The 57671-nt window shown below is 45.7% G+C and carries 50 protein-coding genes and 1 other RNA gene (1 of these 51 cut by a window edge); 36 read left to right on the top strand and 15 right to left on the bottom strand.

Going from position 1 to position 57671, the window contains the following annotated elements:
* The 3 genes from AACT42_RS09835 to AACT42_RS09825 all read right to left on the bottom strand — a co-directional run.
* A protein-coding gene (locus AACT42_RS09835; protein ID WP_026028707.1) for a 5-formyltetrahydrofolate cyclo-ligase crosses the window boundary here: on the bottom strand, positions 1 to 496 show its 5' portion. It extends 95 nt beyond the left edge of the window; 496 of the gene's 591 nt are visible here — the first part of the coding sequence; it begins with the start codon at positions 494 to 496; its stop codon lies beyond the left edge, outside the window.
* A 2-nt stretch (positions 497 to 498) separates the two neighbouring features.
* Positions 499 to 683: non-coding RNA, 6S RNA (gene ssrS / locus AACT42_RS09830), on the bottom strand.
* Between the two features lie 20 nt (positions 684 to 703).
* Positions 704 to 1012, bottom strand: a complete 309-nt coding sequence (locus AACT42_RS09825; protein WP_010319818.1) for a cell division protein ZapA — start codon at positions 1010 to 1012, stop codon at positions 704 to 706.
* Positions 1013 to 1255: 243 nt separating this feature from the next.
* Here AACT42_RS09825 and AACT42_RS09820 point away from each other — a divergent pair, with 243 nt between their 5' ends.
* From AACT42_RS09820 to AACT42_RS09810, 3 genes are read left to right on the top strand one after another with little or no spacing between them, the layout of a single operon-like run.
* Positions 1256 to 1831 carry a YecA/YgfB family protein gene (locus AACT42_RS09820; RefSeq protein ID WP_017046479.1) on the top strand — a complete coding sequence of 192 codons (576 nt, stop codon included), beginning with the start codon at positions 1256 to 1258 and terminating at the stop codon, positions 1829 to 1831.
* 12 nt (positions 1832 to 1843) lie between these two features.
* Positions 1844 to 3025 (top strand): 2-octaprenyl-6-methoxyphenyl hydroxylase, encoded by a 1182-nt coding sequence (ubiH, locus tag AACT42_RS09815; RefSeq protein ID WP_176429037.1) that lies wholly within the window; start codon positions 1844 to 1846, stop codon positions 3023 to 3025.
* Positions 3026 to 3037: 12 nt separating this feature from the next.
* Positions 3038 to 4267 carry an FAD-dependent 2-octaprenylphenol hydroxylase gene (locus tag AACT42_RS09810; protein ID WP_081245346.1) on the top strand — a complete coding sequence of 410 codons (1230 nt, stop codon included), beginning with the start codon at positions 3038 to 3040 and terminating at the stop codon, positions 4265 to 4267.
* Positions 4268 to 4341: 74 nt separating this feature from the next.
* On the opposite strand, the gene AACT42_RS09805 is transcribed toward AACT42_RS09810, so the two are convergent.
* Positions 4342 to 4548, bottom strand: a complete 207-nt coding sequence (locus tag AACT42_RS09805) for a DUF1107 domain-containing protein (protein WP_010319814.1) — start codon at positions 4546 to 4548, stop codon at positions 4342 to 4344.
* Between the two features lie 638 nt (positions 4549 to 5186).
* Positions 5187 to 6158: a tRNA-modifying protein YgfZ gene (ygfZ, locus tag AACT42_RS09800; RefSeq protein WP_081245225.1), complete on the bottom strand. Its 972-nt coding sequence runs from the start codon at positions 6156 to 6158 to the stop codon at positions 5187 to 5189.
* A 147-nt stretch (positions 6159 to 6305) separates the two neighbouring features.
* Between ygfZ and AACT42_RS09795 the strand changes: the two genes are divergently transcribed.
* Together AACT42_RS09795 and AACT42_RS09790 are read left to right on the top strand one after the other, a co-directional pair.
* On the top strand, positions 6306 to 6566 hold the full coding sequence (locus tag AACT42_RS09795) for an FAD assembly factor SdhE (protein WP_010319812.1): 261 nt from the start codon (positions 6306 to 6308) through the stop codon (positions 6564 to 6566).
* Positions 6490 to 6963, top strand: a complete 474-nt coding sequence (locus AACT42_RS09790) for a protein YgfX (protein ID WP_339373650.1) — start codon at positions 6490 to 6492, stop codon at positions 6961 to 6963. The genes AACT42_RS09795 and AACT42_RS09790 overlap by 77 nt, the downstream gene beginning before the upstream one ends.
* A gap of 54 nt (positions 6964 to 7017) precedes the next feature.
* Here the strand turns inward: AACT42_RS09790 and nadB are convergent, their stop codons facing one another.
* Complete coding sequence (gene nadB / locus AACT42_RS09785) at positions 7018 to 8625, bottom strand: L-aspartate oxidase (protein ID WP_017046483.1); 1608 nt, start codon at positions 8623 to 8625, stop codon at positions 7018 to 7020.
* A 405-nt stretch (positions 8626 to 9030) separates the two neighbouring features.
* On the opposite strand from nadB, the gene rpoE reads away from it, so the two are divergent.
* The 11 genes from rpoE (at position 9031) to acpS (ending at position 18177) form a co-directional block, all read left to right on the top strand.
* A complete protein-coding gene (rpoE, locus tag AACT42_RS09780) occupies positions 9031 to 9603 on the top strand; it encodes an RNA polymerase sigma factor RpoE (RefSeq protein WP_026027282.1) in 573 nt (190 codons plus the stop codon).
* A 34-nt stretch (positions 9604 to 9637) separates the two neighbouring features.
* Positions 9638 to 10261: a sigma-E factor negative regulatory protein gene (locus tag AACT42_RS09775; RefSeq protein WP_094132272.1), complete on the top strand. Its 624-nt coding sequence runs from the start codon at positions 9638 to 9640 to the stop codon at positions 10259 to 10261.
* Positions 10258 to 11238 carry a sigma-E factor regulatory protein RseB gene (gene rseB, locus AACT42_RS09770; RefSeq protein WP_017042688.1) on the top strand — a complete coding sequence of 327 codons (981 nt, stop codon included), beginning with the start codon at positions 10258 to 10260 and terminating at the stop codon, positions 11236 to 11238. Before AACT42_RS09775 ends, rseB begins: the two co-directional genes overlap by 4 nt.
* Complete coding sequence (locus AACT42_RS09765; protein ID WP_017046485.1) at positions 11235 to 11705, top strand: SoxR reducing system RseC family protein; 471 nt, start codon at positions 11235 to 11237, stop codon at positions 11703 to 11705. Before rseB ends, AACT42_RS09765 begins: the two co-directional genes overlap by 4 nt.
* 112 nt (positions 11706 to 11817) lie before the next feature.
* Positions 11818 to 13611 (top strand): translation elongation factor 4, encoded by a 1794-nt coding sequence (gene lepA, locus AACT42_RS09760; protein WP_026027281.1) that lies wholly within the window; start codon positions 11818 to 11820, stop codon positions 13609 to 13611.
* Between the two features lie 94 nt (positions 13612 to 13705).
* A complete protein-coding gene (lepB, locus tag AACT42_RS09755; protein WP_094132271.1) occupies positions 13706 to 14602 on the top strand; it encodes a signal peptidase I in 897 nt (298 codons plus the stop codon).
* Positions 14603 to 14638: 36 nt separating this feature from the next.
* Positions 14639 to 15316 (top strand): ribonuclease III, encoded by a 678-nt coding sequence (rnc, locus tag AACT42_RS09750; RefSeq protein WP_010319803.1) that lies wholly within the window; start codon positions 14639 to 14641, stop codon positions 15314 to 15316.
* Positions 15309 to 16283, top strand: coding sequence for a GTPase Era (gene era / locus AACT42_RS09745; protein WP_010319802.1), 975 nt, complete (start codon positions 15309 to 15311; stop codon positions 16281 to 16283). Before rnc ends, era begins: the two co-directional genes overlap by 8 nt.
* A gap of 47 nt (positions 16284 to 16330) precedes the next feature.
* Positions 16331 to 17059, top strand: coding sequence for a DNA repair protein RecO (recO, locus tag AACT42_RS09740; protein WP_026027280.1), 729 nt, complete (start codon positions 16331 to 16333; stop codon positions 17057 to 17059).
* Positions 17056 to 17787 (top strand): pyridoxine 5'-phosphate synthase, encoded by a 732-nt coding sequence (gene pdxJ, locus AACT42_RS09735; RefSeq protein ID WP_013856034.1) that lies wholly within the window; start codon positions 17056 to 17058, stop codon positions 17785 to 17787. Before recO ends, pdxJ begins: the two co-directional genes overlap by 4 nt.
* Positions 17788 to 17796: 9 nt before the next feature.
* Positions 17797 to 18177 carry a holo-ACP synthase gene (gene acpS, locus AACT42_RS09730; protein WP_017042685.1) on the top strand — a complete coding sequence of 127 codons (381 nt, stop codon included), beginning with the start codon at positions 17797 to 17799 and terminating at the stop codon, positions 18175 to 18177.
* 96 nt (positions 18178 to 18273) lie between these two features.
* Here the strand turns inward: acpS and barA are convergent, their stop codons facing one another.
* Positions 18274 to 21054 (bottom strand): two-component sensor histidine kinase BarA, encoded by a 2781-nt coding sequence (gene barA, locus AACT42_RS09725; RefSeq protein ID WP_094132270.1) that lies wholly within the window; start codon positions 21052 to 21054, stop codon positions 18274 to 18276.
* 183 nt (positions 21055 to 21237) lie between these two features.
* Between barA and rlmD the strand changes: the two genes are divergently transcribed.
* The 5 genes from rlmD to eno all read left to right on the top strand — a co-directional run bounded on the left by rlmD (position 21238) and on the right by eno (position 29022).
* Complete coding sequence (rlmD, locus tag AACT42_RS09720; RefSeq protein WP_094132269.1) at positions 21238 to 22560, top strand: 23S rRNA (uracil(1939)-C(5))-methyltransferase RlmD; 1323 nt, start codon at positions 21238 to 21240, stop codon at positions 22558 to 22560.
* A 63-nt stretch (positions 22561 to 22623) separates the two neighbouring features.
* Positions 22624 to 24846, top strand: a complete 2223-nt coding sequence (gene relA / locus AACT42_RS09715; RefSeq protein ID WP_010319794.1) for a GTP diphosphokinase — start codon at positions 22624 to 22626, stop codon at positions 24844 to 24846.
* A gap of 133 nt (positions 24847 to 24979) precedes the next feature.
* A complete protein-coding gene (gene mazG, locus AACT42_RS09710) occupies positions 24980 to 25777 on the top strand; it encodes a nucleoside triphosphate pyrophosphohydrolase (protein ID WP_094132268.1) in 798 nt (265 codons plus the stop codon).
* Between the two features lie 223 nt (positions 25778 to 26000).
* Positions 26001 to 27641: a CTP synthase gene (locus AACT42_RS09705; RefSeq protein ID WP_013856040.1), complete on the top strand. Its 1641-nt coding sequence runs from the start codon at positions 26001 to 26003 to the stop codon at positions 27639 to 27641.
* 79 nt (positions 27642 to 27720) lie between these two features.
* Entirely contained in the window at positions 27721 to 29022 is a 1302-nt protein-coding gene (eno, locus tag AACT42_RS09700) for a phosphopyruvate hydratase (RefSeq protein WP_013856041.1), read from the top strand.
* Positions 29023 to 29138: 116 nt separating this feature from the next.
* Here the strand turns inward: eno and AACT42_RS09695 are convergent, their stop codons facing one another.
* The gene (locus AACT42_RS09695) at positions 29139 to 30350 is read right to left on the bottom strand and encodes a multifunctional CCA addition/repair protein (RefSeq protein ID WP_094132267.1); all 1212 of its coding nucleotides are present in this window, start codon (positions 30348 to 30350) and stop codon (positions 29139 to 29141) included.
* Positions 30351 to 30438: 88 nt separating this feature from the next.
* Between AACT42_RS09695 and AACT42_RS09690 the strand changes: the two genes are divergently transcribed.
* Positions 30439 to 32049 carry an ExeA family protein gene (locus AACT42_RS09690; RefSeq protein ID WP_094132266.1) on the top strand — a complete coding sequence of 537 codons (1611 nt, stop codon included), beginning with the start codon at positions 30439 to 30441 and terminating at the stop codon, positions 32047 to 32049.
* Positions 32049 to 32816 carry a general secretion pathway protein GspB gene (locus AACT42_RS09685; protein WP_017042678.1) on the top strand — a complete coding sequence of 256 codons (768 nt, stop codon included), beginning with the start codon at positions 32049 to 32051 and terminating at the stop codon, positions 32814 to 32816. The genes AACT42_RS09690 and AACT42_RS09685 overlap by 1 nt, the downstream gene beginning before the upstream one ends.
* Before the next feature lie 62 nt (positions 32817 to 32878).
* Here AACT42_RS09685 and AACT42_RS09680 read toward each other — a convergent pair whose 3' ends face one another.
* The 3 genes from AACT42_RS09680 to AACT42_RS09670 form a co-directional block, all read right to left on the bottom strand.
* Positions 32879 to 33487 carry a TIGR04211 family SH3 domain-containing protein gene (locus tag AACT42_RS09680; RefSeq protein WP_094132265.1) on the bottom strand — a complete coding sequence of 203 codons (609 nt, stop codon included), beginning with the start codon at positions 33485 to 33487 and terminating at the stop codon, positions 32879 to 32881.
* Between the two features lie 158 nt (positions 33488 to 33645).
* Complete coding sequence (locus AACT42_RS09675) at positions 33646 to 34905, bottom strand: inorganic phosphate transporter (protein ID WP_026027278.1); 1260 nt, start codon at positions 34903 to 34905, stop codon at positions 33646 to 33648.
* 144 nt (positions 34906 to 35049) lie between these two features.
* Positions 35050 to 35730, bottom strand: a complete 681-nt coding sequence (locus AACT42_RS09670) for a TIGR00153 family protein (protein WP_013856047.1) — start codon at positions 35728 to 35730, stop codon at positions 35050 to 35052.
* A 204-nt stretch (positions 35731 to 35934) separates the two neighbouring features.
* Here AACT42_RS09670 and AACT42_RS09665 point away from each other — a divergent pair, with 204 nt between their 5' ends.
* The 4 genes from AACT42_RS09665 to hldE all read left to right on the top strand — a co-directional run bounded on the left by AACT42_RS09665 (position 35935) and on the right by hldE (position 43563).
* Positions 35935 to 37458, top strand: a complete 1524-nt coding sequence (locus tag AACT42_RS09665) for a CYTH and CHAD domain-containing protein (protein WP_029189885.1) — start codon at positions 35935 to 35937, stop codon at positions 37456 to 37458.
* 381 nt (positions 37459 to 37839) lie between these two features.
* On the top strand, positions 37840 to 39096 hold the full coding sequence (locus AACT42_RS09660; RefSeq protein ID WP_013856051.1) for a methyl-accepting chemotaxis protein: 1257 nt from the start codon (positions 37840 to 37842) through the stop codon (positions 39094 to 39096).
* A gap of 126 nt (positions 39097 to 39222) precedes the next feature.
* Positions 39223 to 42069, top strand: a complete 2847-nt coding sequence (gene glnE / locus AACT42_RS09655; RefSeq protein ID WP_094132264.1) for a bifunctional [glutamate--ammonia ligase]-adenylyl-L-tyrosine phosphorylase/[glutamate--ammonia-ligase] adenylyltransferase — start codon at positions 39223 to 39225, stop codon at positions 42067 to 42069.
* 63 nt (positions 42070 to 42132) lie between these two features.
* Positions 42133 to 43563 carry a bifunctional D-glycero-beta-D-manno-heptose-7-phosphate kinase/D-glycero-beta-D-manno-heptose 1-phosphate adenylyltransferase HldE gene (gene hldE, locus AACT42_RS09650; RefSeq protein WP_094132263.1) on the top strand — a complete coding sequence of 477 codons (1431 nt, stop codon included), beginning with the start codon at positions 42133 to 42135 and terminating at the stop codon, positions 43561 to 43563.
* 83 nt (positions 43564 to 43646) lie between these two features.
* Here hldE and tolC read toward each other — a convergent pair whose 3' ends face one another.
* A complete protein-coding gene (tolC, locus tag AACT42_RS09645; protein ID WP_017046499.1) occupies positions 43647 to 44954 on the bottom strand; it encodes an outer membrane channel protein TolC in 1308 nt (435 codons plus the stop codon).
* 234 nt (positions 44955 to 45188) lie between these two features.
* Here tolC and nudF point away from each other — a divergent pair, with 234 nt between their 5' ends.
* The 6 genes from nudF to parC all read left to right on the top strand — a co-directional run bounded on the left by nudF (position 45189) and on the right by parC (position 52068).
* Complete coding sequence (gene nudF / locus AACT42_RS09640; protein WP_094132262.1) at positions 45189 to 45818, top strand: ADP-ribose diphosphatase; 630 nt, start codon at positions 45189 to 45191, stop codon at positions 45816 to 45818.
* A complete protein-coding gene (locus tag AACT42_RS09635; RefSeq protein WP_017042669.1) occupies positions 45806 to 46240 on the top strand; it encodes a DUF1249 family protein in 435 nt (144 codons plus the stop codon). The genes nudF and AACT42_RS09635 overlap by 13 nt, the downstream gene beginning before the upstream one ends.
* 47 nt (positions 46241 to 46287) lie before the next feature.
* On the top strand, positions 46288 to 47109 hold the full coding sequence (gene cpdA / locus AACT42_RS09630; RefSeq protein WP_094132261.1) for a 3',5'-cyclic-AMP phosphodiesterase: 822 nt from the start codon (positions 46288 to 46290) through the stop codon (positions 47107 to 47109).
* Positions 47099 to 47695, top strand: coding sequence for an esterase YqiA (gene yqiA / locus AACT42_RS09625; protein ID WP_017042667.1), 597 nt, complete (start codon positions 47099 to 47101; stop codon positions 47693 to 47695). The genes cpdA and yqiA overlap by 11 nt, the downstream gene beginning before the upstream one ends.
* Before the next feature lie 212 nt (positions 47696 to 47907).
* Positions 47908 to 49791: a DNA topoisomerase IV subunit B gene (gene parE / locus AACT42_RS09620; protein ID WP_017042666.1), complete on the top strand. Its 1884-nt coding sequence runs from the start codon at positions 47908 to 47910 to the stop codon at positions 49789 to 49791.
* Complete coding sequence (gene parC, locus AACT42_RS09615) at positions 49792 to 52068, top strand: DNA topoisomerase IV subunit A (RefSeq protein WP_017042665.1); 2277 nt, start codon at positions 49792 to 49794, stop codon at positions 52066 to 52068. It begins immediately after the preceding gene.
* A gap of 77 nt (positions 52069 to 52145) precedes the next feature.
* Here parC and degS read toward each other — a convergent pair whose 3' ends face one another.
* The 3 genes from degS to zapG all read right to left on the bottom strand — a co-directional run bounded on the left by degS (position 52146) and on the right by zapG (position 55277).
* Positions 52146 to 53210 (bottom strand): outer membrane-stress sensor serine endopeptidase DegS, encoded by a 1065-nt coding sequence (gene degS, locus AACT42_RS09610; RefSeq protein ID WP_026027947.1) that lies wholly within the window; start codon positions 53208 to 53210, stop codon positions 52146 to 52148.
* 142 nt (positions 53211 to 53352) lie between these two features.
* Positions 53353 to 54717: a Do family serine endopeptidase gene (locus AACT42_RS09605; RefSeq protein ID WP_026027948.1), complete on the bottom strand. Its 1365-nt coding sequence runs from the start codon at positions 54715 to 54717 to the stop codon at positions 53353 to 53355.
* A gap of 116 nt (positions 54718 to 54833) precedes the next feature.
* Entirely contained in the window at positions 54834 to 55277 is a 444-nt protein-coding gene (gene zapG / locus AACT42_RS09600) for a Z-ring associated protein ZapG (RefSeq protein ID WP_017046504.1), read from the bottom strand.
* A 144-nt stretch (positions 55278 to 55421) separates the two neighbouring features.
* On the opposite strand from zapG, the gene zapE reads away from it, so the two are divergent.
* The 3 genes from zapE to rpsI all read left to right on the top strand — a co-directional run bounded on the left by zapE (position 55422) and on the right by rpsI (position 57602).
* On the top strand, positions 55422 to 56528 hold the full coding sequence (gene zapE / locus AACT42_RS09595) for a cell division protein ZapE (RefSeq protein ID WP_013856065.1): 1107 nt from the start codon (positions 55422 to 55424) through the stop codon (positions 56526 to 56528).
* 237 nt (positions 56529 to 56765) lie between these two features.
* Positions 56766 to 57194, top strand: coding sequence for a 50S ribosomal protein L13 (gene rplM, locus AACT42_RS09590; protein WP_013856066.1), 429 nt, complete (start codon positions 56766 to 56768; stop codon positions 57192 to 57194).
* A 15-nt stretch (positions 57195 to 57209) separates the two neighbouring features.
* Positions 57210 to 57602 (top strand): 30S ribosomal protein S9, encoded by a 393-nt coding sequence (gene rpsI, locus AACT42_RS09585; RefSeq protein WP_010318040.1) that lies wholly within the window; start codon positions 57210 to 57212, stop codon positions 57600 to 57602.
* Positions 57603 to 57671: the final 69 nt, after the last annotated feature.

Here is a 57671-nt window from a genome sequence, read left to right as displayed (position 1 = left end):
CATGAGCTAAACCTATGGGTAGGGCACCTTTACCCGTTTTAAACCAAGCTTCTAACGTACGATCATAATAGCCGCCGCCCATCCCGAGCCTTTGCCCTGTTTGATCAAATGCCACCAATGGTGTGCAGATGATATCTAGCTCATTTACTGATTTGATCAATGTTTGGTTGAGCTTGGGTTCGGCAATGCCGTATTTATTTCGCGTCATTATGGTTTGAGCATCATAGCGCAAGAACAATAAATTCCCACTCGAGAAGGGGTGTAAAACGGGAAGATAGGTCTGTTTGCCTTGTTGCCATAACCACGCTATGAGCGGTTGTGTTTCTAGCTCACCATCGGTTGCCAAGTAGAGGGCAATGTGCTGACTCGTTAAAACTTCAGGCAGTGTTGAAAAACGAGAGACAAGTTCAATTGAAGCGTGTTTTTGCTGCGTAGGTGATAGCTGTTTACGCCGCTGGCGGATGACTTGACGAAGTGTGTGTCGAGTGTTTTGCATAAGGATACCCCAGAGTGCCGTTGCGGATTTTGGCCCTTGAACCAGCTGGTTCAAGGCGGATCAGCAATGGTAACCGCAGGCTTCTCGGTACGAGCCGAGCTTGCTCAATAGCTACCAAGTACTAACCCTTTGGTGTTGCTTATCGGCTCAGGGACTTAAATCCGGCTGACAAACACTCTAGGGTAAATTTGGTTACGCTGGTAAAGACTACTGCTGTCCTAGCTTCACTTTACTGATGGCATCTTCAAGAGATGCAGCGAGCTGTTCCATGCGCTCGGTTAATTGATTTTGTTGGCCTAGGCTCTCATTGTTTTTGGTTTGCAATTCATAACAAATGTTGAGCGCAGCAATCGTGAGTAGCTTTACCTCATTGGTAACTTTAGTACGCTCTGCCATCTCTTTCAATCGGTTATCAAGATCTTGCGCCGCTTGGATTAAAGACTGCTCTTGTCCCGCAGGGCAATTCACACGAGTCAATTTTCCTAAAATTTCTACGTCTACCGCTTGATTACTCATGATGGATGAACTCTTATCGCGCTGTCTAAGATGGTGCCACTCACATGCCCATCGAGGTGGAAACTATAGGTAAAGCGGCCCTAAGATTCAAGCTTTTCAAAGCGAGCAGTAAAAAATGAGGGACTAAAAACACAGTTATTAGGCAAATTGAGTAAAAGCTACCCACAATTAACGCTTTGAGCATTTTCGCATTGGAAGCTAAGTGGTAGGATCGCGCTTATTTGATTTTATTACGAGCTTCCCATGAGCGAAAAAAAACTACCGGATTATCTTTCTCTTGCCACTGCCCTTCAATCTGCAGCACTTGCGGTTAACCCTGCTGAGTTGCATGGGTTGCTAACGGGCATGCTGGCCGGTGGTCTGGGCTTAAATGATAAGAGCTGGCAGCCACTTATTTTTGATTACACTAACGAAGGTATGGGTTGGCCAGATCGTCCGTTGACATTGGCTGAACAAGTACTCACCTTTACAATCGAAGAGCTCACTGGTAGCGGGATGGAGTTGTCACTACTGTTGCCAGATGAAGAGGCGAGTGCCAGTGTATTTGATTTGGCTGATGGCGTAGCCGACTGGGTAAATCACTTTATTTCTGGGCTTGGCTTGATTGGGGTTGTTTTGAAAAAAGCGTCCGCAGAGACTAAAGAGGCCTTGGCTGATCTAGAAGAAATTGCCAAGCTCGGTATCGATGAAGAGGATGACTTGGATGAGCAAGCTCAACTTTTGGAACACGTCATCGAGCATATAAAAGCTTGTGTGTTAACAATTCATGCTGAATTTGGTATCAAACCTCTACAAGAAACTCAGCCGACCGTGCATTAAAGAGAGATGACTGTGAAGCAATTTGATGTGATTATCGCTGGTGGGGCGATGGCCGGTGCAACACTGGCGTTGGCCTTAGATACGCTTTCTCAAGGAAAGCTTGCGATTGCTGTGGTCGAAGCGCACCCGCTGGATGGTAAGCTCGCCCATCCCGGCTTTGATTCGCGTTCAATTGCTTTATCCCACGGTAGCGTACAAATTTTGCAAAATCTCTCCTTGTGGCAGTCGCTGCAAGAGGTCGCCACCCCAATTACACATATTCATGTGTCGGATCGGTCTCATATTGGGATGACCGATATCACTTGTCAGCAACTCGATTTAGAAGCATTAGGTTACGTGGTTGAATTAGCCGATGTTGGGCAGATTTACGCGCAAAAAATGCAGCAGAGCCCGCATATTGAGTTATTTTGCCCAAGCGCGGTTCAGCAAGTGGAACGTAGTATGGATAAGGTCACTGTCACCCTTAACGATCAACGAACGATCCAAGCTAAGTTATTGGTCGCAGCTGATGGGGCGATATCGACCTGCTGCGAGCAAATCGGCCTCATCCAACAAGAGCATGATTTTGAACAGGTCGCGGTTATTGCTAACGTTGTGAGCTCAAAAGCTCATCAAGGACGGGCGTTTGAACGATTTACCGCCGATGGTCCTGTCGCGTTATTACCAATGAGTGATAATCGACTCTCTTTAGTTTGGTGTTTACCTCCCGCGAAAGCCGAGCAAGCTTTTTCACTCAGTGATGAGGGTTTCTTAGCACAGCTTCAAGATGCGTTTGGTTGGCGTTTAGGGCGAATGAATAAAGTGGGCACTCGTGCCTGCTATCCATTACAACTGCGTTATCGAGAGCAGAACATTTCACATCGTTTTGCCATTGTGGGCAATGCCGCTCAGACATTACATCCGATTGCGGGACAAGGTTTCAACTTAGGTATTCGAGATGTAGCAAGCTTGGCGGATGAGCTTATCAAGCAGCAAGCCGATGTTGGCTGCTATCACGGCTTACAGGCTTTTTCCCAACGCCGAGAAGCGGATCGTGATGCCACCATTAAGCTGACATCATCCCTGGTGCATCTCTTTTCCAATGATTGGCTAACCACTCGTATTGGTCGCAATGTAGGCCTCATGATGATGGATAATTTACCGTGGCTGAAAATGCCGCTACTGCGCCGAACGCTTGGCGTAGTGAATAGATAAAAGGGTCTGTATATGATGCAAAGTGTCGATATTGTCATTGTGGGTGGCGGAATGGTTGGCCTTGCACTGGCCGCCGCATTAAAGCATAGCGAACTGCGCATCGCCGTGATTGAGGGTCGAGTACCCAGCCTTGAACTTGCAGAGCTGCCGGATGTGCGAGTCTCCGCCTTAAGCCGTTCCAGTGAAATCATGTTGCGAAACCTTGGTGCATGGCAAGGCATCATTTCTCGCCGTGCTGCGCCTTATTCGGCGATGGAAGTGTGGGAACGCGATAGTTTTGCGCGGATCGAATTTAGTGCCAATCAAATGACTCAGCCGGATCTGGGACACATTGTTGAGAACCGCGTCATTCAATTAGCCTTACTCGAACAAGTACAAAAGCAAGCGAATGTGACACTCTTTATGCCCGCTCAATGCCAATCGCTGGCTGTCGGAGAAAGTGAAGCGTGGCTAACGCTCGATAACGGTCAATCACTCACCGCAAAATTGATAGTAGGAGCCGATGGCGCAAACTCTTGGGTTCGTCAGCAGCAAGACATTCCATTAACCCATTGGGATTATGGACACAGTGCGCTGGTGGCAAATGTCCGCACGGTGGAACCACATCAATCGACGGCAAGGCAAGTGTTTACCCCACAAGGTCCGCTGGCCTTTTTACCTATGTCTGATCCTCATATGAGCTCAATCGTTTGGTCTACAGAGCCCAACCGAGCGCAGCGCTTGCTCAGCCTGTCTGAGCTCGAATTCAATAAGATACTGACCGCTGAGTTTGATCATCGTTTAGGTTTGTGTGAGGTGGTCGGTGAACGTGCTGCTTTCCCACTTAAAATGCGTTATGCCCGAGATTTTGCTTTACAACGAATCGCACTCGTTGGTGATGCGGCGCACACCATCCATCCGCTAGCCGGGCAAGGTGTTAATTTAGGTTTACTTGATGCTGCAAGCTTAGCTCAAGAACTACTCGCGTTGTGGCATCAAGGTGAAGATATTGGCTTGCTCAAAAATTTGCGAGGTTATGAACGTTGGCGAAAAACAGAAGCTGCCAAAATGATTGCCGCGATGCAAGGTTTCAAAGACCTTTTTGAAGGTGATAATCCGGCGAAGAAACTGATCCGTGGCATTGGCATGCAGTTGGCTGGACAACTTCCTGGAGCCAAAGATGAGATTATGAAAAGAGCACTGGGTTTAAAAGGTGATTTACCTGATCTTGCCAAGAGTAAAATGGTGCTGCTTGAGCCCTAACAGTGATTAACCTAATGATGGCAAAAGGGCTGGCTTATGGCCAACCCTTTTAAAATTCTTTAATGAAACTCGTATTATGCGTAGGCGCAGCGTAGTCTCATGATTTCCTGATTCACTTCCTTCACCGTCTGAAAGTGGCGCTTGTCTGCGCGCTCTGGCAAGATCAGTTTGCCATTATCGAATTCAAATTTTCCAACCCCGTAAATATAGATTCTTCCTTTAAAAAGCCGACTTACGTGTTTAGCTATCATACCTGGCGTATAGCGCTTAAACAGTCTCATACTTCGATCCTTCTGTTATTCTAACACTGCAAATTATAAATAAATTGCGCCTCTAATAGTGTGATTGCCATAGAGGAATATGCAGTTATTGGTGACTCTTTTGGATATTTGTGCTGCCGTAGGCAAAATGTTGGATAAATACCCATGTTTGCGTGATTATCTCCTCAAAATAGTGCTAACAAAAAATGCTCAGTGCACCATTCACTTGGTGCATATTAAGCACGACAAATATTACACTTTAAAGAATAGCTGCTGTTTATGGAAAGTGTTAAATTTTGGTTAAGAATAGCCTAAAAAAAAGCCCGCTTAAATAATAGGCGGGCGAATAGTCACAGATGCATTACACAAAAAGTGGATGTCCTGAAACAATCAGTGGATTCACTTTTTTGCTGGTCAGGGCAACTTCTCGTTTGTCCTGACCAGCATTGTTAGATTACGTCAAAATAAACCTGATGACTATTTATGTTTCAATAATGACTAAAAATTCATCCCTAATGTTGTGTGATTTAGAGAGCGATCACGTGCCAATGTAATGGATTACATTATTGCATTCTTTTTCCTGGAATTTATTCGAGATAGGCGAGTGTTAGAAAGCATACGCCTCGTAAAGAGGCGCATGGTCAATATAAGGAAGAAGCTTATTCGTCAGTAAGAGAGTAGGGGAGAGCTTGCATAAACCAACGAGTGTTTGGTTGGCTTGCAAGACGAAACTCAGTTTCTGGCTCGAGATTGTTTGGTAAGACTATTAAACCGATAGCGGTATTATCAGCAAACGTGTAGTGAACTATTAATTGCCCAGCACTACGCCAGTTTTCTCCAACTGAGCGTTCGATCATGATTGGTTGATCATTATTTAGCGGTTGCTCAATGTTGCCTTGAAGGATGTACATTGCACGCTTATTAATACCTCGATATTTAGCGCGAGCGACGGTTTCTTGACCTGTATAACACCCTTTATTAAAGCTGATACCATTAAAGGCCTGAAGATTAACGGCTTGCGGTATGTGCTCATTTTGATCCGCTTGACCAAGGACGGGGACTGCTTCTTCGATATCAAAGCGAGTCCACGTTTCCTCGGTGACTTTCAGAGCTTCACTTTGCGTCATGAGCTGTTGCGCGGTTTGCTCTGAAACAAGTAATAGCCAACGTTGGGATGAAATTTTGATGGCGCTACCGCCGTCAATCAAACGCACTTCACCTTCATCCGCCGTTAATGTATTGATATATTGCTCAGCTTGTTCGCCCATAACACCCAGAGCGATGTCTTGGCTCTGGCTGATATTGACCTTAGAAAAAATAGCGTATTTTTTCAGCTCTCTTAATTCAGCCTCTATTGCTGATAAAGGCTGGAACATCGCATAACCATCGTGATGGTGGAACAGGCGAAAGACGGACCACACTTTGCCTTTCGCATCACAATGGGCGCCTAAGGTTGACTGTGTTGGTTCAAGAGTGACGACATTACAGGTCACTTGGCCTTGCAAATAGGCTTTTTTATCATTGCCTGAAATGATGATAGCGCCCCAGGATGCAAGATGAGTCAGCATCAGTGGTGGAAGTGAGTCATTGGCGGTTACTGCGAGAGGTGTCAATGTGTTTTGCCAGTCCATAGTCGTTACCTAAAGAGAATCTTGAGCCCCATGTTAATCCGGAAATTTTTTTTTGTCAGCTTGAACAGGGACTGTGACTCATCTACTAGTTGTATCTTCATCCAGTTGATACACTCAACGCAAATAAACATAAGGTGAGGAAAACCGATGTACACCACTGAAGAAAAAGCAAGAATCAAGTGGGCATGCCGTCGTGGAATGTTAGAGCTCGATGTGGTTGTGATGCCGTTCTTTGAAGAGTGCTTTGATTCTCTGAATGAAAATGAGCAACGAGATTTCGTTTCCCTACTTGAGTCTGACGACCCTGATCTATTTACTTGGATCATGGGGCATGGTCGTAGCGAAAATCTTGGGCATGCGGCAATGGTGGATAAAATTGTTGCTCACAACCTCAGCAAAGTGCGTTAATTTCGTATTATTTCCTTCCCATTTTGCCCGCATTACTAACTTCATTTGTTTGATGATAGCCGTGTGGGCATTATTGATATCGCCCATTCCACTTGTAACGCTCCCTTTATTTTACGCACCTCTTATCGCGGCGCAAAAGAGTACCTCACTGTTAGTCCCTAGCTTAATCGGCCAATTCAAGCTCACGAGTCACGGTGAGTGGCAATGTGCCGACCAGAACCTGTCCATTGAAAAGGTTTCTACACAGTTTGCGTTTATGGTGTTAATCATTTATGCACAACAAGGTAAGCGCTATCTAGTGTGGCGCGACAGTTGTGTGGAAACGGATTATCGCCGTTTATTGGTGCAGCTTCGGCAGGTTACCCATAACCAATCACCAACAATAAAGGAGCGATAAACGCTCCTTTATTCATTCGGTCAACTTGACGCCAACAGATGATCGTTGGCGAGGTTACTCGTCTGGCGTTAGGATCGTTGGGCCACTATTTTCGGCTAACTCTGGGTAATCGAGCGTGTAGTGCAAACCGCGGCTCTCTTTACGTTGCATAGCACAACGCACCATCAGCTCTGCCACTTGCAGTAAGTTACGCAGCTCAAGCAGGTTATTTGAAACGCGGAAATGACTGTAGTATTCGTGGGTTTCTTGTTGCAGTAATTGAATGCGGCGTAGTGCTCGCTCTAAGCGCTTATCTGTGCGGACAATCCCCATGTAATCCCACATAAATAGGCGCAGTTCATGCCAGTTATGTTGGATTACGACCTCTTCATCAGAGTTATTGACCTTACTTTCATCCCAACCGGGTAAGCTTGGTGGGAGCTGAGCCGTTGGTAATCCTTTTAAAATATCCTTTGCCGCTGACCAAGCATAAACGACGCATTCTAATAGAGAGTTCGACGCCATTCGGTTAGCACCGTGCAAACCGGTGTAGCTAACTTCGCCGATCGCATACAGATTATGCAGATCCGTTTTACCTTGTTTATTGACAATAACGCCACCACAAGTGTAGTGCGCCGCAGGAACAATCGGAATCGGTTCTTTGGTCATATCAATGCCCAAATCCATCAAGCGTGTATAAATGGTTGGGAAATGTTTTTCAATAAAATCGGCCGGTTTGTGGCTGATGTCCAGATACATACAATCAGCACCTAAACGCTTCATCTCATAGTCGATGGCGCGAGCCACGATATCACGAGGAGCCAGTTCGGCACGTTCATCAAAATCGAGCATGAATCGTGAACCGTCTGGGCGTCTTAAAAAAGCGCCTTCGCCACGTAGTGCTTCTGTCAGTAGGAAATTACGTGCTTCAGGGTGGAAAAGACAAGTTGGATGGAATTGATTGAACTCAAGGTTCGCCACTCGGCATCCTGCACGCCACGCCATTGCGATACCATCACCTGAGGAAACATCAGGGTTAGAGGTATATTGATACACTTTTGAGGCGCCGCCCGTGGCTAAAACGACAAACTTAGCGCGGATCGTTTCAACGTGTTCCTCATTGCGGTTCCAAATATAAGCGCCAACCACTCTTTTTTTATCACCACCGATTTTATCTTCGGTGATTAAATCCAGTGCATTGTGACGTTCAAGGATAGTAATGTTGGGGTGATTATGAACATTGTCTTGCAAGGAGGTTTGCATTGCCATGCCAGTGGCGTCAGCCGCGTGCAAGATGCGGCGATGACTATGGCCGCCTTCACGAGTTAAGTGATAGCGAGGTGCTTCATCACTGTCATTCTCTTCTCTGTCAAAAGGAACGCCGCCATCGATAAGCCACTGAACACACTCTTTAGCATGCTCGGCGATGAAACGGACAGTATCCTCTTCACAGATCCCTGCGCCCGCAATTTGAGTGTCTTCGACGTGTGACTCAATACTGTCTGATTCGTCAAAAACAGCGGCAATACCTCCCTGAGCGTAATAAGTGGCACCTTCACTGCGTGGTCCCTTACTCAGTACAATGACTTTACTGTGTTTTGCTACGCGTAGTGCGAGCGATAAACCCGCTGCGCCACTGCCTACGACTAATACATCGCATAGATGTTCACGGTTTGCGTTCATAAAACTTTTAAATTCCCGAACTAGAGTAGAGTTGTCCAACTCTCATTTTAAATATGCATTGCATGTATCTATACTCTTGAAGTGATTCAGCCGCAAGGTTTATCCACTAACGGTATCGCTATGGCTTCAAGCCAATAGCAGTAGAGAAAGATTTGATGCAATACTTTGTAAATGCCATTGTCTTTCGTCTTATCGACCCTCACTATACTGGGGATCCCCTATAGTGAAATTAGATCACATTTATTGAATAATGCTTGGCAAATATTTTTAGACAGAATGGAACTTTCTATTCTCCCTTGAGTCACAATAGTGCTCATGTAAGCGGTGGTGTCAATACTACATTTTGCATAATGAATGCCCATATCTGAGAAGGTAAGGGGAATAACAATAGGAGTACAGGCTCGAATGAACGAGCAGCTGACCGATCAAGTATTGATTGAGCGAGTTCAGAGTGGAGATAAGCAAGCATTTAACCTTTTGGTTTTAAGGTACCAAAATAAAGTCTGCAACCTTATTTCTCGGTATGTGAGCAATTCCGGAGATGTAGCCGATGTCGCACAAGAAGCGTTCATCAAAGCGTATCGGGCTATCCCAAGTTTTCGCGGAGAGAGTGCCTTTTACACTTGGCTATACCGTATTGCTGTTAATACCGCTAAGAATCACATTGTAGCCCAAAGTCGTAGACCGCCCGCTAGCGATGTTGATGCTGAAGATGCTGAATATTACGAAAGTGGCAACGCATTAAAAGAAATATCGAACCCTGAGAACATTACGTTGTCGAAAGAATTGCAGCGGGTCGTTTTTGGTGCGATAGAAGCGTTGCCTGAAGATTTGAAAACTGCGATGACCTTGCGTGAACTGGATGGTTTAAGTTACGAGGAAATAGCAGAAGTCATGGATTGTCCTGTAGGAACGGTGCGTTCTCGCATCTTCCGCGCTCGTGAAGCGGTAGAAAAGAAGATTAAACCTCTTTTATAGCGCTCATACTGGTAACGAAAATGGTGAATAAATAATGGCTGACAAAGAAAGACTTTCAGCACTCATGGATGGGGAAATGGTCGATAAAGCGCTCATTCAAGAATTAGAGCTCGACCAAGAAAGTTTGCAAACGTGGAAAAATTACCATCTGGTTGGTGATGTGATGCGTGGAGATGCCCCAGTCCGAGCTGAGTGGGATATTGCACAGAGCGTTGCATTAGCATTGGATGACGAACCCGCACACAGTCGTTTACAATCTGCTTCGGTTATTGATTTTCGTGATGCAAGCCGTGAGTCTCAGCCGACGCCAGCTCAAGCTCGTCGGCAGTTACCGGCTTGGCTTTCCCAATTTGGCCAGGTTGCGGTTGCTGCGTGTGTGTCGTTTGTGGTGATTTTAGGTGTTCAACAATACGGTGGCCGTAATTCAGGAGTGAATCAAAACGACCAATTACCCGTACTGCAAACCATTCCGTTGGCTGGCAGCGCAGAGCCAGTGAGCTTAACGCGTGATTCAGTAGAGCGCCAAACCAGCGAAAGCCGCGTGCAAGAACAACGTCGCCGCGTAAACGCATTATTGCAAGACTACGAGCTGCAACTTCGCCTGAACAGTGAAAGTGCAAGCCCACATAACGATGTACTTGAATCGGTAGTTGAATGAATAAATTCCTGATCAGTGCACTGGCGCTGTTCAGTTTGAACTCTACATTAGCCTTTGCAGAAGACCAACCTGCAGAGGCTTTGTTGCTTCAAATGAACGAGGCCAGTCAGCATTTAAATTATGAGCTGTCTTACATTCTGATTAAGAAAAACAGCATCGATCCACTGCTGTATCGTCATGCAAGTCAAGGCGATCAGCAATTTGCGCATCTCGTTTATCTCAGCGGCCCGATCCGTGAAGTGATTCGCCGTGGCAATGAAGTGAGTTACATTGAACCTGGGGTAGAACCGTTCACCATTGAGTCAAGCACTATGGTTGCGCCGACGATTCCGATGCTAACCAGCAATGTCACCGAATTAGGCCGTTACTACGATTTCGTCAAAGTTGGCCGTGCACGTGAAGCGGGCACGGCTTGCCAAGTGGTGCGAGTGGTGCCGAAAGATGGCTTACGCTATTCCTATATTTTGTGGGTAGATGAAACCAGTAACTTGCCATTGCGAGCTGATTTAGTCGATCGCGACGGCGAGGTGCTTGAGCAATATCGCACGATTTCTTACGCCATTAGCGACAAATTAGCGCAGGCGATGCAAGGGCTAAATGACGTTGAGTTACCCGAGGTATTGACGTTACCGAAAGGCAACCTTACCGAAAGTTTTTGGCAAGTGAGTTGGAAACCTGAAGGCTTTGAACCCAAAGAGCTTAACCGTTATCGTATGGCGATTACTGAGCGTTTGGTCGAGAGCCAGATGTTCAGTGATGGGCTATTTAGTTTTTCTGTTTATATTTCCGATAGTGACAACCATTCGCTGAAAGGCCAACTGGTTCGTCAAGGCCGCCGTACCTTGCATAGTGTGGTGAAAGGAAACAATGAAATCTCAGTGGTCGGTGATATTCCACCGGCAACGGCGCAGCGCATTGCTCAATCGGTGACGTTTGTCCAGCCTGCGGCGCCCTCAACAGAGGCAACCAAACCATGATGACGGCGTTAGCAACAGTCACCGCTGTTCAACCTGATGCTAAAGGGTTTCACGTTGAACTCAGTTGTCAGCAGCAGACCAGTTGCAGCAGTTGTTCGTCCTCCAAAAGTTGTGGTACAGGGATCGTATCGAAAGCGATTGGTAACAAAGCGCTGTTATGGCAACTCGATACGAAAAAACCAGTGAAGCAAGGCCAGACGGTTGAAATCGGTTTCCCCGAAAAAAGCTTGCTTCAATCGGCAGCCTTAGTGTATTTGGTGCCGCTTTTTATGATGATGTTCGGCGCTTGGCTGGGTGAGAGCCTCTTGGCCCCTTGGCTCGGTTTAGGTGAGGGCATCGTGATCATCACGGCCGCTGTTTTTATCGCGCTGGGGATCGGAATTGCCAAACGTTGTTCTGTGGTTCTTGAAAAACGATCGCAGCAAGAGGTGGTTTTGGTCCGAGTCCTTGGTGAACCTATCGCCTAATTTATGATGCGAACCCTACCGAAATTGGGTAGAATCGGCCAACTTTATGGAAACGCCGCTTGATGTGGCTTTCTTATGTCCCTTTTTTCAAGAGTTTAGTCATCCCAAATCTATGAAGCACATTCGTAACTTTTCGATTATCGCCCACATCGACCATGGTAAGTCGACCCTATCTGACCGTTTGATCCAAGTTTGTGGTGGATTAAGTGATCGTGAAATGGAATCTCAAGTTCTAGACTCTATGGACCTTGAGCGTGAGCGTGGCATCACCATCAAAGCACAGAGTGTGACGCTCGATTACAAAGCAAACGATGGCGAGACATACCAGCTCAACTTTATCGATACTCCTGGACACGTTGACTTTTCTTATGAAGTTTCCCGTTCTTTAGCCGCCTGTGAAGGTGCTCTATTGGTGGTGGATGCTGGTCAAGGCGTTGAAGCGCAAACATTGGCTAACTGTTATACCGCCATTGAAATGGACCTTGAAGTTGTCCCAATCCTAAATAAGATTGATTTGCCAGCCGCAGAGCCTGAACGCGTAGCGGAAGAAATTGAAGATATTGTCGGCATCGATGCTATTGACGCAGTGCGCTGCTCTGCGAAAACAGGCCTTGGCGTGGATGAAGTGCTAGAAAAAATCGTTTCTGGTATTCCGGCTCCTGAGGGCGATCCTGCTGCGCCGCTGCAAGCGTTAATCATCGATTCTTGGTTTGATAACTACTTAGGTGTTGTCTCTTTAGTGCGAGTGAAAAATGGTGCGCTGAAGAAAAATGACAAGATTAAAGTGATGAGCACAGGCCAAACTTGGGGTATTGACCGTTTAGGTATTTTTACGCCAAAACAAGTCGACAAAACCATGTTGAACACTGGTGAAGTGGGCTGGGTGGTTTGTGGTATTAAAGACATTCTCGGCGCTCCTGTAGGTGATACCCTGACCAGCGCGAAAGATCCGTGTGAAAAAGCATTGCCAGGCTTTAAAAAAGTGAAACCGCAGGTGTATGCGGGGCTTTTCCCTGTCTCTTCTGATGATTACGAAAACTTTCGTGATGCGTTAGGTAAACTGAGCCTAAACGATGCCTCGTTATTCTATGAGCCAGAAAGTTCGGCCGCTCTTGGTTTTGGTTTCCGTTGTGGTTTCTTGGGTATGCTCCACATGGAGATTATTCAAGAGCGTTTAGAGCGCGAATACGATCTTGACCTTATCACCACTGCGCCAACGGTAGTCTATGAAGTGAAGAAGACCGATGGCACGATGCTTTATGTTGATAGCCCGGCTAAATTGCCTGCGGTGAACGACATTGAAGAGATTCGTGAACCGATTGCGCGTTGTAACATTTTGACCCCTTCTGAATATTTGGGTAACGTCATTATGTTGTGCGTTGAAAAACGTGGTGTGCAGGTTGATATGGTCTATCACGGTAACCAAGTAGCCTTGACTTATGATGTACCGATGGCCGAAGTGGTGCTTGATTTCTTTGACCGCTTGAAGTCAACTTCTCGTGGTTATGCATCACTTGATTATGGTTTCCAACGCTTTGAAGCTTCAAGCATGGTCCGTGTGGATATCTTGCTAAATGGTGACAAAGTGGATGCGCTAGCCATCATCACTCACAAAGACAATTCGCAAACGCGCGGTCGTCAAGTGGTTGAGAAAATGAAAGAGTTTATCCCTCGCCAAATGTTTGATATCGCGATTCAAGCGGCGATCGGTAACCACATTATTGCTCGTTCAACCGTGAAGCAGCTACGTAAAAACGTACTGGCGAAATGTTACGGTGGTGATATTAGCCGTAAGAAAAAACTGCTTAAGAAGCAGAAAGAAGGTAAGAAGCGCATGAAGCAAATTGGTAATGTTGAGTTGCCACAAGAAGCCTTCCTTGCCATTTTGCACGTAGGTAAAGATTAAGCATTGCTTTGGCTTTCTTATGCATGCAGCAGTCACCATTTAAGTGAAAGAGTTTCGGCTCTTTCACTTTCGTATTTTTAGATAAGGGAACTCCATGGCGAATACATTTTCACTCATCTTGGTGATCGTCACATTAGTGACCGGCATAGTTTGGGTGCTGGAGAAGTTGGTGTGGGCGAAAAAACGTCAACAGAAGATGGCCGCTATTGAAGCGCAAACCAACGGCTTGGATGACAAACTCAGCGCCAAAATTTCCGCGCAACCTTGGTGGATTGAAAACAGTGTTTCCATCTTCCCTGTGATTGCTTTTGTGCTGGTGCTACGCTCTTTTGTGTACGAACCTTTTCAGATTCCATCTGGCTCAATGATGCCAACGTTGCTGGTGGGCGACTTCATCTTAGTTGAGAAATACGCTTACGGTTTGAAAGACCCAGTATGGCGTACTCAACTGGTCGAAACTGGTGAACCAGAGCGTGGTGATGTCGTGGTCTTTAAATACCCACCGCAACCAAGCATTGACTACATCAAGCGCGTGGTCGGCATGCCGGGTGACACAGTTCGTTATAGCAGCAACAAAGAGATTTGTATTCAAGCTCAAGGTTCAACAGAATGTAAACAGGTCAAACTGTCCAATGTTGAAGAGAGTGAGTTCAACCAAAATGGCATCCCTTTAATTCAAGTGAATGAAAAGTTAGGTCAGGTTGAACACCAGATTTTGATCAATCCATTGCGTCGTGATCGTGTTGATGCTTATCAGCCACGCCATGGCGTTAATGAATGGGTTGTTCCTCAAGGTCAGTATTTTGTGATGGGTGATAACCGTGACAACAGTGCTGATAGCCGTTACTGGGGCTTTGTTCCAGAAGCAAACTTAGTCGGTAAAGCGGTCGGTATTTGGATAAGTTTTGAATTTGAACGTGGTGCCGATAGCGTTTTACCTTCGTGGATCCCAACTGGTGTGCGTTTTAACCGCATTGGTGGCATTAACTAGGCTAGCTTTGGCTAGCCATCACTACATCGAGAGAGCATGAATTCTCCAATTAGTAAATTAGAAACTAAACTCGGTTATTCATTTAATGATCCCGAGTTTATTTCCTTAGCACTGACACATCGCAGTGCAAATGGTAAGCACAATGAACGTCTTGAGTTTCTGGGCGATTCAATTTTAAGTTTTGTCATCGCTGATGAGCTGTACCACCGTTTCCCTAAAATTAACGAAGGGGATATGAGTCGTATGCGCGCTACGCTTGTGCGTGGTCACACATTGGCTGAACTGGGCAGAGAATTTTGCCTAGGAGATTACTTAAAATTAGGTCCAGGTGAGTTGAAAAGTGGTGGTTTCCGCCGTGATTCAATCCTTGCTGATGCCGTAGAAGCCATCATTGGTGCGATTTATTTAGACAGCGATACCGAAGTAGTACGACGTATTATTTTGAGCTGGTATCAAGAGCGCCTTGACGCCATTGAGCCGGGCGTATCGCAAAAAGACCCAAAAACTCGCCTACAAGAGTTTCTGCAAGGTAGAAGAAAGCAACTGCCTATCTACACAGTGACTAATATTAAAGGTGAAGCACACAACCAAGAATTTACGGTATCGTGTGATGTAGCAGGAATGGGAACGCCTGTAATTGGTAAAGGCACCAGTCGTCGTAAAGCTGAACAATCGGCGGCTGAAATTGCACTAGAGCAACTGACAAATGGCTGATAACGAATTTGATTTGGATGCGTACTTCGCATCAAACACCAACAGCAATGAAGCAACTCCGGAAAGTGGTGAGCAGCACTGTGGTTTTATCGCCATTGTGGGTCGCCCCAATGTCGGGAAATCAACTCTGCTGAATAACTTACTGGGACAAAAGATATCCATCACATCGCGCAAGCCTCAAACCACTCGTCACCGCATTATGGGTGTCGATACAGAGGGGCCATACCAAGCGATTTACGTTGATACTCCAGGGTTACACATTGAAGAAAAGCGTGCGATTAACCGCTTGATGAACCGCGCGGCAAGTAGTTCACTCAGTGATGTTAACTTAGTGCTGTTCTTAGTCGATGGCACTCAGTGGACCGCCGATGATGAAATGGTGCTCAACAAGTTACGCAATGCTAATTTCCCTGTAGTGTTGTGTGTCAATAAAGTCGATAACGTGAAAGATCGTAACGATGTAATGATGCACATGCTAGAGCTATCGAAGAAAATGGAATTTGTTGATGTCGTGCCGATTGCGGCAAAACATGGCAAAAATGTCGATGTATTGCGCAAACATGTGCGTGAGCATTTACCTCAAGCCACGCATCACTTCCCTGAAGAGTATGTGACCGATCGCTCACAGCGTTTCATGGCTTCCGAGATTGTGCGTGAAAAACTGATGCGCTTTACTGGTGAAGAGCTGCCGTATTCAGTAACCGTTGAAATTGAACGTTTTGACTATAACCCTGAAACCGATGGTTTTCATATCAACGCGTTGATCCTCGTTGAACGCAGCGGCCAGAAAAAAATGGTGATCGGCAAAGGTGGTGAAAAAATTAAAACCATCGGCCGTGAAGCACGTTTAGATATGGAAGAGTTGTTTGGTCGCAAGGTTTACCTAGAAACTTGGGTGAAAGTGAAATCCGGGTGGGCAGATGATGAACGTGCCCTTCGTAGCCTTGGTTATATTGACGATCTATAACCTCTATTCGAGGTGGGCGAGAACATCGCTCACCTTTGAGTGCTGATATGTCAGACGGTTTACAGCGCTGTTTTGTCCTTCATCGACGTCCTTATAGCGAGTCGAGCCTAATCCTTGATGTGTTTAGCGAGGAGTATGGCCGCGTTACCTTAATGTCCAAAGGCGCACGCAGTAAACGATCGAACTTAAAAGGTGCGCTGCAACCTTTTACCCCCTTATTGCTCAAATGGTCAGGCAACGGTTCAATGAAAACCTTGCGCCAAGCTGAACCGATTAGCCTTGGCTTACCGCTCAGTGGTATTCATCTCTATTCTGCCATGTACGTCAATGAGCTGATTGGCCGTGTACTTGCGCAAGAAGTGCCTTGCCCGGGTCTGTTCCATGATTATCTGCATGCACTCACCGAGTTGGCTCAGTGTGAAAATCCAGAACCAGCACTGCGCCGTTTTGAACTCGCGTTGCTAGCTTCAATGGGTTATGGCGTTGATTTCTTGCATTGCGCCGGAACGGGAGAAGCCATCGATCCTCGCATGACTTATCGCTATCGCGAGCAAAAAGGTTTTATCGCTTCTGTTAGGCGCGATAACCTCACGTTTATGGGCGATGAGTTGATTGCCATTAGTGAGCGGCGCTTTGTCAGTAAAGAGCAGCTTCAAGCGGCAAAACGCTTTACACGCATAGCGTTAAAGCCGTATCTTGGCGGCAAACCTTTAAAAAGCAGGGAGCTTTTCCTGCCCATGTCTAGTTTTTCCAGAGTACGGAGTATAGGAAAATGAGCGCAATTTACTTAGGCGTTAATATCGATCACATCGCCACGTTACGAAATGCCCGCGGTACTAAATACCCAGATCCCGTGCATGCTGCTGAAATGGCAGAGCGTGCCGGAGCCGATGGCATTACCATTCACCTACGTGAAGACCGACGCCATATCAAGGATCGCGATGTGCGTATTTTACGCGAGACGTTGCAAACTCGAATGAACCTTGAGATGGCCGTTACCGACGAAATGATTGATATTGCTCTGCAAACTCAGCCTGAATTTGTGTGTTTAGTGCCTGAAAAGCGTGAAGAACTAACGACGGAAGGTGGGCTGGACGTATTAGGACAGCTTGACAAAGTGAAAGCGGCAACCGAAAAACTGACCGCTGCAGGCATAAAAGTCTCTCTGTTTATTGATGCTGATCGTGAGCAGATTAACGCAGCTAAAACTTGCGGTGCACCGTTTATTGAATTGCATACTGGTCATTACGCCGATGCAACAACCGAAGCGGATCAGCAAGATGAGTTAAAGAAAATTGCGGCGGCTGCGAGTTATGCAAGTGATTTGGGCATTACGGTGAACGCTGGTCACGGTTTGACTTACCACAACGTAGCTGCCATTGCTGCACTGCCTGAAATTTACGAACTCAACATTGGGCACTCGATTATCGGGCGTGCTGTATTTGATGGTTTGGAGAAGTCGGTCGCCGATATGAAAGCCATCATGCAAGCGGCTCGCAAATAAGGTCTACCGATGGCGATTATCGGCTTAGGGACTGATATTGCGGAAATTGAACGCATAGAAAAAGCATTGTCACGCAGTGGCGATGCTTTTGCCGAGCGGGTGCTAACCCAAGATGAATTGGCGGTGTTCCATTCGCTCAAGAAAAAAGGGCGCTATTTAGCGAAACGTTTTGCCGCTAAAGAAGCGGCATCTAAAGCGCTTGGTACGGGTATTGCGCATGGCGTTAGCTTTCAGGATTTTACCGTCACCAACGACGCCAACGGAAAACCCGTGCTAACACTATCAGGTAAGGCTAAGCAGTTGGCTGCCACAGCCGGTGTGAATCACATTCACCTAACCATTTCTGATGAGCGTCATTATGCGGTGGCGACGGTGATTTTAGAGTCTTAATCTGTCAATCTTCTCTGCTTGCTGATAAGCAAACATGGCAACTGCGCGGCAAGCCCCTTTTTTCATTCGGTTAAATTGTCTCTTCGGTTAAATTGCTCATTCGCTTAAATACGGTTTAGCGGTAGCGATCACTTTGTCCATCTCATCTTGTAACTCAAATAATTCCGGTTCGACATCGCTGATGGATTTGCCGGAGCGCAATGCCTGTTCGAGCGCCGCGCACACTTTTTTCAAGCGGGGTACGCCACTGTATGAGCAACTGCCGTGCAGTTTATGAATATGGTGCAGTAGATCTTGAGTAGAGTATTCATCATCTTCCAACGCCATACTGACGACTTGGCTCACCTGTGGAATAGAATCAACTAGCATCTGTAGCAGCTCTTTGGCCAAATCTTCCTTGTTGGCTGATTGTTTGAGAGCATTTTGCCAGTCAATGATAATGGTGTGATTAGGCTGCTCAGCTTCCTGTGACGGCGACGGTATAACTTGTTCTGTGAGTTGTAATTTCTCCAACTGTTTACGGTTGGCGTAGGGGTTCCAGTGTGCTAACACTTGCTGCAAGATGTGCTCTTCAATCGGCTTAGTGAGGTAATCATCCATTCCTTCTTTCAGCAGACGATCGCGCTCTCCGATCATTGCATGAGCCGTTACCGCAATCACGGGCGTTTGGTGATTGAGTACCGTTTTCTTAATTTCCTGGCAAGCGGTGACCCCATCCATCTGTGGCATTTGGATGTCCATCAAAATCATATCAAATTTCTGGCGGCTTGCTTGTTCGACCGCTTCTTGGCCATTCGTACAAGCGATGACGGTTTCAACACGTTCTTGCAGCAGGGCCATGATCAGTTTGAGGTTGGCAGGGTTATCATCCACCGCCATTACTTTCAGGGGCAGTGTATCGAGTGTGATCGGTAGATCTTGAATGGCAGGCTGTACCGGTTGGTGCGCGATTAACAGTTGCAGCAATTTTTTACGCGACAGTGGCTTGGTAATGCACTGCACTGGATGATGCTGCATTAAATAATCGGATAGTGCGAGCTCGGTACTTGGTGTACCGATAATCACGTTGTCGGCAAGCTGAATAGCCTTTGTGACCCACTGCTCAACCAAATCTAAATCAGTCTCTCTACTTGGGGCTAAATTGAGTAATACATAATCGAAGCGATCCGTCTCTTCTGGCATCACCGCTCGATATGTGACGGTTAACCCTGCCTGCACCAACATTTGCTGAATAATGGAGGCGGCTTGCATATTGGGTTCAACGAGCAACAACTGTTTATTGCTTAAAATATGTGGGTCAAGCCAGTCGCTCATCGGCATTTCAGTGGTATTGAGACGCAGCGTAAACCAGAAGGTGGAACCTTGGTGAAGGCGGCTGGTGAGGCTAATTTCGCCGCCCATGTGGCTGACCAATTTTTGAGTAATAACCAAACCAAGCCCAGTGCCGCCGTAGCGACGAGAAATACTGGCATCGGCTTGGCTAAAGGCTTGGAACAGCTGTGCTTGTTGGCGCTCTGAAATACCAATGCCGGTGTCGCGCACCATAAATTGCAGCTCAACCACATTGTCGCGTTGTGAGCGCAATTCAACACTGATGTCGATGTTGCCACGTTCGGTGAACTTAATCGAGTTACCGACAAGGTTGGTCAACACTTGTTGGATACGAAGTGGGTCACCTACCAAGCCTGCTGGGATTTTTTGATCCACTTTAAGAGTGATTTCCAATCCTTTTTCATGAGCACTGGTCGCTTGGAGGTTAACCACCTCTTCCAAACTTTCTTGAAACTCGAACGGAATATTTTCCAGCGCTAACTTACCGGCTTCTAGCTTGGAGAAATCCAAAATGTCATTGATGATGTTCAATAAGTTATTGGCCGATTTTTCAATGGTTTGTAAGTAATCTGCTTGGCTATTCGTCAACTGGGTTTTGAGCATTTGGCGGGTGAAGCCAATGACACCGTTAAGCGGTGTGCGCAACTCATGGGACATGTTGGCAAGAAATTCTGATTTTATGCGCGCGGCTTCTTGGGCGCGTTTTTTGGCAATGTCCAATTCAACGTTTTGGATTTCCAACTGCTCTAAGGTTTCTCGCAAATCCGAGGTGGCTTGGTCGATACTGTGCTGCATTTCGACGTGATATTCCGATAGCGATACCGCCATCGCGTTGATCCCTTTTTTGAGCGAATCTAACTCACCGTGCATTTTGCCTTCGATCCGCACATCAAGGTGGCCGCGACGAATTCTATCCACCATGTTTTTCATGTGTGAGATAGGGCGAGTCACATCGTGCAGGAGTCGGAATGCGAACATTCCCGATAAACCTAGCCCAAGCGCAAGCACTAAAAAGGCGGAAAAGACCTCTTGATACTGTTGTAAACGCAATGAAGAGAGATCCAACTCTATCGCGATATAGCCGAGCGCAGGCGTTGATGTATTGGCATTTATACCTTCGGTTAGACGGTTTTCGGCCAAAATTGGCGTGCGCAGTATTAAAGTGTTCTCGGTGAGATTTGAGCTGCTTAAAATCGGAATGGGCTTATCTTTTGGATAAGTTAAGCTTTCAAAGTTAGGGTGAAAATTCGAGGTGACAAACAGTTCGTGGTTGGCGTCAAACACCGCAATACTACGGACAAATTTAGAGTTCTTTCGATGCGCGTAGCTGATAATGCGGCGTACCGACTCACGGCTTTGGTTTTTTAAGGCGTCTTCACTAGCAATGGCCAAGGGCTCGATGATGCTTGCCCCCGCATTGATCACCTGTTTTTCCAGATCATGGTAGCGATTGAATGAGAAAAAAGCACTGAGCAACAAGCCGATAATTAAGGTTGGAGCTAAGGTTAAAGTAATAACGCGCGCGCGTAAGCCATATCTGGTCATTATTGTCTAAACATCGTGGTGTGGATATGGGAAAATAGCCCGCAATTTGATGAGCAAGCCTGTACGAAAATCGTTTAATTGACGGCTAGCTTAATCAAGTCGAGTAAGTTCGACAATCATCCCCGCACTAAATAGTGACGCTAGGGCAAAAAACATCGATTTAATTTTACTTAGGCACAGAGCATGGCACGTTTTTTCCAACCGAAAAAGAAAGCGCAATTAGAAACAAAACATCAAACGGTATTGATTGAACGTCTTGATCATCAAGGTTCTGGTATCGCTTATCAACACAATAAACTGCTTTTTGTTGATGGCGCACTGCCCGGTGAGCAAGTGCTGATGCAGCTAACTGAAAGCAAAAGTAAATACTCTCGCGGTCAGTTGATTAAAGTCTTAACGGCCAGTGAACAACGCGTGACGCCATTTTGTCGCCATTACGCTCAATGTGGTGGTTGCGATCTGCAGCATTTAGAGCACAGTGCGCAGGTCGCGCACAAAGAGCAAACACTCTCGCAATTGATGAGTAAATTCGCCGGACAAACGTTGGCCTTGAGCCCCGCAATAAGTTGCGCCGATAAAGGCTATCGCCGTCGCGCCCGCATCAGCGTGTTGTGGGACAAAAAGCAGCAACAGCTGCAATTTGGCTTTCGTAAAAAGCAGAGCAAGCAAATCGTTAACGTGACGGACTGCCCAGTGCTAGAACCACAACTCAACACGCTACTTACACCTATCCAAGCGCTGTTAACGCAATTTAAATCTCAGCAAGCGATTGGCCATGTTGAATTGGTGCTGGGTGATCAAGGCGCGGTGATGGTGTTGCGCCATCTTCAGCCGCTGCCAAGTGAAGATCACGCGGCGCTGCTGGCGTTTGCTCAGCAGCATCATCTCACTTTGTATGTGATGCCAGAAAGCGATCAGCTCGAACGTCTTCACGGAGAGATGGCAAACTACCGTGAAACCGGATCAGTTATCGAATTTTTGCCCTCCAACTTTATTCAAGTCAATCGTCAAGTAAACCAAAAAATGGTGGCTCAAGCATTGGAATGGTTAGCCTTGACTGAGGATGACCGAGTGTTGGACCTATTTTGTGGCGTAGGGAACTTTAGTTTGCCGATGGCCCAATACGCTCAATCGGTAGTGGGCATTGAAGGTGTGGATGAGATGGTTGAGCAAGCGACACAAAACGCGCAGCGCAATCAAATCGATAATATCGCGTTCTACCAAGCAAATTTGGAACAAGATATGTCAACGCAAGCGTGGGCAAAGCAAAAATTTGCTAAAGTACTACTCGACCCCGCGCGAGCCGGGGCGGCAGGCATTGTCGACCAATTGGCTAAGCTCGGCGCTCAGCGCGTGGTGTACGTTTCTTGTAACCCGGCGACACTGGCAAGAGACAGTCAAAGTTTACTCAGCCAAGGTTATAAGTTGGTAAAACTTGGCATGTTGGATATGTTTCCACACACCAGTCATTTAGAATCGATGGCGCTATTTGTAAAAAGTCGGTAGACAGAGAACTAACTCAGTCGAAGTTAGTCGAATACCACAAACTATAAAACTAGGACGAATCAGATGGTTGCGGTACGAAGCGCACACTTGAATCCAGACGAACAGTTTGAGCTAGATAAATGGATTGCGAGTTTACATCAAGATAAAAGCACAGCTTCTAAACTGACGGACGTATATCGTCAGTGTGAAACGTTATTAGAAGGTCAGGCCAAAGGACCGCTACTGCTGTGGCGCGGCCGTGAAATGATCGAAATCCTGATTACCTTATCGATGGATCGCGCCACTTTAGTCGCGGCTCAGCTCTTTCCTATCGTCAGTAGTGGGCTTTTTGACCGTGAAGTATTAGAAGAGACCTATGGTAAAGGCATAGTGAAGCTGATTGATGGTGTCGAAGAGATGGCGGCACTTGGTCAGTTAAACGTCACCTTGCAAGGCAGTGAAGCTTCAGAGCAGGTGGATAACGTTCGCCGCATGCTGCTTGCGATGGTAGATGATTTTCGTTGCGTGGTGATCAAATTAGCGGAGCGCATTTGTAATTTACGTGAAGTAAAAGATGAACCTGACGAAATTCGCCGTGTAGCGGCTAAAGAGTGCGCCAATATCTATGCCCCTTTAGCAAACCGCTTGGGCATTGGTCAGCTCAAATGGGAAATTGAAGATTACGCATTTCGCTACCAGCAGTCCGATACCTACAAACAAATTGCTAAGCAGCTTTCCGAGCGCCGCATCGTGCGCGAACAATATATTCACGATTTTGTCGAAGATCTGCGCGCCGAGATGAAGCTTTCTCATATCAATGCCGAAGTGAGTGGCCGTCCGAAACACATCTATAGCATCTGGCGCAAAATGCAGAAGAAAGGGTTGGCTTTCGATGAACTGTTTGATGTGCGTGCAGTTCGCATTATTGCTGATCAACTGCAAGACTGTTACGCAGCCTTGGGCGTCGTTCATACCAAATACAAGCACTTGCCTAGCGAATTTGATGATTATGTTGCGAATCCGAAACCGAATGGCTATCAATCCATTCATACGGTGATTTTAGGGCCAGAAGGCAAAACCATCGAAATTCAAATTCGTACTAAGCAGATGCATGAAGAATCTGAACTTGGGGTTGCTGCGCACTGGAAATATAAAGAGGGCGCAACGGTTGCCCGCAGCGGTTACGATGAGAAAATTACTTGGTTGCGTAAGCTTCTTGATTGGCAAGAAGAGATGTCTGATTCGGGTGAGATGATCGACGAGCTGCGTAGTCAGGTGTTTGATGATCGCGTTTACGCCTTTACACCTCGTGGTGATGTGGTTGATTTACCCATGGGAGCCACGCCGCTTGATTTTGCCTACCATATTCACTCTGAAGTGGGGCATCGCTGTATCGGTGCCAAAGTCGCGGGTCGTATTGTTCCATTTACTCATAAATTATCTATGGGTGATCAAGTCGAAATCATCACTCAAAAAGAGCCGAATCCTTCGCGTGATTGGCTAAATCCAGCAACGGGGTTTGTTCATTCAGGCCGTGCGCGCGCCAAGATTAACGCTTGGTTCCGTAAACAAGGCCGCGAGAAAAACCTTGAAGCCGGACGAGAGATCCTCGAGTCAGAATTAGCCAAAATCGGTGCTACGCTAAAAGATGCCGATAAATACGCGCTCAAACGTTTTAACGTCAATACGCCTGACGAGCTGTACGTCGGCATTGGCAGTGGTGATTTGCGAATCAACCAAATCGTCAATCACATCAATGCTTTGGTGAATAAGCCGACCGCTGAGCAAGAAGATCAACAAGCACTGCAAAAATTGCAAGATGCGCAAACTCGTCCAGCTCAGCCACATCGAGCGCACAAAGATGCCGTTGTAGTGGAAGGGGTAGATAACCTCATGACACACCTAGCGCGCTGTTGCCAACCTATCCCGGGTGATGAGATCAAAGGTTATATTACTCAAGGGCGTGGTATTTCAGTCCATCGCAGTGACTGTGAACAGTTAGAAGAGCTGAGCCATCACGCACCTGAACGCATCATTGATACCGTTTGGGGGCGCGGGTTCGTTGGAACCTATATTTTGACTTTGCGCGTTGAAGCGATGGAGCGAGGTGGGTTACTCAAAGACATCACCACCTTGCTTGCGAATGAGAAAGTGAAAGTCATCAGCATGAAAAGTCGTAGCGACTACAAAAGACAGTTGATCATCATGGATTTTGATCTTGAAGTGAGCAACATCGAAGCGCTGTCACGAGTATCAATGCGAGTAGAGCAGATCAAAGATGTCATGTTGGTGAAACGCCTAGGCTAAATTTCATATCACAGTAACACTCTTATTGGCGTGAATCGCAATTAAATCGCGACGCAAGCGCCCTAGGTTTTCAAAGGCGAGTGGCAATGACTGCTCGCTTTTTTATTTTAAATATTGATGTAAGGAGCGATAAATGAGCCACCCAATCGAACAACTGGAACAGATCATGGCACAGTTGCGTGACCCAAAAACAGGTTGTCCTTGGGATATCAAGCAAACTTTTGACACGGTTGTTCCTTACACAATCGAAGAGACCTATGAAGTGGTGGAAGCGATCCACAACCAAGATTGGCCTAATCTCAAAGAAGAATTAGGTGACTTGCTGTTTCAAGTTATTTTTTATAGTCAAATGGCGAAAGAGCAAGGGTTGTTTGATTTCTCGCAAGTTGTTGAAACGGTGAATGAAAAACTTACGCGCCGCCATCCTCATGTTTTTTCGGGTGCCAAGTTTGAGGATGAAGCGCAAATCAACGCCAATTGGGAAGCTGAAAAAGCCAAAGAAAAGGTACAAGCAGGAAAAAAAGATCAAAGTATTCTAGACTCAATACCACACGCTTTCCCGTCTCTTTTACGTGCTACAAAGATTCAAAAAAAGTGTGCCCAATATGGCTTTGATTGGGATTCTATCGGCCCAGTGGTTGATAAAGTCCAAGAAGAGATCGAAGAAGTCATGGAAGAGGCGTTGCAAATTAACCCTGATCCGGTTCGAGTAGAGGATGAAATGGGCGATCTATTATTTGCCACCGTTAACTTTGCTCGGCACTTAAAAATCGATCCAGAAGTGGCGTTAAATAAAGCAAATCGAAAGTTTTCACTTCGATTTAAAGGTATTGAAATGCTGGTGGCACGTCAGCACAAAACCTTGACCGATTTTTCTCTCGAAGAATTGGATGCGATGTGGAATGAAGTGAAGCGCTTGGAGTCGAAGTAATACCCTGTGTTGGCAATCCACAATAAAACCCACCCATTGAGACAAATTTGACTCATTTGAGTGGTGTGATAAGCCATATCAAGCGGTGCTCTTTGATTTGAAGCAAAAAATAAAAAATGACAGTGTGATAGATTTCACGTTGTAGCGAATAAGGGCTTCTGGTATATTTTTATCCCGTCCAGAAGAAATCCATTTCCCTCATTCAACCAATTTCAGGTTAAACATGACGACAAATTACATTTTTGTTACTGGCGGGGTTGTATCCTCTCTAGGTAAAGGTATTGCGGCAGCATCTCTTGCGGCGATTTTAGAAGCTCGTGGTCTTAAAGTGACTATGATGAAGCTTGACCCTTACATCAACGTTGACCCAGGCACAATGAGCCCAACTCAACATGGTGAAGTGTTTGTCACGGAAGATGGCGCTGAAACTGACCTTGACCTTGGTCACTACGAACGTTTTATTCGTACCAAAATGACCAAGCGCAATAACTTTACTGCTGGTCGTGTTTATGCCGATGTATTGCGTAAAGAGCGCCGCGGTGACTACCTAGGTGCAACGATTCAGGTTATTCCACACATCACTAATGCGATTAAAGATCGCGTTATCGCAGGCTCTGAAGGTCACGATGTCGCTATCGTTGAAGTGGGCGGAACCGTTGGTGATATCGAGTCATTGCCATTTATGGAAGCGATTCGTCAGCTTGCGATTGAAGTGGGCCGTGAACACGCAATGTTTATGCACCTGACTTTAGTTCCTTACCTTGCCGCTGCTGGTGAAGTGAAAACCAAACCGACTCAACATTCAGTTAAAGAGCTGCTTTCTATCGGCATTCAGCCTGATATTTTGGTTTGTCGTAGCGATCGCGTTATCCCAGCGAACGAACGTAAGAAAATTGCTTTGTTCTGTAACGTGCCTGAAAAAGCCGTTATCTCGATGAAAGATGTTGATTCTATCTACAAGATCCCTCAACTGATCAAAGCTCAAGGTTTGGATGATATCGTTTGTAACCGTTTTGGTATTAAAGCACCGGAAGCGGATCTTTCTGAATGGGAACAAGTGATTTACGAAGAGGCTAATCCAACCGCTGAAGTGGTGATCGGGATGGTCGGTAAATACATTGAATTGCCTGATGCTTACAAATCGGTTAACGAAGCACTGAAACACGCAGGTTTGAAAAACCGTTTGAGCGTGAAAATCAAATACATCGATTCTCAAGACGTTGAAACCAAAGGTGCGGAAGTACTGACTGGTTTGGACGCAATCCTCGTACCTGGCGGTTTTGGTGATCGCGGTATCGAAGGCAAAATTCTTGCTGCGCAATATGCCCGCGAAAACAAAGTTCCTTACCTAGGGATTTGTCTTGGTATGCAAGTGGCGCTGATCGAATACGCACGTAATGTTGCGGGTATGAAAGGTGCGCATTCAACAGAATTTAACAAAGAGACTCAATACCCTGTGGTAGGCTTGATCACTGAATGGGTAGATGACGAAGGTAACGTAGAAGAGCGTACTGAAAAGTCTGATCTTGGTGGTACTATGCGCCTTGGTTCGCAGCTATGCCACTTAGAAAAAGGCACTAAAGCGTATGAGCTTTACGGTAGTGCAACCATTCATGAACGTCATCGTCACCGTTATGAAGTTAATAATAAACTTCGTCCGCAGATCGAAAAAGCCGGCTTGAAAGTATCAGGTCTGTCTGCTGATAAGAAGCTAGTTGAAGTGATTGAGAACCCTGCTCACCCATGGTTTGTAGCAGCTCAGTTCCACCCAGAATTCACGTCAACCCCTCGTGATGGTCACCCACTATTTGCAGGCTTTATTAAAGCGGCAGGTGAGTTCCAACGCGGTGAATCAGAGAAGTAACAAGGATACGGGCAGTTGCAATTGTTGTGCTGCTGCCCTTTATAGTTTTGACATTTAAATTCAACGAGAGGAAACATTAATGTCTAAGATCGTTAAAGTTCTAGGTCGCGAAATCATCGACTCACGTGGTAACCCAACAGTAGAAGCTGAAGTTCACCTAGAAGGCGGTTTCGTAGGTATGGCAGCTGCGCCATCTGGTGCATCTACTGGTTCTCGCGAAGCTCTTGAGCTACGTGACGGTGACAAATCACGTTTCCTAGGTAAAGGTGTTCTTAAAGCGATTGCAGCTGTAAACGGCCCAATTGCTGATGCTCTAGTTGGTAAAGATGCTAAAGATCAAGCAGCTATCGACCAAGTGATGATCGACCTTGATGGTACTGAAAACAAATCTAACTTCGGTGCGAACGCAATCCTAGCGGTTTCTCTAGCGAACGCAAAAGCGGCTGCGGCTGCGAAAGGCATGCCTCTATACGAGCACATTGCTGAGCTAAACGGTACTGCTGGCCAATTCTCTATGCCTCTACCAATGATGAACATCATCAACGGTGGCGAGCACGCAGATAACAACGTAGACATCCAAGAGTTCATGATCCAACCTGTTGGCGCAAAAACTCTTAAAGAAGCAGTACGTATGGGTGCAGAAGTATTCCATAACCTAGCTAAAGTTCTGAAGTCTAAAGGCTACAACACTGCTGTTGGTGACGAAGGTGGTTTCGCTCCTAACCTAAAATCTAACGCTGAAGCGCTAGAAGTTATTGCAGAAGCGGTTGCAGCGGCTGGCTACGTGCTAGGCAAAGACATCACTCTAGCGATGGACTGTGCAGCATCTGAGTTCTTCGACAAAGACGCTGGCATCTACAACATGAAAGGTGAAGGCAAAACGTTCACTTCAGAAGAGTTCAACCACTACCTAGCGGGCCTTGTTGAGCAATTCCCAATCGTTTCTATCGAAGACGGTTTGGACGAGTCTGATTGGACTGGTTTCAAACACCAAACTGAACTTCTAGGCGACAAAATTCAGCTAGTGGGTGACGATCTATTCGTTACTAACACTAAGATCCTTAAAGAAGGTATTGAGAAAGGTATCGTTAACTCAATCCTTATCAAGTTCAACCAAATCGGTTCTCTAACTGAGACTCTAGCTGCAATTAAGATGGCTAAAGATGCTGGTTACACAGCGGTAATCTCTCACCGTTCTGGCGAAACTGAAGATGCAACTATCGCTGATCTAGCGGTAGGTACAGCTGCAGGTCAAATCAAAACGGGTTCTATGAGCCGTTCTGACCGTGTTGCTAAGTACAACCAACTAATCCGTATTGAAGAAGCGCTAGCTGGTCGTGCTCCTTTCAACGGTCTTAAAGAAGTGAAAGGCCAAGCTTAATCCCACGGGGTACAGCTTAGCATCATTACTTTAAAGAACGCCCTGCATTGCAGGGCGTTTTGTTTTTTCTGCTATCTCAACTCGTATTTTGAATTGCGAGTTGAGAAGAGAAAGATTTACACCGCGCTAATCGCTGCGATCCGTCGTTTATCCAGCTCTTCTTTGATCGCTTTCCCTTGAAAACCATCACGGATCACCTGTTGTACATCGACACTCAGTGCCGCTTGATAGGCTTTGAGAAAAATATCGCGTTGCGGATAAGGGGTCTCTTCGCAACCTAATCGACCCGCATGATCGGCCTGACAACAAAGTAAAACGTCCTGCAAGCGCTCAGGCTTGCGCCATGCATCGAGTTTATCGAGTATTTTGAGTTTGGTACTGGGTTTTAATTCTGCCGCTCGATGAATATTGGAGTGCTGCTCGCAGACGAGCAGTGCTAACTCTTTACACTCATTTGGAATACGCACCCGCTCGCACAAGGCTTTAATGATGTTAATTCCTGTGTGACAGTGCATTTTATGGCTGGGCCATTCGCTTTTAGGTGTGACTCCTTTTCCTAAGTCATGCACTTGCGCTGCAAAACGAACCGCTATCGATGAAGAGAGCTTCGCCGCTTGCGCTGCAACCATCAAGGTGTGTACTCCGGTATCAATTTCAGGATGCCATTTTTCCGGTTGAGGAACACCAAACAGGCGATCCAGTTCGGGTAATACTACTTTGAGCGCACCGCATTGACGTAAAGCAGAAATGAAAATTTCTGGATGCTGAGTGGCGAGTGATTTCTGCCACTCTTGCCATACGCGCTCGGCGGTTAAGTGTTGCAGCTCACCTGATTGCGTTATCTGTTTCATCAGTGCCATGGTTTCATCGGCAATGGTAAAACCTAAATGCGCAAATTTGGCTGCAAAGCGTGCCACGCGAAGGACGCGCAGAGGATCTTCGATAAAGGCATCAGAAACATGGCGCAGTAGGCGATTGTGCAGATCGCGCTGGCCGCCATAAGGGTCAATAAGCTTACCAGCGTTATCTTGTGCGATGGCGTTAATGGTCAGATCGCGGCGGGCGAGATCCTCTTCCAAAGTCACATCGGGTGCGTAGTAGCAGGCAAAGCCTGTGTAGCCAGCGCCAGTTTTGCGCTCAGTGCGAGCAAGGGCATACTCTTGTTTCGTTTTCGGGTGAAGAAATACGGGAAAATCTTTTCCTACAGAAGTAAAACCAGTGGCCAGCATTTGCTCTGGGCTGCTGCCTACTACAACCCAATCTTTGTCATAGATATCAATATGGAGCAACTGATCGCGTACCGCGCCCCCAACTAAGTATACTTGCACCGGATTACCTTAAATATGCTGAAACGCCATTGGCGATTGATGTTAGTAATGGTACTTTTCATCACAGTGAAATGATAGAGACGAGAGAATGTATAAGGAATTTTTTGGATTTACCGAGCCGCCATTTTCAATTGTACCGAGCTCTCGTTACCTATTTTTGAGCCATCGTCATCGTGAAGCGATGCAACATTTACAAGCAGGGCTGGGTGATGGTGGTGGTTTTGCGCTATTAACTGGCGAAGTGGGGACTGGCAAAACAACCATCGCAAGAGCGATGCTTGCGGCACTCGATGATAGTACTCAGGCGGGGTTTATTTTAAATCCAACTTTTTCGAACATCGAGTTGCTTGAAGCGATTTGTGATGAGTTTGCGCTGTCTTACCCACCTTCAGGGAGTTTAAAAGCGCTTAGCCAAGTAATTTATCATCATTTACTGCATAACCACGCGCAAGGGAAACAGACGCTATTAGTGATAGATGAAGCGCAGCATCTGGCCGCCGATGTACTGGAACAGTTGCGACTACTGACTAACCTTGAAACGGAGAGCCGTAAGTTGCTTAAGGTTTTATTGATTGGTCAGCCTGAGTTACAACAAAAATTGCAATTACCTCAATTACGCCAACTTGCGCAACGTATTACCGGTCGTTATCACTTGCTGCCTCTCAATGTTCAAGAGACAGAGCAGTACATCCACTTTCGTTTAGCGTTAGCCGGCGGTCACAAGGGCGGTCACAAGGATTGGTTTGATCAGAAAAGTATCAAATGGATAGCAGAACAGACCCACGGTATTCCGCGTTTAATTAACTTAGTGTGCGATGCGAGTTTCAAGTTAGCCTATCAGCAGGGCGTGAAAGCGCTCTCATTTGAATTAGTGCGTACCGCGGGTCAAGAGGTCATGAATTTTCAGTCTTCGGTCTATCAGTCGCCTCATGCTCGCCTCGTACCGTCTTCAATATCGTATCGCTCTCCTCTCATTGCGGGCTTAATGTTAGCTGTGTTCATTGCGTGGTTTAGCCCGCCATGGATTGATCGCATGATGCGCTTTGCGTTGCCTTCCCCTGAATTACCTAAACCGATCACTCAAGTGGTGATCAGTGCTCAATTGGAACAAGATCTAGAACGCTCGAAGGCATTGGAAGCGGCCATTAGCGATCTTTATAAAGTGTGGGGTTACAGCGCATCTTTGGCCGATAGTTTTTGTGATGCTCAAGCACAAGGACGCTTTCAATGTCAGCGTATGCAGGGTGATTTCAACCAATTAAAGCAGTTAAATTTGCCAGTGGTGCTCACTTTAGCTGCGGAGCAAACACAAGCTTATGCGGTGCTGTACCAGATCAATGCTGAGCAGGTGCAATTGTTAATGGCAGGAAAGCATGTGCAAATTAACCAAAGTCAGCTCAATGACGTATGGACAGGAGAATATCACTACATTTGGCAGCACGATTTACTTCGAACGTTGAAACAGGGCATGCAAGGAGATGATGTTGAACTGCTTGACCAAAAATTGTCTCAGTTACTTGGAGAGCAAGCCACAGGGCATCAACAATTTGATGGTGAGGTAAAGCGCAAAGTAGCTTTTTTCCAACGCTGGCAGAAAATGGACAGCGATGGTATTGCTGGGGCTCGCACTATAAGTCGGCTTGAGCTATTGACTCAACACAACGCACCTCGTCTTCTCATTACTAAGGAGCAAGGATAATGTCGCAAGTGCTTAAAGCATTAGAGCAATCAGAGTTGAGCCACCAGAGCAAAAGCTTGCCTCACTCTTCTCATGTAGCAGTGTTTAATCAATCCTTGCCATCTTCATGGTGCTCGAAATCATCACTTACCGCGTTGTTTGCTCCATCGCTGCTTTGTTGCGGTTATCTTGTTTATCATTCATACCAAGCTCGAATCGATGAGCTAGAACAATTGAAGCACAATGCGCCACAAGTTGTGCAACAAGAGGGGGCTTACCAAGTTCTGGAATACCCTGACTTTGGTGAGTTACAAACTAATACACCACGAGTGAAAACACTTACCGAGACAAGCTCTACGCCGCCATTTACTCCTTTACATGGTACTCAGTTGACGACTCGTGAGCCGCGAGATAAAAACGCAGATCAGGAGTTTGGCCTTAATGATCTCGACTTAAGTCAATTATCCCCGGAATTGGTACAACGAGTTGAGTTGGCGATTCAAGGCAAAGATCAAGTCGTACTGGTAGGAGACACATCAAAAGATCATCTTCTGCTCACAGAACATCTTGATACCTTTTCAGGACGTATCCCAGCGCTGAATTTCCAGACTCACGTTTATTCAAGTCGCACAGATAAACGATGGGTAAAAATTAATGGCGTAGAGCGAAAGGTAGGCGATGATGTGGTGAATGGCGTGCAATTAGTCGAGATCAATCCGCAATCAACCTTGATACGTTTCGATGGTGAATTGATTGAAATCCCAGCTCTTTATGATTGGAAAGGATAAAAAAACGGTCACCTTTCTCTGGTGACCGTTTTTCAAGTGATAGATCCAGTCTGTTAGGGAGATTATGCCCAACCAGAAGGGTGTTTCTTACGGCGTGGGATAATGTGTGGCAAAATTAGTCCAAGTAACAGACCAATACCCGCTACGCCGCCCCCATAAGTAAAGTATTTAAGCAGTAGATCCTCTTTCTGAGTATCCAGCTTAGCGCGCAGTTCGCGAATTTCAGTTTGTGAATCAGTGAGCTGCTTACTGATATCACTGTAGTTTTGTTCTAACTCTGAAATTTGTTGATTGCGAGCCTCTAATGAATTGGCCAATCCGGCTTTTTCACTGTCTGCATTTTGCTTTGCATTGGCCAATTTACTTTTCACTTCGGCCAGCTCACTCTCCAATTTAGGCAAACGCATCGCCATGCTTTCTTGGCGAGTGATAAAACGGCTTTCAACCCAACCCGAGCGGCCTTTCTCATCGATAATTTGGCTATAACCGGTATTTTTGTCGACATCAAGCAGTTTTACCTTATCGCCCGCATCAATGCTACCGAGAATGCGAAATTGGTTACTTGGACCTGAATGCATATAAGTAAAGAGTTTGTCCGCAATATAGCGGTCTTGCGCAAACGTTGGCGCAGCCAACATGGTCAGTAAAACCATGCAGATCAGTTTTTTCACGATAAGTCCTTTAGCTATCAAATGAGGTATTAAAATGCTTTCGACAAATATTAAGAAGTTTCGTTGATTGGTGCAACAAAGAAGGGAGGCTAAGCCTCCCTTTCTGTGCGTTTGAGTCAATTAATGACATTGCACTTACAATCTATTGACTTATTGTATTAGCCAAATATTGCTTGCAGGGCATAGAAGAAAATGACCGCAAGTAAAGCGCCTGCTGGCAAGGTGACAATCCATGAAGCAACGATATTACGCACCACACCTAGATTCAATGCCGCAATTCCACGAGCAAAACCAACCCCTAATACCGCACCAACAAGTGTTTGTGTGGTTGAGATTGGAAGGCCAGTACCTGATGCCAATACGACCGTTGACGCTGTTGCCAACTGAGCGGCAAAGCCACGGCTTGGCGTCAGTTCAGTGATACCCGTACCGACCGTCGCCATCACTTTGTGACCAAGGGTAGCTAGGCCAACCACAATACCAAAACCACCCAGAGGCAAAATCCACCAAGCAATTGAGCTTTTAGCACTAACAGCACCCAAGCTTTCAACAGTTGAAACCACCGCAGACAGAGGACCAATCGCGTTAGCTACATCATTTGAACCATGCGCAAAAGCCATTGCACACGCAGTGATCACCATCAATACGCTAAAGATGCTCTCAACACCGGAAAACCCATGGTCTTCTTCGCGGTTAGCAAATTTTCTCTTGATATAGTAGTAACCACCGACCATAACAAGGCCTGATAACGCCGCCGAACATAACCATGCTTCACCGGTACTCAAGTGTAAGCCTATATGTTTAAGGCCTTTTTTGATGGTAACCAGTGCGATCACCATAGTGGTGATGAACATATAAATAGGAACAAAGCGTTTGGCATTCATCAGTGGATTTTCAGTATCGAAAATCAATCGTTGAGCACTGACGAAGATTAAGTAGGCGAACAAACCAGAAATGACTGGGGTGACAATCCAACTGCCTACGATGCCTTTTACTGAGGCCCAATCAACCGCTTCTGGGCCGACAGATATGCAGGCAAATCCGATAATGGCGCCGATGATAGAGTGAGTCGTTGATACAGGCCAACCCATGTATGAAGCCAGCAATAGCCATGTTCCGGCGGCGAGAAGTGCAGACATCATGCCATAAACAAGAACGTCGGGTTGGTGAGCGAAAAGTGCGGGTTCGATGACGCTGTTACGAATGGTTTCGGTTACTTCACCACCCGCTAAATATGCACCAGCGAATTCAAAAATCATCGCAATGATAATAGCTTGTTTTACGGTTAGCGCTTTTGAGCCTACTGAAGTTCCCATTGCATTAGCAACATCATTTGCACCAATACCAATCGCCATCATGAAGCCAAAAGCGGCTGCAACAAGAATCAGGACAGTGCCGTAGTTCGCAAGGATATCCATCGTAATACCTAGTCTTTTGATAACAAGCGGAGCATAACTGGACTCATTTTCTTGAAGCGAGTCAAAACCATCAGCGGAGAAAATAATCAACGCCTAAGCTGATGGATCAAGTTTTGCTCTTCGTTATTTGGTTAACTTACTGATTTAAGAGCGAGAAAGCATTAGTTCAAGACGAGCGCCAACGCGCTGAGCTTGATCGGCAATGCCGCCCACCCATTCTAGAATTTTGTACAAGAACATTACATCGATCGGATTCATTTTCGACTCAATAGCCATTAATTGTTGGCGGAGTCGAACCTGCATCGCATCGGTGTCATCTTCAATCACATCCAGTTGATTGATCATTTCCGCCACAAGTGTGACTTCACGACCTTTAAATCCTGTTTCCAATAACTCATCGAGCTCATTGATCACTTTTTGCGCTTGATTTGCTGCATCAAGGCAGCGTTTTACGTAGGCAATGAAGTTTTCTTGAAGAGGCTCTGGGATGATCAATTGACGACCGTAGACACGGCCTGCAATATCTTTTGCAAGGTTGGCCAGTTTATCTTGCTGAGTTAACAGCTCTAGCATGTCAGTACGATCGACAGGCATAAATAAACCGCGTGGTAGTTTAAGACGAATTTCACGCTTGAGTACGTCCGCTTCTTTCTCTAAATGAGAAATTTGGGCTCGAATTTCACCTGCTTTCTCCCAGTCACCCTTTGAACAAACTTCAAAGAAATTGACTAAGTGAGAGCAACATTCATTCACACACACAACGTGGCGCTGCAAAGGCTTTATAGGGGACTTTGCAAATAACCCCATAATTGTATTTACTGGCATGGTCGTTCAACCTAAAAAATATAACCTTAAAATAACATACACCATTCATGGCGAAATGTTGAGCGATGGCTATAAAGGCGCGCATGTTAACCCATTAAATCTCTCATTAAAACTGTTTTAGATCATCATTCCAGTGATATTTGTTACTTGCCCCACTGTGCATTAGGCCATATTCTTTCGCTATCTGCTTTGAAAGGGTTAGTTATGGAAACCGAGATAGAACTGAAGTTTTTTGTTTCACCAGAATTTTCGGAAATTTTGCGTTACAAGATCTCTGAAATCAAAGTACTTCAGCACAGTTGTCGAGCGTTAGGGAACACTTACTTCGATACACCTGACAACTGGTTGCGTCAACACGACACAGGGCTTCGTATTCGTCGCTTTGATGATGTGTATGTTCAAACTGTTAAAACGGCTGGTCGAGTCGTTGCAGGGTTGCACCAAAGACCAGAATACAATGCTGAGCACAACAGCAATGAACCGAACTTGACGCTTCATCCGGAAGATATCTGGCCACAAGGTAAAGATATTACGACCTTACAATCTGAACTGATGCCTCTATTTTCGACCAACTTCACACGCGAGCAGTGGTTGATTGGCATGGCCGATGGCAGTCAAGTTGAAGTGGCTTTCGATCAAGGCTTTGTCGTTGCAGGTGAAAAACAAGAACCTATCTGCGAAGTGGAGCTGGAGTTGAAATCTGGGCAAACGGATGCCTTGTTTACGTTAGCTCGCCAGTTTTGTGAGCACGGTGGTATGCGTCTGGGTAACTTGAGTAAAGCGGCGCGAGGTTATCGTCTTGCGTCTGGTTATCAAGGTGATGAAGTTCACGCCTTAACCTTGGTCAATACAGTCAGTACTGACAGCGTGGAAGAGTGTTTTATTCACTCGCTAGAGCATGCATTATCCCATTGGCATCACCATGAACAGATCTACACCGAGCGCGATTCAATTCCGGCGTTACATGAGATAAGCCACGCCACCAGTTTTTTACGCCAGATCTTGAGCATTTATGGCGGCATTGTGCCACGTCGCGCCAGCGCTATTTTACGTCAGGAATTAAAATGGTTGGAGCAAGAGTTATCTTGGTTAAAAACTCATGACTACCTAACAAATCTGCTTGAAGATAAAGGCCACGCACTGCGTAAACTGGACGCTCGTAAATTTATCATCGCCGAGTTAAAAGAGCAGCAAGAGGCACTACCTAATCGGGAAGAAAACTTAAAGCTACTCAGTTCGGCGCGGTATACTGGGTTACTGCTTGATCTCAGTCGTTGGATTTTGAGCCGTGGATGGCAACCCTTCTTGGACGATAAAGCCAGAGAAAAAATGGCGCGTAACGTCGGTTCGTTTTCGGTGAAGCAGTTGGATCGCACATGGGCCGAGTTAATGGAAGCTTTTCCTCCTAAAGTTGAGCTAAGCCCTCAAGAGTATATTGATCAGCAGTATCGTTTAATGCGTAATCTCTACACTGGCATCGGTTTTGCGAGCCTTTATGATATTGAAGAACGCAAAAACTTCCGTCTCCCTTGGGCTGATTTACTGCAAGGAATAGATGATTTATTAATGCTCAAGCCGCTAGAGAATTTGATCGACAAGTTGCAAGAAGACGAACAAGAACAACTCAAGCGATGGCTGATTCGCCAACAAAACTCCATTGTTCATGCGATGGAGCAGACGCGACAAATTGGCATTGAAGCCGAGCCTTATTGGCGTAAAAGTCGCTAATCAACATGGCTCACAGCCAAAATGAAAAAGAGATACTGCGGTGTCTCTTTTTTATATCTCTGCTCATTTAGTTTCATTAATTGCAATTGATTTGTGGATGAGATCAAATCTCCAACAGGTTGCACAACGAAACGACTACAGTTCAAAAAATCAGGGTCGATAGAAACCTAACAGGTATCATGATTGACAGGGATGAACAACAAGCCTGAGATCACAAATAATGCCATGAGTGAGTGGATCAGCAACAATAAACACATTGGATTTGTCTCATCTTTGATATCATCTTTTTTCATACGAAGCTCAAAATAAATAGCTTTTTTAGTTTTTGAGTTTGCTTACTTACCGAAATTTCAACATATAAGACATAGTGGAGAACTGACAATGGCAACAATGGCATTTAAGCCATGGGAACGTTTGATTACCGATATTCGTCTCGTTCCTAAAATGGTTATGCTGATGGTGTTTAGTACAGTATTGATCATCGCAAAGCAGCTTTGGGATGCTCGTACTTTTTACGAATCACTGCTTGCAGCAACTCAGAATACCGAAATCGCTCAGCAACACTATGATGCTTATTTGACTCAAGTAGTATGGCAAACGGCATTCATGATCATCGTTTTTGTTGTGCTTTTACTCGCCGCAGCCAAAGTCATGCTACGCCAAACACAATATTTAAGTGATTCAATTAAGTTGATGGCAAGTCGTGATCTTTCCACACCGATTAATATGGAATGTAAAGATGAGTACGGCGACGTTGCGCGAGAGCTTGAGAAAACCCGCCGTCAGTTGCAAGACGTCATTAAGATGCAAGTGGATGCCTCACAAGAGCTTTCGTCACTTACTGAAGTCATGACCATCAGCATGTCAGAAACCAAAGATTCGGCTCAAGAAGAGTTTAACGAAATTGACCAATTGGCCACCGCCATGAGTGAAATGACATCCACGGTGCAAACGGTCGCAGAGCATGCACAAAATGCATCAGCACTAACCGAGCAAGCGTCAGGTCAAGCAGAAACTGGTCAGCGTTTTGTCAAAGGCACCATCACTAAGATGAGTGAGCTATCGAAGGATATCGCGGCATCAGCGCAAGCCGTCAACCAAGTTGAAGAACGAGTGGTTGCGATTGGCAGTGTTGTTGGAACCATCCAAAGTATTTCCGAGCAAACCAACCTACTCGCGCTCAATGCTGCCATTGAAGCGGCTCGGGCTGGTGAAGCTGGGCGTGGTTTTGCGGTGGTGGCCGATGAAGTGCGTAACTTAGCGCAGCGCACCCAAAAAGCGACGATTGAGATCCAAGAGATGATTTCTCAATTACAAAATAGTGCCAATTCAGCCGTTGATTTAATGGAAAAAAGTGTAGTTGAAGCGGCTGAAGGAGTTGAGCTGGTTACGAATGCGGGCACTGAATTAGATGGTATTGTGAATCAAGTGCAACGGATCAATGACATGAATATCCAAATCGCAACGGCCGCTGGGCAGCAAACTAGCGTGGCTCAGGAAATGGACCAAAATCTAACCAATGTGAGGGAGCTCGTTGAAGCCTCAGTAACAGTAGTTGGTGAGTTGCTTGAAACATCAGAGATCATGCAAAGCAACGCTGAAGAGTTAGATCGGAAAATCACGATGTTCAAAGTCTAACTCTGTAGAAATTCGATCCTTCAATCAACGCCCACAATTCTTGTTGTTGGGCGTTTTTTATTGATATAAGTTTGCTATAAATAGCCTTCTAGCGACTGCATTGGTCTCAATTCACAAGGATGTCTCATGTTACTGCCTTCATCACTTCACGCTTTTGCGCACACCACCTATCAACATTTGCTAGAGCAACAACCGAGCATTGCACAGTGGTCCGAGCCATTGAAAAAACAGCTGTTGTATGTGGTCGGGATGAGCCAGTTTATCAATGAAGCATTATTGCGAGATGAACGGTTGTGTATGCAATTACCGGAAATGTTGGCGGGAGAGTCAAGGCTAGAGCATTACCGAGACGATCTCGCTATACAGCTAGAAGAGTGCAAAGATGAAATGTCAGGGCATCGTATTTTGCGTCAGTTTCGTAACCGTGAAATGGTGTGCATCGCTTGGCGAGATTTCACCGCCAGTTGGACATTAGAAGAGAGCCTTGCACATCTTTCAGCACTGGCGGAAGCACTCATTTTTGAGACTTACCAGTGGCAGTACGCTGTTTGCTGCTTCGAGTGGGGAACGCCAACTAACGACCAAGGTGAAGCACAACCTATGCTGATCATCGGCATGGGCAAGTTAGGTGGCGGTGAGTTGAACTTCTCATCGGATATCGACCTCATTTTTACTTATCCTGAAAACGGTGAAACACAAGGCGCTCGCCGCAGCATCGCGAATGCGCAATTTTTTACCCGTTTAGGCCAGCGAATCATTAAAGCGTTGGATCAACATACCTTTGACGGTTTTTGCTACCGAGTTGATATGCGTTTGCGTCCTTTTGGTGAAAGTGGCCCACTGGTGATGAGCTATGCGGCGCTCGAAGATTATTACCAAGAGCAAGGGCGTGATTGGGAGCGTTATGCGATGATCAAAGCTCGAGTAATGGGGCGGGAAATGTATCCGCAGTACCAAGAGCTGCGTCAAATGCTGCGACCATTTGTGTTCCGCCGCTACATCGATTTTAGCGCCATTCAATCTCTGCGCCGTATGAAATCGATGATCAGCAGCGAAGTGAGACGTCGAGGGCTGCATAACAACATCAAATTAGGCGCAGGCGGGATCCGCGAAATTGAATTCATCGCACAAGTATTTCAGTTAATTCGTGGTGGACGAGAACCCAGTTTACGTCAGCGTGGACTATTAGAAACACTGGTTGCAATAGAAGAACTTGCCCTGCTCAAACCGCAAGAAGTGACCGATTTACGACAAGCTTATCTGTTTTTACGTCGCCTTGAGAACCTATTGCAAGCGATGGCCGACAAGCAGACGCAAACCTTGCCAGACAATGAACTGGATCAACTTCGCTTAGCTGTTGCAATGCAATGCACTGACTGGGTAACGCTGTTTCACGAAACGCATCAACACATGACCAAAGTACATCAAGTATTTGCAACTCTGATTGGCGATGATGAAGAAGATGATGACCAGTGCGTTGCCAAACATTTTCACGAGCTGTGGGATATGGCGCACAAGCCTGATGTGCTTGAAACGATTTTTCAACAAGAGCTTACCTGTGATGATCCTGCCGGCATGGCGCATGTATTGATCCAATTTAAAGAGGATTTGGCGAAAAAAACGCTGGGCCCACGCGGACGAGATGTATTAAACCGGTTGATGCCAAAACTGTTCCAAGCGATTTTCATTCACCCAGATGCGCAGTTTGGCTTACCTCGTGTGCTGCATTTGATGTACAAAATTGTGACTCGAACCACTTACCTTGAGCTGCTAGATGAACACCCTGCGGCATTGACGCAACTGGTGCGTTTATGCACCGCAAGCCCGATGATTTCGGAACAGCTTAGTCGTTACCCCATTTTACTCGATGAACTTATCGACCCGCAGCATCTCTATAATCCAATGGAGTTGTCCGCTTATAAAACTGAACTGTGTGATTTTCTTGCTCGTATTCCCGAAGAGGATATGGAGCAGCAAATGGAAGGATTACGCCAATTTAAGCAGATCTGCATTTTGCGTATTGCTGCTGCTGATATTGCTGGTGCTTTGCCTGTGATGAAAGTGAGCGATCACTTAACTTACCTTGCTGAAGCCATCGTTGAAGCTGTGATCAACCAAGCTTGGCAGCAAGTCAGTGCAAAATACGGTCAACCCACTCATTTAAAAGAGAGGGATGGTAAAGGGTTTGCAGTCGTTGGCTATGGCAAAGTGGGGGGCTGGGAGTTGGGCTACAATTCCGATCTTGATATCGTGTTTCTCCATGACTGCCCAGTGGATTGTTACACCGATGGCGCAAAAGAGATTGATGGCCGTCAGTTTTATTTGCGCTTAGCCCAGCGCGTGATCCACATTTTTGCCACTCGTACCGCTTCTGGTATTTTGTATGAAGTTGATACTCGTTTGCGCCCGTCTGGAGCGTCCGGTTTGTTAGTTAGCCCCGCTGAAGCATTTGATGAATACCAGCGCAATGAAGCGTGGACGTGGGAACACCAAGCCTTAGTTCGTGCCCGAATGATTTATGGTGATGAGCCACTGCAACAGGCTTTCCATCGCACCCGCCATGAGATTTTGTCATTGGCAAGAGATGAAACCAAGCTCAAGCAGGATGTAGTCGCGATGCGGATAAAAATGCGCGATCATTTGGGGGGAAAGAAAAGTGGCCGTTTTATGCTTAAACAAGATGCTGGTGGCATCACTGATATTGAGTTTTTAGCTCAATATCTAGTGCTGTGTTTTAGCCATGAAAAGCCAAAATTGACGTTTTGGTCAGACAACGTACGCATTTTTGAGTCACTACTGAACCAAGGTGTTATGGACAAAGAACAAGCGCAGGCTCTCACCGATGCCTATACCTCAATGCGCAATCAGATCCATCATCGAAACTTGCTTAACTTGGATGCGGATGTTGACGAAAGTAAGTTTGTTGACCTGCGAAAACGAGTCACAAACGCTTGGCAGCAGTGGCTAGGTTGAGTGTTTTAGAGACTCAATGAGCTGTGTTACACTCAGCGCAATAACAAAAATTGGAGATCCACAATGAAACCAATCCTACCTGACTACAATGATGCAGGTGTATTGATTATTGGCGATGTGATGCTTGATCGCTACTGGTATGGCCCAACTGGTCGCATCTCACCAGAAGCTCCCGTTCCTGTAGTAAAAGTAGAGAATAGCGAAGAACGTCCAGGCGGCGCGGCAAACGTTGCAATGAACATTGCTTCGCTGGGCGGTCATGCGCACATTGTTGGTTTAACTGGCGTGGATGAGCCTGCTAACGTTCTGACTGAAACGTTAACAGCGTTGAAAGTGAGTTGTGATTTTGTTGCTCTGCCAAATTATCCAACCATTACAAAATTACGCGTGCTAAGCCGAGGCCAGCAACTGATCCGTTTGGATTTCGAAGATAAGTTTGAGAACACCGATCCAGAACTGATTTTATCTCGCATGGATCTGGCGTTACCGAAAGTGAAAGCGGTGATCTTGTCTGATTACGCTAAAGGTGCATTAGAGCATGTGCAACAATTGATCCAAAAAGCACGTGCAGCCAACGTTCCTGTTTTTATCGATCCTAAAGGAGCTGATTTCGAACGTTATCGTGGCGCAACATTGCTCACACCTAACATGTCTGAATTTGAACAGGTCGTAGGCAAAGTAAAAACAGAGCAAGAGCTAGTAGAAAAAGGCTTTGCCTTGATTGAACAGTTTGATCTTGGCGCACTGTTGGTGACTCGCAGCGAACATGGCATGACACTGTTACAACGCAATCAGAAGCCATTCCATTTACCAACATTAGCCAAAGAAGTGTATGACGTAACGGGCGCTGGAGATACGGTGATTTCAGTGCTTGCAGCATCAGTTGCAGCAGGTAAACCACTTGATGAAGCGTGTGCATTAGCCAATGCGGCGGCGGGTGTTGTGGTTGGTAAACTGGGCACGTCAACCGTTTCAACCATTGAACTAGCGGAAGCGGTTCACGGTAGCAAAGATACTGATTATGGTGTCATCAGTGAACAAGCCTTAATTGATGCGGTAAAAGTGGCTCAAGCTCAGGGCGAAAAGGTGGTAATGACCAATGGTTGCTTTGATATTTTGCATGCAGGACATGTTTCTTATCTTAACCACGCAGCCAAATTGGGCGATCGCCTGATTGTCGCGGTCAACACGGATGAGTCGGTTAAGCGTTTAAAAGGCCCAGGTCGCCCAGTCAATACAACGGATCGCCGCATGGCGGTGCTGGCTGCATTGGGCGCTGTCGATTGGGTGGTTCCTTTTTCTGAAGATACGCCACAGCGTTTGATTGCGGCTGTACTACCTAACTTACTGGTGAAAGGTGGTGACTATAAACCTGAAGATATCGCTGGTGGTGAAGAAGTGATTGCTGCGGGTGGAGAAGTCAAAGTGTTGAACTTTGAAGATGGTTGCTCAACCACAGAAATTATTGAAGCGATTAAAGGCGGCAGAGGCTAACATCACGCCACATCCTTTGGCTGATTGTATCAAATGAGCCAATCGCTACAAAAAAGCCGCTGAAAATTCAGCGGCTTTTACTTTTAGCTGTCTGCTTTTAAGCCAGCGTTGATATCTAAAATATCTTGCTCGCTCAATGTGCCTACCGCTTGACGCAATTGCAGTACGCTCAGTACATAGTCATAACGTGCGTTAGAGAGATTTTTATTCGCATCGTAGAGACGGCGCGTTGAATCAAGCACATCAACAATAGTTCGCGTACCGACATCAAACCCTGCTTCGGTCGCTTCCAGTGCTGATTTCGCTGAAATAACTGACTGCTCATAAGCACGTAAAGCGCCAATAGAGGCATTGATGTTGTTGTTAAATGCGCGTACATCTTTCACAACGCTGCGATACGTTTTTTCTAAATCTTGGCTTGCAGCAACGTACGCAAATTCAGCTTGTTTGGTTTGCGAAGTGGTTTTTCCGCCAGTATACAATGGCACCGCAAGGTTAATACCGACATTAAAATCGTTATAATCCCCTTTAGAGCCGCTGTTATTATTACTTTCATCACCGTACTTGTAGCCGCCATCAAGAGTCAGTGAGGGTAAGTGCCCTGAACTTGCTAATGAAATATTATCTTTCGCGACATCTTGAGCAATACGAGCGGTCAGCAAAGAGAGATTTTTCTGTTGGGCTTCTTCAAGCAGAGCATCAATCGGCTGTGTTGTTTTGCTGGCTGAAAAGCGATTAGTATCCAACACACTTAAATCAGAATGTTCTTGGCCGGTAATTTCACGCAAGGTTTCATAACTATTGGTGAGGCTATTTTTTGCCAAAACTTCATCAGCAAGTACGCCATCGTATTGCGCTTGTGCATCATGCACGTCAGTAATCGCAGAAAGACCGACTTCAAAACGTTGTTTCGTTTGCTCTAATTGACGAGCCACTGCCGCTTTTTCTGCACGGACAAATGCCAAGTTATCTTTGGCGCGAAGCACTTCAAAATAGGCTTGTGCAACGCGTAAAATCAGACCTTGCTGGGTGGCCGCATAGGCAGAATCCGCTTTGCGTGCATTCTTTTCTGCCGTGTCTAAAGAAACCCAACTTGAACGTTGATAAAGCTGCTGAGAGAAACTGATGCCTGCTGTGAGCTTATCACTTTCGCGTGCATCAATATCACTGCGGTTGATATTGTAACCAGCGGTCAGGTTGATTTGTGGTAACAGATCGCCACGGCTAGATGTGACCGCTTCAAATGCAGCATCACGTTGAGCTGCAGAGCTCAGTAACTGAGGATCATTTTCTTTGGCTTGATTATAGATTTCAGTAAGAGTATCCGCCCATACTGAAGAACTCAGGCTGCCTAATGCTGCGCTGATGAATAGTGGAAGCAGTTTTTTCATTGGTCCTATTCCCTGCCTTAATATGTAAGAAGGTTACTTTTAAGGAGTTTAACTTAAATTGGTGGTAATTCACTCGAAACTTTGCACTTTTTTACACATAACTGTCCATCTGTGCAATAAAATTCGATGCTCGTTTAAAAATAAATATAAAATTTATATAAAAAGTTGAGCAATATCCTTGGTGATGGATGAATTCCATGATTAAACTATGAGATTCACTGAGCGAGGTTTTAAATGCAGCAGTCTGACAAACAGTACAACATTTTTACGCCCCAAGATGTGGACGTCATTTCAAAAGAAACACTGTTCCAAGGTTTTTTCCGCATGGTGAAATACCGCTTTAAACACAAGTTGTTTGAAGGTGGATGGAGTGAGGTGATTGAAAGAGAAATGTTTGAAAGAGGTCATGCTGCGGCTATGCTTCCTTATGATCCTGCGCGTGATGAAGTCGTGATTATAGAGCAAATTCGAGTTGGAGCACTAGAGCACGCCCATCCTTGGCAACTGGAGATTATTGCTGGAGTCATCGACCCTAATGAAACGTCCGAGCAGGTTATTCGTCGAGAGGCGATGGAAGAGGCGGGAATTGAAGTGAACCGAATCGAAAAAATTAGCTCTTATTATCCATCATCTGGCGGATGCTCTGAATTACTCGACGTCTTTGTTGGTGAAATCGATGCAACGCAAGCTAAAGGCGTACATGGGCTTGACTATGAAGGTGAAGACATCAAAGTTCATGTCATGAGCCGTGAAGAGGCTTACCGCTTAGTGAAAAACGGCCAAATTGAGAATGGTGCCTCAATTATCGCTTTACAATGGTTAGAGCTAAACTATCAACAGTTACAATTGCAATGGCAGAATTAGCATTGAAAAAACCGTATCACGTTGATTTATCGGAACTAATGCGTGTGTACGAAACTAACTACGCGAAATTGAACGCTTTGTTACCAAGTCAGCCGAGCGTGGGTGACTTACGCTGTTATCAGGCTGCTCAAATGACCTATCAATTACAAGTGCTAGAGGTCACAAAGTACACAACTTTAGTGGAGATTTGTCAGAGTGATGACGTTTCAGTATTTCCATTACCGTCGATGTCTGTCAGGCTTTACCACGATGCACGTGTTTCCGAAGTGTGTGCAAGTGCGCGGATAAATCAGATCAAAGCTCGCTATGATTACCCGAATGAACAAATGATGCAAAAAGATGAGAAAGCGCAAATCAATCGCTTTTTAGGCGATTGGCTTACTTTCTGTTTAAAGCACGGGATTAGCCGAGCTCCAATTTAGTCTTCGTCATAGATGAAAATTAGTCATTCAATTTGGATTAATAAATTTTGAACGTGTCGCCAACTCTAGACAATTCAGACAGCATCAAGCTGCTACAAATTACCGATACGCATCTGTTTGCGCCGGATGATGGCAGCCTGTTGAGTGTTAATACGGTAGATAGCTTTCATGCTGTTGTGGCAGAGATCTGCGCGCAACGTGTTGAATTTGATGCAATTCTAGCCACGGGCGACATCTCGCAAGATCATAGTGCTGAGTCTTATCTTCGTTTCTCTCGTGGTATTTCCTCATTAGAAAAAACTTGTTTTTGGCTTCCCGGTAATCACGACTTTAAACCTAATATGGGCGCTGTATTCCCGTCAGAGCAGATTCAACAGTCTGAGCATGTATTACTCGGTGAACACTGGCAGATGGTGATGCTCGATTCTCAAGTGGTGGGCGTACCGCACGGACGGCTGAGCGATCAACAATTGGCTTTACTTGACGAAAAATTATCGACGCACCATCAGCGACACACCTTGATTGTGCTGCATCATCATCCTCTATTGGTGGGGAGCGCCTGGCTCGATCAACATAGCCTTAAAGACAGCGATGCTTTTTGGAATATCGTCACGCAACATCGCAATGTAAAAGCCGTCCTGTGTGGTCATGTTCATCAAAATATGGATAAACTCCATCACGGTGTCCGAGTGATGGCCACTCCCTCGACCTGTGTACAATTTAAGCCCAATTCAGATGATTTTGCTTTGGATCGCACTTCCCCAGGATGGCGTGAATTGACGCTATCTGCTGATGGTCAAATAGAAACTCAAGTCAAACGTTTAGCTAACGGCGCATTCCAACCGGATTTTAACGCTAATGGATACTGAGATGCCTACTCGTCAACCTATGCTGCTTTATATTCACGGCTTTAATAGCTCGCCGCTGTCGCACAAAGCACAAGTGATGGTGAAGTATTGCCAAATGCAGCGTCCTGATATCAAAGTGATGGTGCCTAAGTTACCCAGTTTTCCCGCGCAAGCTGCGGAATATCTACTTGATCTTATTCATCAACATCAAGATCAATATCGTATTGCGCTGGTGGGGAGTTCATTAGGCGGGTATTTGTCTATTTGGTTAAACCATTTGTTTGGTTTTCGTGCCGTGGTGATAAACCCAGCAATCAAACCGTATGAATTATTGGTCAATTTTTTAGGCGAACAAGTCAACCCCTACACGCAAGAGCACTATCGGCTAGAGGCGAAACATATTGAAGAGCTCAAAGCATTAGAGGTTAAAATTAATGACGTCACGTCATTTTGGTTGTTGCAACAAATGGGCGATGAAGTCTTAGATTACCGTCAAGCCGTCGCTAAATTGACGGGAGCAAAACAGACGGTTGAATTTGGCGGCGATCATAGTTTTGTTAACTTTGAGCGATATCCGCGACAAATCATCGAATTCCTAGATCTCTGACCAATTCATTGAGGGGGGAGTCATAATTTTACCTGTAACTTACTTATCTCGCTTGACATAAGCAAGGCTCTTCCAGACTATGTCCTATCTATACTTTTGCAGTTTGTAATGCTGAAAAAATCAGCGTTGTTGTCGTTAATTAATCACAAGCACATCATTGATAAACTGCCGAAAAAGTAACGAATCATTTATCTATAAAAGCATTCCGTATTATGACTGAACAATATAATGCTGGGGCCATTGAAGTTCTTAATGGCTTAGAACCAGTACGTCGCCGACCTGGGATGTATACGGACACCGCGCGACCTAACCATTTAGGCCAAGAAGTTATCGATAACAGTGTCGATGAAGCGCTAGCCGGATATGCCTCCAAGGTACAAGTTATTCTCCACGCAGATCAATCACTTGAAGTGATCGATGATGGGCGTGGTATGCCTGTTGATATTCACCCTGAAGAGAAAATATCAGGCGTTGAGCTTATCTTCTGTAAATTGCATGCGGGTGGTAAGTTTTCAAACAAAAGCTACCAGTTCTCCGGTGGTTTACATGGGGTAGGTATTTCCGTAGTGAATGCCCTATCCAAGCGTGTGGAAGTGACCGTTCGCCGTGATGGGCAAATCTATGAAATGGCGTTTGAGCACGGTAATAAAGTCGAGGAATTGACAGTAACTGGTACCTGTGGTCGTCGTAATAAAGGGACGAGTGTCCACTTTTGGCCCGATACCAGCTACTTTGATTCGCCTAACTTTTCAGTGACTCGCCTAATCAATAATTTGCGCGCTAAAGCGGTACTTTGCCCGGGGCTCGAGATCACCTTTAGTGATAAGGTTAACAATCTTGAGCACCGTTGGTACTACGAAGACGGCTTAAAAGATTATCTCGCAGAAGGCGTAAAGGGTTACACTTTATTACCCGAAGAGCCATTTACGGGTGAGTTTGTCGCTGAAACTGAAGCGGCCAACTGGGCAGTGATTTGGCTACCTGAAGGTGGTGAGATGATCACTGAAAGCTATGTTAACTTAATCCCGACCGCACAAGGTGGTACGCACGTTAATGGCTTACGCCAAGGGTTGCTCGATGCGATGCGTGAATTCTGTGAATTCCGCAACCTGTTGCCGCGTGGCGTTAAGTTAACTGGTGAAGATGTCTTTGACCGCTGTTCTTATGTGTTGTCGGTTAAGATGCAAGACCCACAGTTTGCAGGGCAAACCAAAGAGCGTCTTTCTTCACGTCAAACCGCGGCTTTTGTTTCAGGTGTAATAAAAGACTCCTTTAGTTTATGGCTGAATGAAAAACCACAACTCGCTGAATTACTTGCCGAAGTGTGCATAGCCAATGCGCATCGCCGCATGCGAGCCAGCAAAAAAGTGGTACGGAAAAAAATCGCATCGGGCCCCGCGCTCCCCGGTAAATTGACCGATTGTTCAGTTCAAGACCTGAGCCGCACGGAAATCTTCTTTGTCGAAGGGGATTCAGCAGGCGGCAGTGCTAAGCAAGCGCGCGATCGTGAATTTCAAGCGGTTATGCCACTGCGTGGGAAAATTTTAAATACGTGGGAAGTGTCGGCAGACCAAGTGCTGGCTTCACAAGAAGTGCATGATATCTCTGTTGCGCTTGGGATTGATCCTGATAACGACGATCTCGATGGATTGCGTTACGGTAAAATCTGTATTCTCGCAGATGCTGACTCTGATGGTTTACATATTGCCACCTTGCTCTGTGCCTTATTTACCAAACATTTCCGAGCACTAGTCAAAGCGGGCCACATTTTTGTTGCTATGCCTCCCTTGTATCGGATCGACTGTGGTAAAGAGGTCTTTTATGCACTCGATGATGCTGAAAAAGAGGGCATTTTAGAGCGACTTAGCCAGAAAAAAGCCAAAATCAACGTCCAGCGATTTAAAGGTTTGGGTGAAATGAATCCGCTTCAATTGCGTGAAACAACGATGGATCCAAACACGCGCCGCTTGGTGCAACTGACCATTGATGATGCTGAAGCAACGGATGAAATGATGGACATGTTGCTAGGTAAAAAGCGAGCAGATGACCGCCGCGCATGGTTGCAACGTTATGGCGATATGGCAGAGGTGCAATAAATGTCAACTGAAATAACCTTTGATGGTGTTGAGAAACTGCCGCTGCGTAAGTTCACTGAAGACGCCTATCTCAATTATTCGATGTACGTCATCATGGACCGCGCACTGCCTTATATTGGCGATGGTTTAAAACCGGTACAGCGACGTATTATTTATGCGATGTCGGAGCTTGGACTCTCGGCGTCAGCCAAGTACAAAAAATCAGCGCGTACCGTTGGTGACGTGCTCGGTAAATACCACCCGCACGGTGATTCGGCCTGTTACGAAGCGATGGTATTAATGGCACAACCCTTTTCTTACCGCTATCCACTGGTGGATGGTCAAGGTAACTGGGGTGCTCCGGACGATCCAAAATCCTTCGCAGCGATGCGTTATACCGAAGCGAAACTGTCTAAATTCGCTGAAGTTTTACTGGGTGAGCTTGGACAAGGCAACGTTGATTGGCAGCCTAACTTTGATGGCACAATGCAAGAACCACAAATGCTGCCGGCGCGTTTACCTCATATTTTGCTCAATGGCGTCACGGGAATTGCGGTGGGTATGGCGACCGATATCCCGCCACACAATGTGCGTGAAATTGCCGATGCGACGATTCACCTGATCGATAACCCGGAAGCGCAACTGCATGATGTGATGCAGTACGTGCAAGGGCCAGATTATCCGACCGAAGCGGAAATTATTTCACCCAGAATTGAAATTGAGAAAATATATCGCTCAGGTCGCGGCAGTATCAAAATGCGCGCGGTTTGGCATAAAGAGGGGAGTGATGTTGTGATCACAGCATTACCTCATCAAGTCTCAGGCGCTAAATTGCTCGAACAAATCGCTAACCAAATGCGCGCGAAGAAATTGCCAATGGTTGAAGATTTACGCGATGAATCGGATCACGAGAACCCTACGCGTATTGTTATTGTGCCGCGTTCTAACCGCGTAGATTGTGACTTGTTGATGAGCCACTTATTCGCATCAACCGATCTAGAGAAAAGCTTCCGTGTTAACTTGAACATGATTGGCTTAAACAATCGCCCAGAAGTGAAAGGTTTAGTGACCATTCTTTCTGAGTGGATTGAGTTTCGTCGCACCACGGTTCGCCGCCGCTTACAGTACCGTCTTGATAAAGTCATGGCGCGTTTGCACATCTTGGAAGGTTTGCTCATTGCTTATCTGAATATTGATGAAGTGATTGAAATCATTCGTACTGAAGATGAACCGAAAGCGGTATTGATGGCCCGGTTTGGTATTAGTGCTATTCAAGCCGATGCGATTTTAGATACCAAACTTCGCCACTTAGCCAAACTTGAAGAGATGAAGATTCGTGGTGAGCAAGATGAGCTTGCCAAAGAGCGCGAAAAATTAGAGCAGTTGCTTGGTTCTGAGCGTCGCTTGAACACTTTGTTGAAGAAAGAGATCAAAGCAGATGCTGAGAAGTATGGTGATGATCGCCGTTCACCACTGATTGAGCGTGCCGAATCTAAAGCCTTGACTGAGCGTGACCTTGTGCCAAGTGAAGCGATCACCGTTGTGCTTTCGGAAAAAGGCTGGGTACGTCATGCCAAAGGGCATGATGTGGATTGCCAAAGTTTGAGCTACAAATCCGGCGACCAGTATTTGGCTCATGCTTGTGGTAAGAGCAATCAACAGGTCGTATTCTTGGGTAGCGATGGTCGAAGTTATTCGCTTGAAGCCCACTCGCTACCTTCGGCGCGTAGCCAAGGTGAGCCGATTACGGGTCGTCTCAATATCACAGAGGGCTCGTCTATCCGCCAAGTAGTGATGGGGGAAGAGGATCAACTCTGGTTAGTGGGCTCGGATGCCGGTTATGGTTTTGTGTGTAAAGGTGGTGAACTGCTGTCGAAAAACCGTAGTGGTAAAGCCTTAGTTAATTTGCCTGAGAACTCAGAGGTAATGACGCCGCAGGCCATCGGTAATTTGGAGTCTGATGACATTTTAGCGATCACGAATCAGGGCCGAATGTTGCTATTCCCAATCAAAGATTTACCACAGCTAACCAAAGGCAAAGGCAACAAAATAATCAATATTCCTGCGGCTAAGTCCAAAGAGCGTGAAGAGTTTGTGTCACACTTAATCTCCTTGCCTCAAGGGGCGGCTATTACGCTCTATGCCGGCAAACGCAAACTTGGTTTAAAAGCCAGCGATCTAGAAAACTTCCGTGGTGAGCGTGGACGTCGAGGTAGCTTGCTGCCGAGAGGGTTACAACGTGTTACTGCGATTGAGATTGAATCAGAACTTAGTGATTCAGATCTTGAGCAAGAGTAAAAGTCTATAAATAAAAGCCCCCTTCGTGAGTTGGGGGCTTTTTTATGTCTCTTTGTTTTGTTTTTGGTGGCTTAGTTTTATTCGCGTAGGTCTTCAACAATTGTCACGGGAAGTGTCATCTCTTCACCTTTACGTAAGATGAGCACATCGACAACGGTACCTGGGCGCAAGTCAGTGACAATTTCCATCACACTCTTGCGACCATTAATTTTTTTACCGCCAATTTTTAGAATAATGTCTCGCTCTTTAAAACCAGCCGTTTCTGCAGGGCCATTGGGGTCAATGCCCAACACAACTATGCCGCCAATATGTTCACTGCCAAGTAAGCGAGATGTTACTGGAGTAATATCTTGCCCATCAATACCGATATAGCCGCGAATCACGCGTCCATCAGCAATGATTTTTTCCATAATGGTATTGGCTAATTTGTAAGGAATCGCGAATGATATACCATCGGTTTTCATTTCAGTTGCTTGTTGAAACGAAGCCGTGTTAATACCTACGAGCTCTCCTTGAGTGTTGACCAAAGCTCCACCGGAATTGCCTTCATTAATGGCCGCATCAGTTTGGATGAAAGCTTGACGTCCATCGGTACTGACTGATGAACGTTCAGTGGCAGAAATGATACCAAAAGTAGTGGTTTGTCCAAGGTTGTATGGATTGCCAATGGCCAGTACCACATCGCCAACTTTCACCGAGTAATTGGGATTTTGTGGAATAACGGGAAGGTTCGTTCCTTCGATTCGCAAAATTGCGATATCCGTGCGTCGATCTTTGCCTACTAATTGCGCGGCTGCGAGACGGCCATCTTGTAAGGCCGCTACGATTTGGTCTGCTTGGGCTACTACGTGATAGTTAGTAATGATGTACCCTTTCTCGCTCACAATCACACCAGAACCTAACCCTTGAATCGACAGTTTACTGCGATCGCTTTCGGTGTATTTTTGGTTGTAAATATTGACTACAGCAGGTGCGGCGCGGCGAACGGCTTGGTTAAACGAAATTTGCAAAGAGAGCGCATTGGGAGACTCTTCGGCCGCGATTTGCGGGAGAACATTTGAACGTAGCGAGGGAACCGCTAGTAAAATAACAATAGCAGCGAGAAGCCCAAGCCCCACTGAACGAAGTAAAAAGTTAAGCATATCTTCCCCAAACAAAACCCGCTATATACTCAGCTTATTTTACACCTGAGCTTGAGAGAGGAAGAATAGCACTACATGATTGAATAAGAAAAGGGCAGCATTCAAATGCTGCCCTGATCGCTCCACAAGCGATTCTCACTAATTAGCGAATAACCAAGTAAATGGTTCTATCACCTCGTTGGATATTCAGCGCAAGTATGCTCGGCTTTTTCTCCAAAATTTCGCGTAATTGTGCGAGGTTTTTCACTCGTTGGCGGTTAACACCAATGATGATGTCCTCTTTTTGTAGTTGATACGCTTCTGCCGCTGACCCTTTCTCTATAGCAGTCACTTTAACGCCAGCGATTGGGTCTTGATCCGTCGTATTGGTCAGTGCCGCACCAGTCAACCCCGAGTGCAGTTGCTCTGCTTTAGTTGTGGTGTTGTTTTCACTCAAGGTTACGTCGAAGGTCTTGCTTTTACCATCGCGGATTACATCGATTGTGATTTTTTTACCTGCACCTAATGTTGCCACTTTGGCTCTTAATTCATTGAAGGTAGAAACGTTTTTTCCATTAATAGCTGTGATGACATCACCCGCTTTGATCCCTGCTTTATCGGCGGCGCTATCTTTGATAACTTGGCTAACAAACGCCCCTTTACTTGACTCATAGCCTAGCGCTTCAGCCAGTTCAGAGGTTATTTCACCCCCTTGAACGCCGAGCACGCCACGTTTTACCTCACCAAATTCTAAGATCTGTTCGGTCAAGTTTTTCATCATATTTGATGGTATTGCAAAACCTATCCCAACGTTGCCACCATTCGGCCCAAGAATCGCGGTATTAATCCCAATCAATTCACCATTGAGATTGACTAAGGCACCACCAGAGTTGCCACTGTTAATCGCGGCATCGGTCTGAATAAAGTTCTCAAAGTTTTCAAGATTAAGTCCACTTCGTCCTAGCGCAGAAACAATGCCGGAAGTCACCGTTTGACCAAGACCAAACGGGTTCCCGATCGCGACAGTGAAATCACCTACACGCAGTTTGTCTGAATCTGCGATACGAATTTGGGTTAAATTTTTTGCTTTTTTGAGTTTGATCAGCGCGACATCGGACATTTTATCGCCACCGACGAGCTCCGCATCGTATTCTCGGCCGTCGTATAGTTTGACGCGAATCTTATCAGCGCCATCGATGACGTGATAATTAGTCACAACATAGCCTTTGTCTGCGTCAGTAATGACACCAGAGCCTAATGCTCTAAATGGCCGCTCTTGCGATTGGTCGATTGGGAAGTCAGGACCAAAGAAAAATCGAAACTGCTCGGGTAAACGTTGATGGGAAACTTGAGTTCCCTCAACTGAGATACTCACAACCGCCGGTGTCACTTGCTCTAGCATCGGTGCTAAGCTCGGCAATGGCTCACCACTGACAGAAAAGGGTAGCGCTGCCATTGCGGGTAGTGGGGTGATGATTGAACTTAAACTTAACGATAGAGCGGTTAAAAGAAGTAAAGGTTTTTTCATCATAAGCTCCTTTGGAATAACTGTGTTCGAAGTTTAATATTTGTACGAAAGACAAAACTTCAACACTCTCGTGAGGTTTATGACTCAAAAACCTTTATAAAGTTCATGAATTCAGATTAAACGGCTTTCACCTTAACCACGTCTGCAGAATGAATGATCTCTTTTTTAGGGGTATTAAAAAGCCCTGTTGCGCCATTGGCATAATCTTTCGGTGGCTGTTCCAAAATGTCATCGTTGCTTTTCTCTGTATCATTATGCAGAGCGATTTTTTTGATAAATGGGTTATCTTGCTCTGGCATATTCGGCAGAATTTCGGACGATGTTTTGGCCATGTGTTGATACAGTTTTGTATAATCTTTACCTAGTGTATCGAGTATTTCTGCCGCTTGAGCAAAATGATCCGACAATTCTTGGCGTTGTTGTTCCAAACTAAATTTCGCGTTATCTAATTCTTTTTGTAGAGACTTTTGGTTTTTATATTGAGGCGTAGTCAATCGTGAAATGACCATTCCCAACACAGCCCCTACTAGCAAGCCTACAATGGCATATATCCAAGGCATAACAGCTCCTTATTGTTGTTATTTAACATGTTTTTTACCTGTTGGTTACGCACGTCGCTTGGACATGTTACTATGACTGCTCTAGCCAATAAAGCGAAATACACGAAATAGCAGTTTCCATTTTCTTTAGTGCAGTAGGCGGTCATGACACCAAAACAGCGATATGAACACGATGTAAAAAAACTCGGTTTTCAACGAGACTCTGCTCAAGAAAGCGCCGTCGATGCGCTGGATTTACTCTACCATCAGTTTCAGGATTATCTTAACCAACCAGTTAAGCCCTCCGCGGTTTGGACCAAATGGCTTGGTCGTCAACCTGAACAGCCTAACTTACCTAAAGGGCTCTATTTTTGGGGCGGTGTCGGGCGAGGAAAAACCTATCTAATGGATACGTTTTTTGAAGCTCTGCCAACCACTCGCAAAATGCGAGTGCATTTCCACCGTTTTATGTACCGAGTTCATGATGAGTTGAAGGCGCTGGCTGGAGTTGAAGAGCCCTTAGAAAAGGTTGCCGATATTTTAAAGTCTGAAACGGAAATTATCTGTTTTGATGAATTTTTTGTATCAGATATTACCGATGCGATGATTTTGGGTACCTTGTTTCAAGCACTGTTTAAGCGCGGCATTATCTTAGTGGCGACATCGAATATTCCACCGCACGACTTATACCGCAACGGCTTGCAGCGAGCACGCTTTCTCCCTGCAATTGCTTTGATTGAATCACACTGTCATGTGTTGAACGTCGATAGTGGCATTGATTATCGCTTAAGAACATTAGAGCAAGCGGAAATTTACCACTATCCATTGGATGAAGCAGCAAGCCACAATTTACAACATTACTATCGGCAATTGGTTGGTGACGAGAAAAAAGAAGCACGCAGTGAGATTGAAATCAATCATCGCACCCTCTCTGTTGTAAAGGCTAGTGATGGTATTTTACATGCGACATTTGAACAGTTATGCCAAACGGCGAGAAGCCAAAACGATTACATTGAGTTGTCCAAAATTTACCACACAGTACTGTTGGCTGATGTGAAGCAAATGGATCGCGCCATCGATGATGCAGCGCGGCGTTTTATTGCGTTGATTGATGAATTTTACGAACGACATGTAAAAGTAATTATCTCCGCCGAAGTGGCGCTGGACGATCTGTATCTGCATGGGCAACTGGAGTTTGAATTCAAACGTTGTCAGTCGCGGTTAATTGAAATGCAAAGTCATGAGTATTTATCAAGGGAACATCTGGCCTAGCTCAATCCGAACACTTTTAAAGCAAAATAAAAAATTCGTGATTTTGTTCAAAAAGAGGTGATTTTTTCTACTGACTTCCCTATAATCCTGCGACCCACCGTTACTGCAGGCCTGTTTCTGTGAAACGAGAGGCCGAGAGAAACCAAACGCTCGAAGGGGCAACTTTGGACTCTTAGACAGTGGGGGCATTTTAATGCTCCTTTTAGTGTAAATTTTATTTAACGGGTTATTATTAGCATGAAAACTTTCGTTGCTAAACCAGAAACTGTAAAACGCGACTGGTATATCGTAGACGCTGAGGGTAAAACTCTAGGTCGTCTAGCAAGTGAAATTGCATCTCGCCTACGTGGCAAACATAAAGCTGAATACACTCCTCACGTGGACACTGGTGATTACATCATCGTTGTAAACGCTGAGAAAGTTACTGTAACTGGTAACAAAGCAGCAGCTAAAACTTACTACCGTCACACTGAATTTCCAGGCGGCTTAAAATCAATCACTTTCGACAAGCTGATTATTCGTAAGCCAGAGATGGTTATTGAGCTAGCGGTTAAAGGTATGCTACCACGTGGTCCTCTAGGCCGTGCTATGTACCGTAAGCTGAAAGTTTACGCTGGCGCTGAGCACAACCATGCTGCTCAACAACCAAAAGTACTAGACATCTAATTGGGGATTTCGAAAATGGCAGAGAATCAATACTACGGCACTGGCCGTCGCAAAAGCTCAGCTGCACGCGTTTTTATTAAACCAGGCAGCGGCAACATTGTAATCAACAAGCGTAGCCTTGATGTTTACTTTGGTCGTCCAACTTCTCGCATGGTTGTTAAACAACCTCTTGAGCTAGTTGAACTAACTGAGAAACTAGATCTATACATCACTGTTAAAGGTGGTGGTATTTCTGGTCAAGCTGGTGCTATCCGTCACGGTATCACTCGCGCTCTAATGGAATACGACGAATCACTACGTCCTGTTCTACGTGCAGCTGGCTACGTTACTCGCGACGCTCGTTGCGTTGAACGTAAGAAAGTTGGTCTGCGTAAAGCACGTCGTAAACCACAATTCTCTAAGCGTTAATCTTTTTTCAAAAGATTCGCTTCCAGTGTTACTGGATTGTGGTTCAAAAGCCCGGTATTTATACCGGGC

Source organism: Vibrio sp. V15_P4S5T153 (assembly GCF_963874485.1).
Classification (GTDB): domain Bacteria; phylum Pseudomonadota; class Gammaproteobacteria; order Enterobacterales; family Vibrionaceae; genus Vibrio; species Vibrio anguillarum.
Note: the sequence above shows the minus strand (reverse complement) of the source record. Positions and strands in the feature narration are given on the sequence as shown.

What these genes read in the sequence shown, in the direction of transcription:
- rpsI (WP_010318040.1), top strand. Translation starts at nt 57,210, where the DNA reads ATGGCAGAGAATCAATACTACGGCACTGGCCGTCGCAAAAGCTCAGCT.
- tolC (WP_017046499.1), bottom strand. Translation starts at nt 44,954, where the DNA reads ATGAAAAAACTGCTTCCACTATTCATCAGCGCAGCATTAGGCAGCCTG.
- AACT42_RS09705 (WP_013856040.1), top strand. Translation starts at nt 26,001, where the DNA reads ATGACGACAAATTACATTTTTGTTACTGGCGGGGTTGTATCCTCTCTA.
- eno (WP_013856041.1), top strand. Translation starts at nt 27,721, where the DNA reads ATGTCTAAGATCGTTAAAGTTCTAGGTCGCGAAATCATCGACTCACGT.
- rnc (WP_010319803.1), top strand. Translation starts at nt 14,639, where the DNA reads ATGAATTCTCCAATTAGTAAATTAGAAACTAAACTCGGTTATTCATTT.
- glnE (WP_094132264.1), top strand. Translation starts at nt 39,223, where the DNA reads ATGTTACTGCCTTCATCACTTCACGCTTTTGCGCACACCACCTATCAA.
- AACT42_RS09810 (WP_081245346.1), top strand. Translation starts at nt 3,038, where the DNA reads ATGATGCAAAGTGTCGATATTGTCATTGTGGGTGGCGGAATGGTTGGC.
- nudF (WP_094132262.1), top strand. Translation starts at nt 45,189, where the DNA reads ATGCAGCAGTCTGACAAACAGTACAACATTTTTACGCCCCAAGATGTG.
- recO (WP_026027280.1), top strand. Translation starts at nt 16,331, where the DNA reads ATGTCAGACGGTTTACAGCGCTGTTTTGTCCTTCATCGACGTCCTTAT.
- AACT42_RS09795 (WP_010319812.1), top strand. Translation starts at nt 6,306, where the DNA reads ATGTACACCACTGAAGAAAAAGCAAGAATCAAGTGGGCATGCCGTCGT.
- AACT42_RS09765 (WP_017046485.1), top strand. Translation starts at nt 11,235, where the DNA reads ATGATGACGGCGTTAGCAACAGTCACCGCTGTTCAACCTGATGCTAAA.
- AACT42_RS09665 (WP_029189885.1), top strand. Translation starts at nt 35,935, where the DNA reads ATGGAAACCGAGATAGAACTGAAGTTTTTTGTTTCACCAGAATTTTCG.
- AACT42_RS09825 (WP_010319818.1), bottom strand. Translation starts at nt 1,012, where the DNA reads ATGAGTAATCAAGCGGTAGACGTAGAAATTTTAGGAAAATTGACTCGT.
- AACT42_RS09790 (WP_339373650.1), top strand. Translation starts at nt 6,490, where the DNA reads ATGGTCGTAGCGAAAATCTTGGGCATGCGGCAATGGTGGATAAAATTG.
- ygfZ (WP_081245225.1), bottom strand. Translation starts at nt 6,158, where the DNA reads ATGGACTGGCAAAACACATTGACACCTCTCGCAGTAACCGCCAATGAC.
- AACT42_RS09675 (WP_026027278.1), bottom strand. Translation starts at nt 34,905, where the DNA reads ATGGATATCCTTGCGAACTACGGCACTGTCCTGATTCTTGTTGCAGCC.
- zapG (WP_017046504.1), bottom strand. Translation starts at nt 55,277, where the DNA reads ATGCCTTGGATATATGCCATTGTAGGCTTGCTAGTAGGGGCTGTGTTG.
- lepB (WP_094132271.1), top strand. Translation starts at nt 13,706, where the DNA reads ATGGCGAATACATTTTCACTCATCTTGGTGATCGTCACATTAGTGACC.
- rplM (WP_013856066.1), top strand. Translation starts at nt 56,766, where the DNA reads ATGAAAACTTTCGTTGCTAAACCAGAAACTGTAAAACGCGACTGGTAT.
- era (WP_010319802.1), top strand. Translation starts at nt 15,309, where the DNA reads ATGGCTGATAACGAATTTGATTTGGATGCGTACTTCGCATCAAACACC.
- AACT42_RS09635 (WP_017042669.1), top strand. Translation starts at nt 45,806, where the DNA reads ATGGCAGAATTAGCATTGAAAAAACCGTATCACGTTGATTTATCGGAA.
- rpoE (WP_026027282.1), top strand. Translation starts at nt 9,031, where the DNA reads ATGAACGAGCAGCTGACCGATCAAGTATTGATTGAGCGAGTTCAGAGT.
- pdxJ (WP_013856034.1), top strand. Translation starts at nt 17,056, where the DNA reads ATGAGCGCAATTTACTTAGGCGTTAATATCGATCACATCGCCACGTTA.
- AACT42_RS09820 (WP_017046479.1), top strand. Translation starts at nt 1,256, where the DNA reads ATGAGCGAAAAAAAACTACCGGATTATCTTTCTCTTGCCACTGCCCTT.
- AACT42_RS09805 (WP_010319814.1), bottom strand. Translation starts at nt 4,548, where the DNA reads ATGAGACTGTTTAAGCGCTATACGCCAGGTATGATAGCTAAACACGTA.
- parE (WP_017042666.1), top strand. Translation starts at nt 47,908, where the DNA reads ATGACTGAACAATATAATGCTGGGGCCATTGAAGTTCTTAATGGCTTA.
- nadB (WP_017046483.1), bottom strand. Translation starts at nt 8,625, where the DNA reads ATGAACGCAAACCGTGAACATCTATGCGATGTATTAGTCGTAGGCAGT.
- AACT42_RS09660 (WP_013856051.1), top strand. Translation starts at nt 37,840, where the DNA reads ATGGCAACAATGGCATTTAAGCCATGGGAACGTTTGATTACCGATATT.
- AACT42_RS09685 (WP_017042678.1), top strand. Translation starts at nt 32,049, where the DNA reads ATGTCGCAAGTGCTTAAAGCATTAGAGCAATCAGAGTTGAGCCACCAG.
- degS (WP_026027947.1), bottom strand. Translation starts at nt 53,210, where the DNA reads ATGCTTAACTTTTTACTTCGTTCAGTGGGGCTTGGGCTTCTCGCTGCT.
- zapE (WP_013856065.1), top strand. Translation starts at nt 55,422, where the DNA reads ATGACACCAAAACAGCGATATGAACACGATGTAAAAAAACTCGGTTTT.
- AACT42_RS09690 (WP_094132266.1), top strand. Translation starts at nt 30,439, where the DNA reads ATGTATAAGGAATTTTTTGGATTTACCGAGCCGCCATTTTCAATTGTA.
- rseB (WP_017042688.1), top strand. Translation starts at nt 10,258, where the DNA reads ATGAATAAATTCCTGATCAGTGCACTGGCGCTGTTCAGTTTGAACTCT.
- acpS (WP_017042685.1), top strand. Translation starts at nt 17,797, where the DNA reads ATGGCGATTATCGGCTTAGGGACTGATATTGCGGAAATTGAACGCATA.
- AACT42_RS09605 (WP_026027948.1), bottom strand. Translation starts at nt 54,717, where the DNA reads ATGAAAAAACCTTTACTTCTTTTAACCGCTCTATCGTTAAGTTTAAGT.
- lepA (WP_026027281.1), top strand. Translation starts at nt 11,818, where the DNA reads ATGAAGCACATTCGTAACTTTTCGATTATCGCCCACATCGACCATGGT.
- relA (WP_010319794.1), top strand. Translation starts at nt 22,624, where the DNA reads ATGGTTGCGGTACGAAGCGCACACTTGAATCCAGACGAACAGTTTGAG.
- parC (WP_017042665.1), top strand. Translation starts at nt 49,792, where the DNA reads ATGTCAACTGAAATAACCTTTGATGGTGTTGAGAAACTGCCGCTGCGT.
- mazG (WP_094132268.1), top strand. Translation starts at nt 24,980, where the DNA reads ATGAGCCACCCAATCGAACAACTGGAACAGATCATGGCACAGTTGCGT.
- yqiA (WP_017042667.1), top strand. Translation starts at nt 47,099, where the DNA reads ATGGATACTGAGATGCCTACTCGTCAACCTATGCTGCTTTATATTCAC.
- rlmD (WP_094132269.1), top strand. Translation starts at nt 21,238, where the DNA reads ATGGCACGTTTTTTCCAACCGAAAAAGAAAGCGCAATTAGAAACAAAA.
- AACT42_RS09670 (WP_013856047.1), bottom strand. Translation starts at nt 35,730, where the DNA reads ATGCCAGTAAATACAATTATGGGGTTATTTGCAAAGTCCCCTATAAAG.
- hldE (WP_094132263.1), top strand. Translation starts at nt 42,133, where the DNA reads ATGAAACCAATCCTACCTGACTACAATGATGCAGGTGTATTGATTATT.
- barA (WP_094132270.1), bottom strand. Translation starts at nt 21,054, where the DNA reads ATGACCAGATATGGCTTACGCGCGCGCGTTATTACTTTAACCTTAGCT.
- AACT42_RS09775 (WP_094132272.1), top strand. Translation starts at nt 9,638, where the DNA reads ATGGCTGACAAAGAAAGACTTTCAGCACTCATGGATGGGGAAATGGTC.